Origin of the sequence: Leisingera sp. McT4-56, assembly GCF_020514995.1 — a bacterium.
GTDB classification, from domain to species: Bacteria; Pseudomonadota; Alphaproteobacteria; order Rhodobacterales; family Rhodobacteraceae; genus Leisingera; species Leisingera aquaemixtae_A.
Window position 1 is genome coordinate 1 of sequence record NZ_JAJALF010000006.1, and the last position, 55,492, is coordinate 55,492.

The following is a 55,492-nucleotide window of genomic DNA, read 5'->3' on the forward strand; positions in this document are numbered from 1 at the left end:
CGCGGGCTTGATGCGCCGCGCACAGGGAAAAGTGGGCACCGGTTTTCCCGTCCGGTGCGCGGGCTTGATGCGCCGCGCACAGGGAAAAGTGGGCACCGGCTTTCCCGGTCAGTGCGCGGGCTTGATGAATGTGCCGTTGCGCAGGTCGCGGAAGGCTTGGTGCAGTTCGGCCTGCGTGTTCATTACGATCGGCCCGTGCCAGGCCACCGGCTCGTTGATCGGCGCGCCGGAGATCAGCAGGAAGCGCACGCCCTCGGGACCGGCCTGCACAGTGATCTCATCGCCGGAGCCAAAGCGGATCAGGGTGCGGTCGCCGGACAGGTCGCGGATGTTAACTTCCTGGCCTGCGACTTCCTTCTCCAGCAGCACGCCTTGCGGGGCGGAGGCATCGGCAAAGGCCGCTTCACCTTCGAACACATAGGCAAAGGCCCGGCGGTAGGTGTCGATCGGCAGAGTCTTTTTCACTCCTGCCGGGATGAAGACGTCCAGATACTGCGGGTCGGCGGCGATGCCGTCGACCAACCCGCGCTTGCCCCAGAAATCGCCGGCAATCACCTTCACCCGGGTGCCGTCATCGTCGATGATCTCAGGGATTTCGGTGCCCTTGATGTCCTGGTAGCGCGGCGCGGTCATCTTCTGGCTGGCGGGCAGGTTGCCCCACAGCTGGAAGCCGTGCATCTGGCCCTTGGCATTGCCCGCGGGCATCTCCTGATGCAGAATGCCCGATCCCGCAGTCATCCACTGCACGTCGCCTGCGCCCAAGGTGCCTTCATTGCCCAGCGAGTCACCGTGTTCGACCGTGCCTGCCAGCACATAGGTGATGGTCTCGATGCCGCGGTGCGGGTGCCAGGGGAAGCCGCGCAAGTAGTCCTCCGGATTATTGTTGCGGAAGTCGTCGAACAGCAGGAACGGGTCCAGTTCCGACGGGTCCTGAAAGCCGAAGGCGCGGTGCAGTTTGACGCCCGCGCCCTCGGTATGCGGCTGCGCCGGGCGGGTTTCGAGGATGGGTCTAAGGGACATTTGCCTGCCTCCTGTGAACGGTGTGTGCCGTTAAGATAGGTTGTGCGGAGCAGCGGGGAAACCAGGGTGGTTTCACGCGCCCTGTGCGCGGGTGAACAGAATGCGGAGCAGCCCGCAGGGCTGCCCGGCCCAACGGGACGCGGTGCCGCAGGCGCCAAGGACGGGCGGGAGCTTCCCTGTTGCCGGGTGCGGAGCAGCCGGCGTAGCCTGTGCATATGACGGATGCTCCCGATCTTTTACTCCGCTTGCCGCCGGACCGGCGCGGCGCGGCGGTGCGCCTGATCTCCTATATGCTGGGGGAGGGGCGGGCGGCCAAGGACCCGGACAAGGTGCTGGAAAAGATGTGCAGCCTGATCCGGGCTGCGGGGGTGCCCTTGCAGCGGGCGGCCTCCATCGTGCAGCTGCTGCACGCGGAGGCGGTTGCCAGCGCCCGCTTCTGGGAACACGGGCAAGGCACCCGCAGCGAGTTGTTTCCGTTCAACGCCGATAGCGGCGACGGCTACGCGCGTTCCCCCGCTGCCGATGTGCACCGGACCGGAGAATGGGTGGTGCTGTGGCTGCCGGACACGCCGGACGACCGCTACGGGATCGTTCCGGACCTGAAGGCAGAAGGGTATACCCACTACATCATGGCACCGGTGTTCATGGCGATCGGCACCGCGGGCATCTTCAGCTTTGCCACCCGCGAGCCGCAGGGGTTTTCGCAGGATGACCTCCTGTTTCTGCGCGCCGTGCTTCCGGCGATGGCGGCCTGCCAGGAGTTGCTCGCCACGGCCCGGGCCATGCAGGAGGTGCTGAGGATCTACGCCGGCGAGGAGCCGCAGCGGCGGATCCTGTCGGGCGACGTGCGCCGGGGCGAGGTGATGCGGATCCGCTCTGCCATCCTGTTTGCCGACATGCGACGGTTTACCGAACTGACAGCAGGCATGAGCGCCGAAGGCGCCACCGGGCTGCTCAATGCCTATTACGATTGCATCGTGCCGCCCATCGAGGCGGCCGGCGGGGAAGTGCTGAAATTCATAGGTGACGGCGTCCTTGCGGTTTTCCGGGATGAGGAGGACGGGGCGCAGACCTGTGCCCGGGCGCTGGGCGCCTCCCGGGAAGCGTTGGCACGGGTTGCGGCCCGTACCGCTGCGCCGCAATTCGATGTTGGCATCGCCCTGCATTTTGGCGAAGTGGCCTTTGGCAATGTGGGCTCCGGCATGCGGCTCGACTACACCGTGATCGGGCGCGACGTGAACCTGGCGGCGCGGGTGGCGGGGCTGTGCGGCCCCCTGGGCGAACCGCTGCTGGTGTCGTCCGAGTTCCGGCAGAGGGCGGGGCTGGAAGGGCGTTCGCTGGGGGCGCAAAGCCTCAAGGGGCTGCAGACAGAGGAGGAGGTGTTTGCGCTTCCGCTGCTGTCATCCTGAGGCCCCGCCCGGCGCTTGTTCACGGCGGCGCGGGCTATTGCTTTCCTCCGGCGGCTTGCTGCCACCATTCAGACGGCTTTCTGCGGCCGCCATGGCTTCCGGCCAGCCGCAGTGCCAGCTTGCGCAGCGGTCCCAGCGCCAGTTTCAGCCACAGCCGGTTCCGGCGCTTGGAATAGTCGCGGTTGAACGGGCAGACCCGCATGCATATGGCGCAGTCCGAGGACATCTTGGCCCAGAAGGAAAAACATTTCTCGGCGTCAGAGGTCCATTTCCTTACACCTTTGATTGCCGAGACATTGGCAGTTTCGGTGGAGGGCGGCCCATAGGGCAGCGCCCTGACCGGGCAGGCGTCGGCGCATTTGGTGCAGATGTTGCAGAACTCTTTCACACCCAGCGGCTGCGGCCCATCATGGGAGAGCGGCAGATTGGTGAATATCTTGGAGAACCTGAGGCGCGGCCCATACTCGGGTGTGATCACCATCTGGTTGCGCGCGTATTCGCCGAGGCCTGCCTTCACGGCGTAGGGGATCACCAGCCCGGTGTCATTCATTGACGGCACCGCCTCATACCCCAGGTTGCGGATATAGGCGGCAAGCTGCATCACGATGGAGGCCTCGTGGCTGTATTCCCGCCCCGTCGCAGCGCCTGCCAGCGCCGAGGGGTAGGTGGCAACCAGCTCCTTGTCCATCTCATGGCCCAGCACGATCACGCTGGTCAGCCCGTCTGGCAGATCATGCGGCGCTTCGGACATGTCGCGGGCATCGACGCGGGCGGTGTAAAGCCAGCGTTCATCCAGATCGGTGATACCGCAGAGGTTGGCACCGAAGAATTTGGCGATGCGCTTCACCTCGGCGGACATCTTTGCCGGGTCGTCGATCTCCAGGGCATCCTTGGCCACCGGGGTGTCCGGGCGGATGGCGGCCTGGAACCCTTCGCGGATGCCCTCGTGCGCCCGCCGTGAGGAGACCACGTCGGAAATCAGCCAGGCCGCATTGCGCAGGGCAAAGTCGCGCTGTGTAAACCCGTCGCCGCGCCGGGGCGCCGCTTCCATCCGGTAGGAGGAGAAGAATTTCGCTGTGTGCTTGGACTTTACCCGGTCATCCCAGAAGGCGCGGGTGAAGATGTCGTTGCGTTGCGAGAACCGCTCGAAACAGTCGGTGACTTCGATTCCCGCGGCTGCGTCGCCGTCGCGCTGGGGCGGGGTGTTCTGTGGCCAGGGCATGGGCGGACGGTATCCGTCGTCAAGCCGCCGGGCAAGACGCGCCGGAGGCTTTTCTTAACAAAACAAGGAGACGACCCAGTCCCGCACCATCGCAACCTCAGCGCTGTTGGGGGCTTCGCCGGCGGCGGGCATCAGGTAGTGGCCCTGGCCCATCGGGATCTCCGCGCCCGCCACAGGCGCCAGCCGGCCCAGCGATAGCGGCAGTTCGGCATAGCGGCGCATCAGCATGGCCACGCCGGCGCCGGAGGCTGCCATCTCGATCGCCGCCAATGAGGTGTCGACATAAAGCGGTGCGGAGCGGTCCTTGAGCGGCACGCCCGCCTGCTCCGACAGGCGCAGCCAGTGGTCCTGGTAGCCGTGGATGTGAATCAGCGTCTGGCCGAACAGCTGATCCACCGATTTCAGCTGCTCCGCCAGCTGCGGCTGCGCCACCGGAATCACGCTTTCGGTAGCCAGCAGATGCGCGCGGCGGTCGAACCAGCCGGACGGCCCCAGCCGCAGGTCGATATCCACGTCCTCGTCCTGGGTGCTGTCGGCCCAGACGGCAGAGATCAGACGGATGCGGATATGCGGGTGCGCCGCGTGGAAGGCCCCCAGCCGCGGCGCCACCCACAGGACCGCGGTCGAGACCGGCGCCCGCAGGGTCACGGTCCGGGTCTGCGCATGCCCCAGCAGCCCGCGCGTGGAGTAGGCAATGTCGGTCAGCGCCTGCGCTACCGAGGGGTAGTAGGCGTGCCCCAGCTGCGTCAGCTCCAGATGCCGGGCGCGGCGGATGAACAGGGTGATGCCAAAGCTTTTCTCCAGGCTGCGGACTTGGTGGCTGACAGCGGCCTGGGTCAGGCCCAGCTCATCAGCGGCAGCGGTGAAGCTGTGCAGGCGGGCGGCGGCCTCAAAGGCGCGCAGCCAGACGAGGTTGGGCAGATCGGACATTGTGTTGCAAAAAATTTGTGGGTCAGGACGTGTTATTATTCGTTTTTGTTTTGCCTTGGGTCAAGCTAGCCATTTCGCAAGCGATCACCCCGGGAGGAGAAACGGGACATGAAAACGGATATGAAGATCGGCTTCATCGGCCTCGGCAATGTTGGCGGCAAGCTGGCGGGCAGCCTGGTGCGCAACGGGTTGGATGTGGCTGTGCATGACCTGGACGCGGCGCTGGTTGAAAAATTCGTGGCGCGCGGCGCCAAGGCAGGCGGCAGCCCGGCACAGATGATGCAGGACTGCGATGCGGTGATCACCTGCTTGCCCAGCCCGGCGGCCTCTGATGCGGTGGTCACAGAGATGCTGCCGCATGTGAAACCCGGCAAGATCTGGATGGAAATGTCCACCACCGACGTGGAAGAGGTGAAACGCCTCGGCGCCCTGATCGTCGAGCGCGGCGGCGAGCCGGTCGACTGCCCGGTCTCCGGCGGCTGCCACCGCGCCGATACCGGAAATATCTCGATCTACGCAGGCTGCGAGCGCGCGACCTTCGACCGCATCTTGCCGATCCTGACCACCATGGGCCGCCGCATCCTGCATGTGGGGGAGATCGGCAACTCCTCCACCCTCAAAGTGATGACCAACTACCTGGCCAACCTGAACCTGCTGGCAGTCATGGAAGCGCTGACGGTGATGAAGGCCTGCGGCATGGATCTGGGAATGACATTCGAGGCGATCTCGATGTCGTCGGGCACCTCCTTTGCGCATGAGACCGAAAGCCAGCTGATCCTGTCGGGTTCGCGCGATGTGAATTTCACCATGGATCTGGTGATGAAGGACATCGGCCTGTTCCAGACCCTGGCCGACCGCCACAACGTGCCGCTGGAGCTGTCGCCCCTGATGATCGAGATGATGAAGGACGGCCAGCGCCGCTATGGCGAGCGGGCGCAGTCTGACCGGATGATCGAGCGGCTGGAGGAGGCAACCGGCCTGTCGATCACTGCGCCGGGTTTCCCGCAGGAACTGATCGACGACGAACCGGAAGAGCCGGGCTACGAGGTAGTCGTGCGCCGCGCTGCTGCGGAATAAGTTTCCCCAAACTGCACGGCTGCATTCAGCCCCCGGTGCGCCGGGGGCTGTTTTCTTTTGCCGATCCGGTCTATGCCCGGCAGGGCAGCAAAGGGGAGCAGCGAATGAGCAAGGAAGTTCTGGCCACGATTGAGGCCTCGGCCGGCCGGCGTGTCATGGGAACGGCGATGCTTGGGCTGACGGGGGGGCTGCTGGTCTACGTCGCCTTTGCCGCGCCGCCGTCGCCTGCCTGGCTGGTGTTCCTGGTTGCAGTCGGCACTGCCGCGCTGTGGCTGGCGGTGCGGATGTGGCAGGCAACTGTCCACCGGATCGAATTGACGGCAGAAGAGCTGCGCTGCTCGGACGGGCAGGTGATCGCGCGGGTGGAGGATATCGAAGCCATCGACCGCGGCTTCTTTGCCTTCAAGCCGTCCAACGGTTTCCTGATCCGCACCGGCACCCAAGGCCGCAGGGCCTGGATGCCGGGGTTGTGGTGGCGGTCCGGCCGCCGGATCGGCATTGGCGGGGTGACGCCGGGATCGCAGGGCAAGGCGATGTCAGAAATTCTGGCCGCGATGCTGATGCAGCGCGGCCAGGGCTGATCACAGCATTTCAGTCGGTCCCATCTCCGCCATCATCATGGCTGCCGCCGCCTGTGGCGCTGCCTTCGAAGGCAACTAGCGGGGCAAAGCGCGGACGGGTGAAGACAAAGTTGTCTATGTTGAACGTCGGCAGACCGATATCGAATGCCGGCTCCATTTCGTTGAAGGTTTCAACCAGGATAACGCGCTCTTGGTCTGGCATATCCGGCAATTTTTCAGATACGGTGTTAATTGTCACGTCAGTCCAGGTTGTATTTGATGTTCCGCGTACTTCGGACCAGTCAACATAGTATTTGTCGTCGGCGTCGTCCCAATGCACCACCGACACCCGCAGACCCAATTGCGAATCCTGACGGATCAGCAGCTTGGCCATTTCGTACATGCTGTCCAGGTAGTCGTCATTGATTGCCGTAGTCTCGCGCGAGATCAGGTCAGAGACCGTGTAGGCGGCCTTGAGGTTCACGCTGTCCCGGCGAAAACCGTCAAACAGAGTGTAGATCGTCAAAAACGAAGTCACCAGCAAAGGGGCGTAAAGGGCAAACTCGAGGGTCACGCTCCCCCGGGTTTCCTTCGCGAAACTGCGGACGGATCCAGGCAGGTGCTGGGACTGAAAGCGGAAGAGAAGATACAGCATGGTGTTACCTCGGTTCCTGGACGAAGGCGGATGACGCAACCAGGCTGATGCGGCCATCGCCGTCCTTGTTCAGATCTTTTCCCAAACCCCAAGTCGGGAAGATCGGTTTGAACGTCATGCAAGCACGGACCAGCATCAGATCATTGGATTGACCATGTTCGAATTTTCGAACGGGCTTAGGATCTTCGATACTGTCTACGCAATCCGGATCAGGGTCGACGGGCGCCCAGTTGAACGGATCAATCTGCACCATCTCCAGCCTGAGCGACGTTTCACATTCGTCAATGAAGCCGGAAAGCGTGCAGATTTCGTCCCGGATCTGCTCGTGATCCTTGTTGGCACCGGTGTTCAGGCGGATGTCTCGCACCGACTGGTCCAAAGCGCGCTCCAACTGAGAATGGCGGAGGTTGATCATGCCCAGTTCGACGGTGGACATCAGAACCACCATGAAGAAGGGGAAAACGACGACCCATTCCACGGTGAAGCTGCCGTCCTCACGCTGCCGGAACCGGCGTAGAGCATTTTTCATGGAACAAATCATTGGGTCAGCCTCAGCTGGCGGATGGAGGTTGCGATAGAAGCAAAAGCGTCGCTGATCTCCAGTCCTTGCACATCGAAGTAGTGAGAGTCAGAGCTGGCGCAGTCTTGTAGCACAGCAACGCCATCGCTCGGTGCTTCGAAACCGATTGTATAGACAATGATGCCTTCGTCCTTGGCTGCCTGGCAGATACTGCGGGTGCGGGCGTTCTTGGTCGAATTGCTGTAGTAGTCGTAGACGCCATAGTACCACGTGGATTTTGCAGAGCTCATCCAATCGCCGTAGAGGCTGTAGTACAGATACTTCAGAGACGTGTACGCAAAGAGATCAGAATACGCCAGACGTGCAGCCGAGCCGGATTCCTGTTTCCAGCTGCAGCCGTAGCAATTGCGATACCACTCTGTTCCTGTACCAAACGGGTGATCTTCCCAGCGGGCGCCGTAGGGCAAATGCCAATAGTATTGGCCGCTGGACGGATTGAGAGTGGAGTAAACTTCGGTCCCCTCATCCGTGGTCGTGAACCAGACGTTGGAATCACCTTCCCTGTGATCGCTTTCGACATAGTACTGAGAGGTGTTCTGACCGTCGGTCATCAGAACGATGACCTTGACCGTGTCGGTGTCGGTGTACGCCGACGGACGCGCTGAAAAGTCATTTGGCACGTCTCCGCTCACGCTTAGCGCGTTGACTGCGGGGCGCGCTGATGGGTCCAGCAGGGTAGTGCCCCATTTCATACCGATGTCGATCGATGTGTTGCCGCCGCCCCATAGGTCGTCAATAAAGTCTTTGAGCAGTGTTGCGTCTTTCTGAAGCGGCAGGATTTCCCGTCTTGGGTCGTCCTCGCAAACCGGGGTGCTGATCAGACGGGACGGATCGTAATAAGTCCTATTGTCCCGGGTCCTGCTGTCCCACGGCGTGAAGTGCATGGTGCCTTCCAGTTCCGAGGTGAGCGACAGTGACGTCGATTGAAAGTCTGATCCAGAGAAATTGACACAGCGCGAGTAGATCGTGCTGCCGGGCGTCGAAATGTTGTACTGATCGTACAGCTCTTGCGGAATCGAGACCTGCGTTGCATAGGGCACAATCGACATCGACATTTTGCCGTCGGTGGTATTGGCCACCATGGTGTCGACAAAGTCTTTGGCTGCGACTTTCAGGTTGGTAAGCCGGCTGTTGCGGGTCATTGAGCCGGACACGTCGAGCACCAGCGAGATTTCCACCCCGTCGATGCTCTCCTCCGCGCGCGAAGTGGCATAAAGAGGGATGTCAATTTCACTCGGGGCTGTTTCAGCGCTTTCGGCGAGACCTGGGGCGCCGGAAAGACCGACAGCAAAATTCAGCCAGTGCGCTGGAAATTCGGAGTTGATTGTGGCCTGCACTTTCTTGAAGCCAAGCCCGGATTCCCACCAAGGGGTCGTATAGTGTTCCGCCAGTCCCGATTTGGAGAGATAGTCCAAGACCACCGCATCCGGAGTCTTCTGCTGATCAAGGTCCGCCGCGGCCAGAACCGCGCGATCGAGGGTGTACTGCAGATGCGTCCGGTCGCGTTCCAGCCGCATCAGGTCGATCCCGATGCCGCCGATGGAAAGCATGGCAAGGAGAGTAAGAAGGGCCTGGTTGGCAAGCACGCCGTCCTCTTCCCTGAGGAACCCCTTTACCTTTGCCAGGCATCGCCGCATCAGCGGATTGGCAAGTGCTGTGGAACTTTTGTGACGCATACTCATCTGAATACCCCCTGCCGGCTTGGGAACGGGTCAGCACGGCTTTCGCAGCGGAATTTACACTTATTAATGCTTGGTAAAGGTGGCGGAATTGGGGCGGGATTGAGCCGCAATATCTCCAATTGCCACCGGTTGGGTTTTCAGTAGATGGGCGCATTCCGGTGTTGTTGCGCTGCCGGGGACAATCGCCTCCCCATAAATAGCGAATCGCGCATCAGTTTCTAAGATACGAATCTTTTTGGCCGGAAAGGGTCAAAAAGGTCGCACTCCCCCGGTAACTCTGCATAGAGTGAGGGGGCCATCGGCAGCGAGTCGATGTTTGAGCACGGAGATGATTTTAAATGACCATCCGCACAGAGCCGAGCTTCCGCGAGAGCGTGGACCTGATGTACAACCGGGCCGTCAAGCTGATGGACCTGCCGCCAGGGCTGGAAGAGAAGATCAGGGTCTGCAACGCGACTTACACGGTGCGGTTCGGTGTGCGCCTGCGCGGTTCCATGCATACGTTCACCGGCTACCGCTCAGTGCATTCGGAACACATGGAGCCGGTAAAGGGCGGCATTCGCTATGCCACCGGCGTCAATCAGGACGAGGTGGAGGCGCTGGCGGCGCTGATGACCTACAAATGCGCCCTGGTGGAGGCGCCGTTCGGCGGCTCCAAGGGGGGCTTGTGCATTGATCCCCGCGAATACGAGGAGCATGAGCTGGAGCTGATCACCCGCCGCTTTGCCTATGAGCTGGCCAAGCGCGACCTGATCAACCCGTCGCAGAACGTGCCTGCGCCCGACATGGGCACCGGCGAGCGCGAGATGGCCTGGATTGCAGACCAGTACGCGCGCATGAATACCACCGATATCAACGCCAAGGCCTGCGTCACCGGCAAGCCGCTGAACGCGGGCGGCATCTCGGGCCGGGTGGAGGCGACAGGCCGCGGGGTGCAATACGCCCTGCGCGAGTTCTTCCGCTATGAAGAGGACAAGGCTGCCGCTGGGCTTGCCGGGAAGCTGGATGGCAAGCGGATTATCGTCCAGGGCCTCGGCAACGTGGGTTACCACGCAGCCAAGTTCCTGTCCGAGGAAGACGGCGCGCGTATCACCGGTATCATTGAGCGTGACGGCGGGCTTTTCAGCGTCGACGGCCTCGACGTGGAGGCAGTGCGCAACTGGATCGTCAAGCACGGCGGCGTGTCAGGCTACCCGGATGCGCAGTTCGTGGAGGACGGCAGCCAGCTGCTGGAAGAAGAATGCGAGATCCTGATCCCCGCTGCGCTGGAGGGGGTGATCAACCTTTCCAATGCCGAACGTGTCAAGGCGCCGCTGATCATCGAGGCCGCAAACGGTCCTGTCACCGCCGGCGCGGATGAGATCCTGCGCAAAAAGGGCTGCGTGATCATTCCGGACATGTATGCCAACGCGGGCGGTGTGACTGTCTCCTACTTTGAATGGGTAAAGAACCTCAGCCATATCCGCTTCGGCCGCATGCAGCGCCGCCAGGAAGAGGCGCGCCACCAGCTGGTGATCGACGAGCTGCAGCGCCTGGATGATGTGATGGGCGATACTTGGTCGATGTCGCCGGACTTCAAGGACAAGTACCTGAAGGGGGCGGGCGAGCTGGAGCTGGTGCGCTCCGGCTTGGATGACACCATGCGGGCGGCTTACCAGTCGATGCGCGAAGTCTGGCACAGCCGCGATGACGTGACCGACCTGCGCACCGCGGCCTATCTGGTGTCGATCGACAAGGTCGCCAAGAGCTACCACGCCAAGGGTCTTTGACAGGGCGCAACTTTGAAAAATGTCTGCCGGGGCGGAGGGGAAACTCTCCGCCCTGTTTTTCTGCAGCCGGTTCACAATACGTCATCTGCCGTCGCAAATAGAACTAGACACAAGTGATCAGTTCATGTGATTTGCGGCAAAGCCGTGCTGAAGTGCCGCAAAACAAGCCTTGGGGCTAGGAGCAGCACGCGAAAGCGGATAGCAATGCCGCCAAGGCCCGGGTTGAATTTTGCCGGGCGGCGGAAGTGATTTGACGGGGAGGGATGACATGCGGTTTTCGGGCTGGCGTGTGCTTCGCGAGGGGCTCACCGGAAACAAGGGGTGGAAGCCCCACTGGCGGGACCCTGAACCCAAATCCGAATATGACGTGGTGATCATCGGCGGCGGCGGCCACGGGCTGGCAACCGCTTTTTACCTGGCCAAGGAGCATGGCATCACCAATGTCGCGGTGCTGGAGAAGGGCTACCTTGGCGGCGGCAACGTCGGTCGCAATACCACCATTGTCCGGGCAAACTACTACCTGCCGGGCAACTCGGAGTTCTATTCCCATTCCTTGCGGCTCTGGGAAGGGATGGAGCAGGACCTCAATTATAACGCGATGATGTCCCAGCGCGGCATCATCAATCTGTTCCACAACGACGGCCAGCGCGACGCCGCCGTGCGCCGGGGCAATTCCATCGTCAACCAGGGGGATGACGCAGAGATCCTAAGCCGGGAGCGTGTGCGCGAGCTGGCGCCGTTCCTGAACTTCGACAATGCCCGCTTTCCGATCATGGGCGGCCTGATGCAGCGCCGGGCTGGCACCGCGCGCCATGACGCGGTCGCCTGGGGCTATGCCCGCGCTGCCGACATGCGCGGGGTGGACCTGATCCAGAACTGCGAAGTGACCGGCATCGACGTCGAGAACGGCAAGGTGGTGGGCGTGCAGACCGCGCGCGGCCCGATCCGCGCCAAGAAGGTGGCGCTGGCGGCCGCGGGCCGCTCCGGCCAGGTTGCGGCGATGGCAGGGCTGACGCTGCCGATCGAAAGCCATGTGCTGCAGGCTTTTGTCTCGGAAGGGCTGAAGCCGATCGTGGACCATGTGATCACCTTTGCCGAGGGGCATCTTTACATCAGCCAGTCGGACAAGGGCGGCATGGTGTTCGGCAGCTACCTGGATTTCTACAGTTCCTACGCTGCGCGGGGCAATCTGCCGATGGTGGAGCATACGATGGAGAGTTTTGTGGCGATGGTGCCTGCGCTCAGCAAGGCGCGGCTGTTGCGCAGCTGGGGCGGCATCATGGACATGACGCCGGACGGCTCCCCGATCATTGATCATTCGCCGGTTGATGGCCTCTACCTGAACTGCGGCTGGTGTTACGGCGGCTTCAAGGCAACACCGGGATCGGGCAGCGTTTATGCGCATCTGATCGCCACGGACCGGCCGCACGGGGCAGCCACGAAATTCAAGCTCGACCGCTTCCGCAGCGGCGTTGGCCTGATGGACGAGGAGGGGACCGGTGCGCAGCATAACCTGCACTAAGCGTTTGAAGCGCGCCGGGTATGCCTCCGGCGGGAGTATTTTTGCAAAGATGAAGGAGCGCCGGTCATGAGAATTACCTGTCCGCTCTGCGGCGAGAGGGACCGCCGCGAATTCTATTACAAGGGCGCTGCACTTGTGCGCCCGGCTGAAGGCGAGGATCTGGATGCCTGGCATCAGTATGTGAACCTGCGGGAGAACCCGGCAGGGCCGCTGGATGAGCTGTGGTATCACGAGATGGGCTGCAATTCCTGGCTGAAGGTCACCCGCAATACCGCGACGCATGAGATCCTGGCGGTGCAACTGGCATCCGAGGCCGGGCTGGGAGGGCAAAAATGAGACTTCCCGGAAAAGGCCTGAACCAGGGTGCGAAGCCGATCACCTTCGCCTTCAACGGCCGCCACATGATGGGGCTGGAAGGCGACACGCTGGCCTCGGCGCTTTTGGCAAATGACGTGCATCTGGTGGGGCGGTCGTTTAAATACCACCGCCCGCGCGGGGTGCTGACCGCGGGCAGCGAGGAGCCGAACGCGCTGGTGACCATCGGCACCGGCGGCCAGCAGGATCCGAACGTGCGCGCCACCCAGCAGGAGCTGTTCGAGGGGCTGGAGGCGCGCAGCCAGAATTGCTGGCCCACGGTCGAGCGCGATCTGATGGCGTTGAATGACCTGGCGGCGCCGTTCTTTGGCGCGGGGTTCTATTACAAGACCTTCATGTGGCCGGCGGCGTTCTGGGAGAAGGTCTATGAGCCGCTGATCCGCAACGCGGCAGGCCTTGGCGCGCTGTCGGGCCAGGCGGATCAGGACCGCTATGAGAAGGCCTTTGCGTTCTGCGACGTGCTGGTGATCGGCTCCGGCCCCGCCGGGCTGATGGCGGCGCTGACTGCGGGCCGTGCCGGGGCGGATGTGATCCTGGCAGAGGAAGACAGCCGCATGGGCGGCCGCCTGCTGGCAGAGCGCGAGGAGATCGGCGGCAAGCCGGGCCATGCGTGGGCGGCAGAAGTGCTGGCCGAACTGGAGGCGATGGACAATGTGCGGCTGATGACCCGCACTGCCGTCACCGGCGCCTATGACCAGGGCACCTACGGCGCGCTGGAGCGGGTCTCGCACCATCTGCCGCGGCGCCATTCGCTGAAGGGCAGCCATCTGCCGCGCGAATGCTTCTGGCGGATCGCGGCCAAGCACGCAGTGCTGGCAGCGGGTGCGATTGAGCGCCCGGTGGCGTTCCGCAACAACGACCGGCCCGGCATCATGATGGCCGGCGCCGTGCGCACCTATCTGAACCGCTGGGGGGTGGCGCCGGGCGAGCGGGTCACCGTCTTTGCCAACAACGATCAGGCGCACCGGACGGCGCGCGACCTGCATGACGCGGGTGTGCATATCGCGGCGGTGATCGACAGCCGCCACGAGGCGCCGGATGGGGGCCCCTATCAGGTGATCAAGGGTGCGCAGGTCTGTGACAGTGCCGGGCGTCAGCGGCTGGAGAGCATCACCGTGCGCTCGGTCAGGGGCGAGGAGAAGATCCAGACCGACTGCCTGGCGATGTCCGGCGGCTGGAACCCGTCTGTGCATCTGACCTGCCATTTGAACAGCCGGCCGGTGTGGACGCGCGAGGCGCTGGCCTTTGTGCCAACCGAAGGCGCGGTGCCGGGCATGGTCACGGCGGGCGCCTGCAACGGCACCTTCTCCACCGCAGGCGCGTTGCGCGAAGGGGCGGAGGCCGCCGCCAAAGTGCTGGAGGCGCTGGGCCTGAAATCCCCGGCCGCGGACTTGCCGCAGGCGGAGGACGAACCCTACCGCATCGCCGCGCTGTGGGCAGTGCCGGGCAAGGGCCGCGCCTGGCTCGACTTCCAGAACGACGTGACCGTCAAGGATGTGAAGCAGGCGGCCACCGAAAACTTCCGCTCGGTCGAGCATATGAAGCGCTATACCACGCAGGGCATGGCGACCGATCAGGGCAAGAACTCGAACGTCGCCGCGCTGGCGGTGCTGGCGGATGCGACCGGCCGGACAATCCCTGAGACCGGCACCACCACCTTCCGCCCGCCGTTTGTGCCGGTGTCGCTGGGGGCGATGGGGGCAGGGGCCACGGATGAGGGCTTCAAGCCGCAGCGCTTCCTGACCTCGCACGGCGAGAGCGACACCCGCGGGGCGCATCAGCTGGAGGTCGGCCTGTGGTACCGCGCTGCCTATTTCCCGAAACAGGGCGAGACCAGCTGGCGCCAGTCCTGCGACCGCGAAGTGACCACGGTGCGCAAGGCTGTGGGCATCTGCGATGTTTCCACCCTGGGCAAGATCGACATCCAGGGGCCGGACGCGGGCAAATTCCTAGACTTCCTTTACACCAACACCTTCAGCACCATGAAGGAGGGCAAGGTCCGTTACGGGCTGATGCTGCGCGAAGACGGTTTTGTCATGGATGACGGCACCACAGCGCGGCTGGGTGAAAACCACTTTGTCATGACCACCACCACCGCCGCCGCAGGGCAGGTGATGGCGCATATGGAGTTCGTGAGCCAGGTGCTCTACCCGGAATGGGACGTGCGCTTTACCTCTGTGACGGAGCAATGGGCGCAGTTTGCCGTGGCCGGGCCGAAATCGCGGGAACTGCTGAACGGGCTGATCGACGAGGAGGTGAACGGTGAGACCTGGCCCTTCATGGGCTGCGGCGGGGCGACCGTTCTGGGCGTCAAGGGGCGGCTGTTCCGGATCTCCTTCACGGGCGAGCATGCCTATGAGGTGGCGGTGCCTGCGCGCTATGGCGAGAGCCTGTACCGCGAGCTGCTGAAGCGGGCGGAGGCGATGGGCGGCGGCGCCTATGGCATGGAAGCGCTCAATGTCCTGCGGATCGAGAAGGGCCTGATCACGCACGCCGAGATCAACGGCACCGTGACCGCCTTTGACCTGGGCCTGCAGGGGATGATGTCCAAGAAGAAGGATTTCCTGGGCAAGGCCATGTCCACGCGCGAAGGCCTGATGGCCGAAGACCGGATGCGCCTTGTGGGACTGAAACCCGTTGGTGCTGCCAAGGAAATCACCGCCGGCGCGCATCTGTTCACACCGGGCGACCCGGTCGAGCGGATTTATGACCAGGGCTATGTGACCTCGGCCGGCTATTCGCCGACGCTTGGTCATCCGATTGGCCTGGCATTCCTGAAAGAGGGGCCGGAGCGGATTGGCGAGACCGTGCGCCTGGTCGATCATATGCGCGGTGTGGATACCCTGTGCGAGGTTGTTTCGCCTGTGTTCTTTGATCCCGAAGGAGACCGTGCCCGTGGCTGATTTGATTGCAAAGAGCCCCTGCGAGGGGCTGCTGCCGGTAACCATTGGCGGCATAAGCCTGACTGAGGAACAGCCCGGCAGCATGTGGGCCTTGGCGCCATTCAAGGGGCAGGAGAAGGCGCTGGGCAAGGCGCTGGAGGCGGCGCATGGCATGGCCTTCCCGGCGGTGAACCGCGCAACCGGCAAGGCAGGCAGCCGGGCTGTCTGGTTCGGCCGGGAGATGGCGCTGCTGATGGGGCCGGAGCCCGGCGCCAATCTGGCCGAGCATGCCGCGCTGACGGATCAGAGCGACGCCTGGGCAGTGGTTCGGCTGGAGGGGCCGGGCGCCGGCGACGTGCTGGCGCGGCTGGTGCCGGTGGATCTGCGCCCGCACGTCTTCAAGCGCGGCCATACCGTGCGGACGGAACTGAAGCACATGATGGCCTCGGTGACCCGCACCGGGCCGCAGGCGTTCCAGATCATGGTGTTCCGCTCGATGGCAAAAACGCTTGTGCATGATTTGAAAACAGCGATGGAAGCCGTCACGGCGCGGGGGTAACCTGCGGGGATCACCAACTGATTCCCGGAGCGCATCTATGATCCGCATCGCCCTTGCAGCCGCCTTGCTGGCGGCGCCGGCCTATGCTTCTGAAACCAAAGAAGAAAGCTGCAAATACCAGGGCCAGGTCATGGCCGCGGTGCAGCAGGCGCGGCTGGACCGGGTGAAGCAGGAAGAGGTGGAACAGGTGATTCTGGACAGCGATCCGGAATGGCCAGATGCCTATTCCAATGCCATCCCGCAGCTGACGCAGCATGTCTACGCGATGAAGCGGCGCGACCTGAAGAGCACCGATCTCGGCGCGCTGTTCGAACAGCAGTGCCTGCAGAACTGGGATCAGATCCAGGCGATGCAGAAACAGCTGAAGTCGAACTGATATGTCCCTGCCGCCCGGCTTTCTGGATGAACTGCGCACCCGCATCAGCATATCTGATGTTGTCGGGCGCAAGGTCATGTGGGACCAGCGCAAGTCGCAGCCGGGCAAGGGCGACTACTGGGGACCGTGCCCCTTCCACCACGAAAAGACCGCTTCGTTTCACGTCGAGGACCGCAAGGGCTTCTATTACTGCTTCGGCTGCCACGCCAAGGGCGATGCGCTGAAGTTTGTCCAGGAAACCGAGAACGTCGGTTTCATGGAGGCGGTGGAGATCCTGGCGAATGAGGCGGGCATGGAGATGCCCAAGCGCGATCCGCGTGCGCAAGAGAAACAGGACCGCCGGACGCTGCTGGCAGAAGTCATGGAGCAGGCGGTGCAGTTCTTCCGCCTGCAGCTGAAAACCAATGCCGCCCAGGACGCCCGCGCCTATCTGCAGCGGCGGGGCATGACGGCGCAGGCGCTGGACCGCTGGGAAATCGGCTTTGCCCCTGACGGCTGGCAGAACCTGTGGGACGCTTTGCGCGGCAAGAACGTGCCCGAGGATTTGATCATCGGCGCGGGGCTGGCCAAGCCGTCGAATAAGGGCGGCAAGCCCTATGACACCTTCCGCAACCGGATCATGTTCCCGATCCGCGATGCGCGCGGCCGTGCAATTGCCTTTGGCGGCCGGGCGATGGACCCCAATGACAACGCCAAATACCTGAACTCGCCTGAGACCGAGCTGTTCGACAAGGGCCGCAGCCTTTACAATCACGGGCCGGCGCGGGCGGCCTCCGGGCGCGGCTCCACGCTGGTTGTCGCCGAAGGCTACATGGATGTGATTGCGCTGTCGGAGGGCGGTTTCCAGTCCTCCGTGGCGCCGCTCGGCACCGCGATCACTGAAAACCAGCTGCAGATGCTGTGGCGCATGTCGGATGAGCCGATCATCGCGCTGGATGGTGACACTGCAGGCATTCGCGCCGCCATGCGGCTCATTGATCTGGCGCTGCCCCTGCTGGAGGCGGGCAAGTCGCTGCGATTTGCCATCATGCCGGAAGGCAAGGACCCGGACGACATGATCCGCAGCGAAGGGCCGGAAGCGGTGCAGGCGGTGCTGGATCAGGCGATGCCGATGGTCAAGCTGCTGTGGCAGCGCGAAACCGAGGGCAAGGTCTTTGACAGCCCCGAGCGCAAGGCCGCGCTCGACAAAAGCTTGCGGGAAAAGATCAAGCTGATCCGCGATCCTTCTATCCGCAAGCACTACGGCGAGGACGTCAAGGAAATGCGCTGGCAGCTGTTCCGCGGCAGCCGGGGCGGCAGCGAGGGCGGTTTTCCGCAGCGCGGCGGCAAGGGCGGCGGCTTCCGCGACGGCGCCCGCGCGCCCTGGAAGCCAGGAAAGGGCTTTGGCGCGATCCCGCAGCCGCGGGCAACCACCCGCGCCTCGCTGGTGGCAGGCGCCGATGATGAATCCTTTGCCGCCATGCGCGAAGCGGTGATCCTGGCGACAGCCATCACCACGCCGGAAGTGATCCCGGAATTCGAGACCAGCCTGGAGCGCCTGCAATGCGCCGACCCGGACCTGGCAGCGCTGCGCGACATGGTGCTGCGCCACGGCATCGACGCGCCGGAGCGGCTGCGCGAGGAAATCGACTGGTCTTTGGGCCCGCATGCCCTTGAAAACCTCTTTGCCCTTCGCCACGTTGCAATCATCCCCTGCCTGCGCAAACCCGGCGACACCGAACTGGCCAGCATGACCCTGGCGGAAGAGCTCGCAAAACTCGAAGCGCGGCGCGGGCTGGATGCGGAACTGGCAGAAGCCGAAGAGGATTTGCACGGCCTTGCGGATGAGGCGCTGACCTGGCGGCTGCGGCAGGCAGCAGAGGCCAAGAACAAGGCCGTGCGCAGCGAAAATGAGGACAAGGCGACATATGACGTGGGCAAGAATGGCGCGCGGCTCAACCGGGATGAGCGCGATGCCTTCGGTGCCCTTTTGGACCGGATCGGCTTTTCCGAGAAGTGACGCGCAGGGTGATTCTGCGTTTTGCTAAGGAAGAGCACAGGAAAATTGGGTAAACGGGGTGACGAATCGGATGATCGCGCTAATGATTCGCGTGATTCGAACCGCCCCGCAGCCCCTGAGTAGGAGCAATGAATGGCCGCCAAAGACACCGACGACCGCAAACCTGACGATCAGGACGCCGAAATCTCCCTTGATATGAGCCAGGCTCAGGTCAAGAAGATGATCGCGGAAGCCCGCGAGAAAGGCTACATCACCTACGATCAGCTCAATCAGGTTCTGCCGCCGGATCAGGTCAGCTCGGAACAGATCGAAGACGTGATGTCGATGCTCAGCGAGATGGGCATCAACATCATCGAGGACGAAGAGGCCGAGGAAGAAGAGAACAAGGGCACCACCGACCTTGTGACCACCGAAGGCCCGCGCGAGGTTGCCCTGGCCGGCGCCCAGACCGAAAAGCTGGACCGCACCGACGACCCGGTGCGCATGTACCTGCGCGAAATGGGCTCGGTCGAGCTTTTGAGCCGCGAAGGCGAGATCGCGATTGCGAAACGCATCGAGGCGGGCCGCAACACCATGATTGCCGGCCTGTGTGAAAGCCCGCTGACCTTCCAGGCGATCACCATCTGGCACGACGAACTCCTGTCCGAGGACATCCTGCTGCGCGACGTCATCGACCTGGAGGCCACCTTCGGCAACCAGCTGGATGAGGACGGCGAAGAGGAGCCGGTTGTCGACACCTCCGCCGTGGCAGCATCCAAGCCGGCCAAGGAAGAAGGCCCGGAGCTGGACGCCGACGGCAACCCGATTGCCAGCGATGATGATGACGACGAGGACGATCAGGCCAACATGTCGCTGGCCGCGATGGAGGCCGCGCTCAAGGACCGGGTGCTGGTCACGCTGGAGCGGATCTCCACCGACTTCGCCGAGCTTAGCGAAATGCAGGACAGCCGGATTTCGGCAACTCTGAACGAGGACGGCTCTTTCAGCACTGATGACGAGGCGCGCTATCAGTCGCTGCGCTCGGAAATCGTTGAGCTGGTGAACGGCCTGCACCTGCACAACAACCGTATCGAAGCGCTGATCGACCAGCTTTATGGCATCAACCGCCGCGTCATGCAGATCGACAGCTCGATGGTGAAGCTGGCCGACCAGGCCCGCATCAACCGCCGCGAGTTCGTGGACGCCTACCGCGGCCGCGAACTGGACCCGAACTGGCTGTCCGACATGGGCGAGAAGCCGGGCCGCGGCTGGCAGATGTTCATCGAACGCTCCACTGACAAGGTCGAGGAACTGCGCGCCGACATGGCCCAGGTGGGCCAGTATGTCGGTCTGGACATCTCCGAATTCCGCCGCATCGTGCAGCAGGTCCAAAAGGGTGAGAAGGAAGCCCGCCAGGCCAAGAAGGAAATGGTCGAGGCCAACCTTCGCCTGGTGATCTCCATCGCCAAGAAATACACCAACCGCGGCCTGCAGTTCCTGGACCTGATCCAGGAGGGCAACATTGGCCTGATGAAGGCGGTGGACAAGTTCGAATACCGCCGCGGCTACAAGTTCTCGACCTATGCGACCTGGTGGATCCGCCAGGCCATCACCCGTTCGATTGCCGACCAGGCCCGCACCATCCGGATCCCGGTCCACATGATCGAGACCATCAACAAGCTGGTCCGCACCGGCCGCCAGATGCTGCACGAGATCGGTCGCGAGCCGACCCCGGAAGAACTGGCCGACAAGCTGCAGATGCCGCTGGAGAAGGTCCGCAAGGTGATGAAGATCGCCAAGGAGCCTATCTCTCTCGAAACCCCGATCGGCGACGAGGAAGATTCGCAGCTGGGCGATTTCATCGAGGACAAGAATGCCGTGCTGCCCTTGGATAGCGCCATTCAGGAGAACCTCAAGGAAACCACCACCCGGGTTCTGGCCTCGCTCACCCCGCGCGAGGAGCGGGTTCTGCGGATGCGTTTCGGCATCGGCATGAACACCGACCACACCCTGGAAGAGGTCGGCCAGCAGTTCAGCGTGACCCGCGAACGGATCCGCCAGATCGAGGCGAAGGCGCTAAGGAAACTGAAGCACCCCAGCCGCAGCCGCAAGCTGCGCAGCTTCCTGGATCAGTAAAGTTGAAGGCGCCCCGCGGGGCGCCTTTTCATTTGTGAGGAACCAATGGCGTCAAACGAGTATTGGGCAAATCGAATTTTCAATAAATACGTCAAGCTGCGGCAATCAAGTGACAAGGTTTTTGTCACATACGGAGACTTGGCAGAGATGATTGGGCGTCAGGGGGAGCATAGATTGCTGGGGGCTCCCTTAGATCTGGTGCGGGCGATCTGTGAAAAGGAGAAACTTCCTGACATTGCAACTGTTGTTATAGATCAGAAAAGTTTGAAGTCAGGGGAAATGAAACCATCGCCGAAGGCTTTGGAAAAGTACGGTAGTTGGCCCGGTTTGAGAGCTGAGCAGGCGCGTGTTTTGGCGTTTGATTGGAACACGGTTGATGTCGAATAGGCAACTTTCTGAAAGAGACAGTAAACGGTGGAGAGCACCCGGCTAACAATTGACAACCTCATCGTCTTCGACGGCGAATGCGTGCTGTGTTCCGGCTTCTTCCGCTTCATGCTGCGCCATGACCGGGCGGGGCGGTTTGCATTTGCCACCGCGCAATCGCCGCTGGGGCAGCGGCTGTACCGTGACTTGGGGCTGCCTGCGGATGACTTCGAGACCAACCTGGTGATCGCCGATGGCCGCGCCTATCAGCGCCTTGATGCCTTTGCCGCGGCGATGCGGGCGCTGCCGTGGCCCTGGCCGGTGCTGTCGCTGTGCCGGTTTCTGCCGCGCAAGCTCAAGGATGCGTTCTACTTCAGCATCGCCCGCAACCGTTACCGCCTGTTCGGGCGCCATGACCGCTGCATGATCCCCGGCCCGGAGGTCCGCGCCCGCTTTGCCTGCGGGGGCTATGGCGCATGAGGGATGCCTTTGGCGAGATCATAGCCGCGCATAGGCTGCAGGTGCCGCCGGCCTTGATGCGGTTTCATACCGCGCCTCCGGCGCGCAGCCTTGGTGTGGTCAGGGTTGAAGGCGGCGGCAACCGCTGGGCGCGGCTGCTGGCCGGGCTGGCGGGCTTCCCGCCGCCGATGGCGCAGACCCGTTTCCGCCTCGACGTCGCGCAGCAGGGCAAGGGCCACGTCTGGCGTCGCTGCTTCGGCAGGCATCAGACCCGGTCCCACCTGCGATTTGATCCGCGCCGGGGCAGGGCGGTGGAACGCTTCGGGCCGGTCGAGCTGGAGCTTTCGGCCAGGGTGCAGCAGGGGGCGCTGCTGGTCACGGTCGAAAAGGCCCGCCTGTTCGGGCTGCCGCTGCCGCGCGCGCTGTGCCCCGTCAGCGCGGCGATGGAGTTCGAGACCCCGCAGGGGCACCTGGGTTTTGACATCTCTGCCAGCCTGCCGCGCATCGGCCTGCTGGTGCGCTACAGCGGCCATATCGCGCTGCCGGAGCTGAACCTGAAGCGTTAACCATTTGCTAACCCTGTCGTTGCCTGCCCGCGCGGTGAACCGTAGGTTTTCCGTATCCGCATGGAACTTCCGGGGGGAAGAAGATGTCCGCAGAAGCCGATCTGAACCGGGCGCTGGATGCGCTGGCACAGAAACTCGAAGAGCTGAACGACCTGACGCGTGCCAACCGCTTCATGGTCGAGGCAATGGCTGGGCAAGGGGATGCGCTGAAGCAGATGAGCCGCCACCGCACCAGGGACATGCTGCGCTGCCAGGCCCGGGCGCAGTTTCACCCTGACACCGGAACCGCGCCTGACGCGGCAGTGCTGGCCATTCTGGAAGAAGTGCTGGGCAGCCAAGGGGAAAGCGCCGAGATCATTCCGTTTCCTGCCCGCGCCTGAACCCGGCACCGCACACATTTGCGAGAGGCCGGGGGCGGGGCCGCGAACACCTCTTGAGGCTGTTGCGCTACTCCCTATGCTGACTTCAGCAAAGGGATATTTCCGGATGAGAAACCTCGTTACCGCCGCCGCCCTGGCCTGTGCCACTGCCTTGCCGGCGGCAGCTGATACCTTTATCGCGAACCGCGGCGTGCGCGTGCTGCCAGTCAATGACATTGTCTACGAGGTGGTGCCGGGCCGTTCCGGCGGCACTTGGGAATACTGGTGCGCTGCTGCCGAATACGCCCGCCGCGTGCTGGGCGCAAACTGGACGGACCGTTACTACGTTGTGCGCGGCCGCGATGTCAGCGTCACAACCGGGCGCCGCTCCTCGGTGCAATTCACCCTCTATCCGGACCGTGCAGGGGTGCCGTCCAGGATCGGCTGGCTGTCTCTGGGCTTCCGTCCCGGCGACAGTTTGTCGGTGCAGCAGGGCTATGGCTACTGCTCGCAAGCGTCGCCGCTTTAGTTGGCAGCCAGCGGGCGGCACAGCCGATTCAGGGCGTTCACAAACGGCCACGGCAAGGTGTTACTGCAGGCCGGCCGCGGTGCGAAACCGGCTGCCGCAAATGCTTCTGAACACTTTTCTCCGCCGGATGCCGGGCAGGGGCAGGCATCTTGAGACCGGCTTAAGCTTTTGAATAGGGGCTGCTTTCCAGATGCCGCAGCTCTTTCTGCGACAGCCGCCACCTTGCTGCCATGCACAATGGCGCCGCCGCACGGCAGTGTGAGTGGCCCGTGTGTCAATTCTCCCTATCCTAGAAGCGGGGGCACCGGTCTGTGCCCCGTTCGTCGAAGGGAGCTGCCATGAAACCTGTTGCCGCCGCTGCAATCGCTGCCACGTCGCTGATGATGGCCTTCCCGGCAAGCCTGGACGCCAAAGCCAGCCGACACAGCATCCGCGTCAATCCGGTGTCTGACGGTATTTTCGAAGTCATCCCCGGGGCTGGCAATGGGATACTGTTCTGGTGCGGGGCTGCGGATTACGCCCAACGCGTGCTCCGGGTGCCCTGGAGCGCCAAATTGCACATCTCCCGCGGGCTGGGGCCCAGCGAAACAACCGGCCGCCGCTCAGCGGTCCAGTTCACGCTGGATGCAAATCTGGCCGCAGCCGCCCCAACCGGCGGATACGGGTCTGTTAACAGCCTGCAAGCTGGTGATACAATGAGTGTTCAGAGAGCTTTTGATTATTGCTTTGTGCCGTTCGGGCGGCCGTGAATTCATTCAGGTCCGCGGCCTTCCCGGAACAGCGAGATGGAGGTTGAGATGACCAGCAAGAAACTGTGGCTGCCGGGCGTGCTGGCACTGGTTCTGTCCGTTCCGGTGCCTGCATCCGCGTGGCGTTCGATAAACCGGAATGAGGTGCTGCCGGTGTCCGAAGGCGTTTGGGAGGTGGTGGCCCGGAGCCGGTCCGGCGCGCAGGATTACTGGTGCAGCATTGCCGATTTTGCCATCCGCCAACTGCGGGCGCCCGCGAACCAGCGGATCTACGTCTGGCGCGGCGAGGGGCCGTCAGTGAACCGGCCCGGGCGCAAGGCGGTGCAATTTGCCTTTGGCCTGCCGCCTGGGGTGCCTGACCGCTCCGGCAGCCTGTCGCTGAATGTGCGCGAGGCGGGCGACAGCCTGCGGGTGACTTCTGCGCAGAACTACTGCTACGACCGGCTGCCCGGGCGCGACCGTTTTCTGCCATAGGAGCGGCGGCTGAGGGCGCGGGTTGCCTGAGCCGGGGGTTTCAGCCAGAAAGACTTCATGCATCACGACTTCACCATCCCGACCCGCGGGCAGGGGCTTTATGAATTCACCCGCGATGTGCGGGCCTGGGTGGCGGACAGCGGCTTGCAGGACGGGCTGCTGACCCTGTTTGTCCGCCATACGTCCTGTTCCCTGCTGATCCAAGAGAATGCCGACCCCGAAGTGCAAAGCGACCTGCGCGCGTTCTTCACCCGTCTGGTGCCGCCCTCATCCGATCTTTCGATGGCCTACTTGCGCCACACCTACGAGGGGCCCGACGATATGCCAGCGCACATTAAGGCGGCGATGATGCCGGTCAGCCTGTCCATTCCGGTCCGCCGCGGCGCGCCGGTTCTGGGGACCTGGCAGGGCATTTTTCTGTTCGAGCACCGCGATGCGCCGCATCAGCGGCGGGTGGCCGGACACCTGGTCTGAACCTCTTTATCTAGCGGCGGTAATTCCCCCCTACCCAAATTCTGGAGGGTGGCCTATAGTTGTGGATAACCGGGGAAATACCGGCACAATAAACAGGCTGACAGGATTGAGGGAGCAGGCGGATGCGCTGCCCATTTTGCGGAAATATCGACACTCAGGTCAAGGATTCACGCCCTGCCGAGGATCATGTTTCGATCCGGCGGCGCCGGTTCTGCCCGGCCTGCGGCGGCCGTTTCACCACCTACGAACGGGTGCAGCTGCGCGATCTGGTGGTGATCAAGTCCAATGGCAAGCGCGAGGATTTCGACCGCGACAAGCTGGAGCGCTCGATCCGCATTTCGATGCAGAAACGCCCGATTGAGCCGGAGCGCATCGATCAGATGATTTCCGGCATCGTGCGGCGGCTGGAAAGCATGGGCGAAACCGACATCCCGTCCAAGAAGATAGGCGAGATCGTGATGGAGGCGCTGGCCCGGATCGACACCGTAGCCTATGTGCGCTTTGCCAGCGTGTACAAGAACTTCCAGGCGGCGGATGATTTCGAGGATTTCGTTCACGAGCTGCGCCCGCCGGTGGCGCCGGAAGAATAATGGACACAGACCACCGTTTCATGGCGCTGGCGCTGTCGCTGGGACGGCGCGGGCAGGGCAATTGCTGGCCGAACCCGGCTGTTGGCTGCGTCATCGTGCAGGGCGGCCGCATGGTCGGCCGCGGCTGGACCAAGCCGGGCGGACGTCCGCACGCCGAAACCGAAGCATTGGCGCAGGCCGGAGAAGCCGCCCGCGGCGCCACGGCCTATGTCACACTGGAGCCTTGTGCCCATCAGGGCGAAACACCGCCCTGCGCCCAGGCTCTGATCGATGCCGGGGTGGCGCGGGTTGTCGTCGCGATCGGCGACAGCGATCCGCGGGTTTCCGGCCACGGGATCCGGATGCTGCGTGAGGCGGGCATCAGGGTGGACACCGGCGTCTGGGGCGCCCAGGCGGCACGCGACCATGCCGGGTTCTTTCTCAAGACTGAACAGGGCCGCCCGCTGGTGACGCTGAAGCTGGCCAGCAGCTTTGACGGCCGCATCGCCACCGGATCGGGGCGCAGCAAATGGATCACCGGGCCGGAGGCGCGCCGCGCCGTGCACGCGATGCGCGCCCGCCATGACGCGGTGATGGTCGGCGGCGGCACCGCACGGGCGGATGACCCCTCGCTGACGGTGCGTGATCTGGGGGTGGAGCGGCAGCCCGTGCGGGTGGTGATCTCTCGCCATCTGGACCTGCCGCTGATGGGGCAGCTGGCCCGTACCGCCCGGGAGGTGCCGGTCTGGCTGTGCCACGGCCACGGTGCCGACCATGAGCGCCTTCAGGCCTGGGAAGGCCTGGGCGCCAGGCTGATCCCCTGCGCGTCGCACGGGGTTCAGCTTGATGCTGGAGACGTGCTGCAGCAGCTGGGGCAGGCGGGGCTTACCCGGGTGTTCTGCGAGGGCGGCAGCGCCTTGGCGGCTTCGCTTCTGGCGTTTGATCTGGTCGACGAGCTGATCGGCTTCACCGCCGGTCTGGGCATTGGGGCCGAAGGGCTGCCGTCGATTGGTGCGCTGGGCGTCGGCCGCCTGGAGGAGGCGCCGCGCTTCGAACTGGTCGAGACCCGCGCTGTCGGCAAGGACATCCTGCACCGCTGGACCCGCGCGCTGCGCTGAACCCGGTAATGTCTCCAGGGATCAGCCGGGCGCACGTCAGCGCCAGAGGCGGGCGTAGGTGGCGAACAGCCCCTGCAGCTTTGACAGCATCCGGTTGCCAAGGCCCGGATGCGGCAGGCGGCCCTCGCGCAGCCGCATCACCGCTACCTCTGCAGGGCAGGGTAGTCTGGTGACCGGGTCGAAATAGCGCGGGTAGTCGATCAGGGCGGCATGGGCGAGGCCCAGAAGCGGCACCTGCGCCTGCCGCCAGGACGGCGCTGGCGCCAGATCCCGGGTCAGCCCCCAGCCCGCGTAGAAAGGTGTGCCGAGCGTCGTGACTTTGACCCCGCGCAGCAGCGCCTCGAACCCCAGCAGAGAGGTCATCGTCCAGACTTCCTGCACATTCTCCAGCAGGGCCATCGGATCCGCATGGGCCGCAACCGCATCCGCCACTCCTTCGGCTTCGATGCGCCCGGCCCGCAGGCCTGCCTCCACGTCTGGATGCGGTTTGTAGATGATCACCGCGTCCGGGTTGGCTTCCCGCGCCGTGCGCAGGAGATCCAGATTGGTCCGGACCGTTCCAGCACCGCAGAGGATCGAGGCATCATCCTCCACCTGGCCCGGCACCAGGATTCGGCGGCCCTCAGGCAAGGCAGGAATGGCGCCGCCGAGATTATATTTCGACACATGGTCCCGGACCAGGGATTGCACCAATCGTTCGGCCCGCAGCGCCTGCGCCTGGGTCAGTTCCGTGCGGCTTGCAATCAGCGCATCAAGGTCCGAGGGCTGGCGCGGATCGTAGTAGATCCCGCGCCGGTCGGTGACCAATGACAGCGGCGGCACCAGCTGCGCCCCCAGCCCGCGCGAGCGCAGGAACCCGTCCTCCACCCGCACCGCACCGGCATGGACGTCTGCTGCCTTGCCTGCCCAGACCATCCGGTTGCGCCCGCCGGCCTGCGCCTTGGCAGGATCTTCGGTGAACTGAATCCGTTTTTCCGAGCCAAAGAATTTCTGCAGCGGCTTGCGCTTCCACATCCGCATGCCTGAGGCCGCCCAGCCGCGATGGTCCTGCCGCCAGGCCCGTGCCTTAGCTTCCAGATTGTCCAGCACCGTTTCCAAGCTGCACAGCTCATCCCGGAACGGGTTGTACCATTTCGGATAGAGGATCATCGCGGCCGCAAACAGCTGCGCCCGTGTCAGCTGCCGCTGGCGCCGGGGCGGGGCGGCATCGTCGATGCTCAATCCCCAGCCCGCATAGAACGGCTGTCCGAACACCCGCGGCTTGTGGCCGGCCAGGATCGCTTCGAACCCCAGCTGCGAGGAGACGGTATAGACCCCGACTGCGCCCTCCAGCAGCATCCAGGGAGAGACAGTGCCGGTGAACAGTTCAACCCGTCCCTGCGCATCACCGGTATCGTAGTATCCCGCCCGGTAGCCGCGCAGCGTCTCAGGGTGGGTCTTGATCAGAACGCGGGCGCCGGGATGCTCCTCCTGTGCAAAGGCCAGCATCTCCAGAAACCGTGCCCGGTCCGCGCGCGAGGCGGTGACAGAGGCATCGTCCCGCGCCTGATCCGCGACCAGAACATAGCCGGGCGCCGGCACCGGTGTTTCAGGATCAAACGCGTTGTACTTGCTGAGATGCGCCTCTTTCAGGCGGGTGATGGCGTCGCGCGCCCGCTGCATCAAGTGGGCGTCGTCGAGCGGATGGCCGGCCAGCAATTGCTCCAGATCCGAAGGCACGGCGGCATCGAAATGCACCCCCGCCCGATCCAGCAGCAGCCCTATCGGCGGCTCGCCCGCGCGGCCGGGGTGCAGCGAGCGCAGAAACGCGTCCTCCACCCGCAGCAGCCCGCAGCCGCGCTTTTCCGCCACCGCAAGGCCGCGGTGGGCGGTGGGGGAGGCCCCCCAGATGCCGACCAGGTCGTCTGCCTGCGGCAGCCCCAAGCGGATGTTGTGGCCGGACAATTCCAGGATCCGCCGCACCCGGCGCTGGGTCAGAAAACCGCCGTTGTAAACAAAAAGCCGGGATGCAGTGCTCCCGGCTTCGTGGCGGCCTGCATTCAGGCTCATTCTGTTTAGCTGCCGCTGATTGCGGTAGAGGTACTGGCCAGCGATCCCACCGGCGCCAGAAGCAGCGAGATGGTCTTGGTCCACTGGGCATAGGGCGCTTCGGTGACGTAAAGCGTGTCGTCGTCGCGGATCACAAAGTCGCGGGCCATGAACAGCCCGTTCGGCTGCGTCAGGTTCAGCACATAGACCATGCGCTGGGCGCCGATCAGGTCATTGCGGCCCAGCACCTGGTTGGCAATCTCGGCCGGCTCGTTGCGCAGCACGAACACGCCGGTCGGGTCTGCGGCGGTGGAGATCAGCCCGCCCACCTGGGCAATGGCTTCCAGTGCCGAAAGGTCCTGGCTTTCGAACGGCACCCGCGCCTGGGCAGAGGTCGCGCCGAGAGCGGTGAAGGACCGGGTGTCCTCCTCCACCAGAATGCGGTCGCCGCCGCGCAGGGCGACGTCCAATTCTGGATGGTCAAACAGGTCCTGGAACCAGATCTTGCCCTTCTGGCTGCCGCGGATCACGGTGACCTGGGCGATCTCAGGCTGGATCGTCACGCCGCCGGCCTGGGCCAGCATTGCGGACAGGGTTCGGGTCGGGCGTTCGATCGGGTAGATGCCCTGGGCGCCCACGGAGCCGGTCAGGCTGACGGTGGCCCCATCGCCAGCCAGGCGGCGCACTTGCACCTGCGGGTCGGGGGTCTGGTCTTCGAGCTTGCTGGTGATGGTCTCGCGCAGCTGCTCCGGCGTGTTGCCGGAGGCGCGCAGGCGGCCGGCGTAGGGCACGAAAATATAGCCGGCGCTGTCGACCTGCACCTCTTCCAGCACGGTGGAGTTGGAGGTCTCGGCGGCCAGCAGGCCGTCATCGACGTTTTCCCAGACGGTCAGGCCCAGCACGTCGCCGGGGCGGATGGTGTCTGAGGTCAGCTTGCCCGCAGAGGTGAAGCTGGAGGCAAAGCCAAGCGCGGGAACCACTGCGGTTGCCCGGGCGACGCGGTCATTGACCGAAACGATGAAGGCATCGCCTTCGCGCTGCACCGAACCGGCAAAGATCTGGCTCTTGCTGGGGCCGACTTTCGGCAGGCCGCAGGACGCAGCAAGGGTCAATGCCGCCAGCATTGCCATGGGGCGCGCCCAGCGAAGGGGAACGGATATCACTGCTCGGTCTCCTCGACCTTTTATTGTTTGCCTCAAGTTTTACCGGCAAACTAACCGGCTGGCTGGAAAAAATCCAGTCTTTGGAAGGATCCGCTTCAGGTCACCAGCCGCAACTGTTGCCGCGGAGCCGCTGTTCCCAGCCGCAGCGCGTCATAAGGATCTTCGTCCGCCAGCATCATATCGGCGACCTGGCGCAGCAGCTGGCGCCGTCCATCGCGGGAATAATAGCCGCCCGGCACTTGCGAGGTTTCCAGCAGGAACCGCCGGTAATCCTTGTAGGCGCGGCTGTCGGGGCGGGAGGGCGCGGCAAAGAACTGGGCCAGCGGCTGTTCCGAAACGAACTCCGGTTTGCCATAGACAGCGCGCCCGAACACCCGCAAGGGAATGCCGCGCCACAGCACCTGCTGGCCGGCCGTGGAATTGACCGTCACCGCGCTGCGCGCTTCGTTCAAGAGCTGTGCCAGCTTGCCGCCGCGCACATAATGCACCCGCCCGGCAACGCCATGCTCCCGCGCCAGCCGCCGCAGGGTGCGGCGCACCTGGGCGCGGCCGTCTTCCAGCGGATGCGCCTTGATTACCAGGTGGTGGTGGCGCGGCGCGCCTTCGGCAAAGCCGGTGATCACCTCGGCCAGAAAATCCCCCATGCTGGTGAAAGGGGAATGCATCTGGAAGGAGCTGTCGTGCTCCAGCTGCAGCAGCGCCAGATGGTAGGGGAATCCGCCATTTCGGATGCGCCGCTCGGCCAGCCGCCGCTCCAGCGCCTGTGCGGGCATCAGTAGCAGGCGTTTGAGGTAAAGCTGGAATTCCTTGGTCACCGGCAGCGCCCGGTGCGGGCGGAAATTGCGGTATCTGCGGTTCTGGAACATCACGAACCAATGGTAAAGCGCGCCGTAGAACACGTGCTGGCGCATGTCGCCCCAGTGTGCAGGGGGCAGCGGCGCCTCCATGTCCGAGAGCGCCAGCGCTTCCTGCATCTCGGGAACCGTCATATCCATCAGCCGCGAATGGCCATTGGCGCCGCCGCGTTCATAAGTGACCCAGTAGGGCCGCAGGTAGCCTTCCTCGAACACATGCACCGCAATGCCGCGCTGCCGGGCGGTTTCAACCGCGGCGGCATGGATCGGGCGGGTGTCGCCGTAAAGCACGATATCGGTGATGCCGCGGCTCTCCAGCAGCCCGGCCAGCACCTCCGGCCAGTCCTGCTGGCAGCCGGTGAACGGGATATAGCTGTCCCTGCCGCGCCAGAATGCCTGGTCGCCGGCATTGAACCCCACCCGCGCGACCTCGCACCCTGCGGCCCGCAGCATCCGGCCAAGCGCGGCAAAGAACGGCCCGTGCGGGCCTTGCAGGAACAGGAAGCTTCGGTGTTTCACAGGGGGGCTTGGCATCACACGGGCGGCTGTACAGGGGCGTATTCGGGAATTGATTAACATTTGACTGGGGCGAAACTATGGCTGCGCCACCCGCAAAGGCAAGCCGGGGCTTGTGAAGGCTGCGCGGCTTGGCTACCTCTGCGGCAGGAATGACATATGACCTGCGGGGAGCGCACCCATGTTTACTGGCATCATCACCGATGTGGGCACCATTGCCGAGCTGGAGCAGCAGGGCGATCTGCGCGCCCGCATCCGCACGGCCTACGACACTGCCACCATCGACCTCGGCGCCTCGATTGCCTCGGACGGCGTCTGCCTGACGGTGATTGCCCTGGGCGACGATTGGTACGACGTGCAGATTTCGGCAGAGACCGTGTCCAAGACCAACTTGGACAGCTGGGCCGTGGGCAAGCGGGTGAACCTGGAGCGCGCCCTGAAGGTGGGCGATGAACTGGGCGGCCACATTGTCTCCGGCCATGTGGACGGTGTCGCCGAAGTGGTGGAAATGAAGGACGAGGGCGACAGCACCCGCGTCACCCTGCGCGCGCCAGAGGCGCTGGCCCGCTTCATCGCGCCCAAGGGCTCGGTTGCGCTGAACGGCACCTCTTTGACGGTGAACGATGTGGACGGCCGCGACTTCGGTATAAACTTCATCCCGCACACCAAGGAAGTCACTACCTGGGGCGATGTGAAGACTGGCGACCGCATCAATCTGGAAATCGATACCCTGGCCCGCTACGTTGCGCGGCTGCAGGAAGCGGGCTGAGCGGGCCCGCCCTTCATCTTTCGAAAATACTCCGGGGTGAGGCCGGAGGCCGAGGGGCAGGGCCCCTCAGCATCTTGTGCGTAGATGCACAGGACGCGTCCGGACGTCTGGTTGCCGTTTGCAGGACTGGCATTTGCCGCCGGCCTGGGCTATCTGGCTGGGAAAGAACCCGCAGTGCCAGGCGTGCTGCCCATGCGCATCGAAAGGCTGCCATATGAGCTTTGAAACACCGGGGCCGGTTGAGGCGCAATTGCGCGATGCCATCAGCCCGATCGAAGAGATCATCGAAGAGGCCCGCCAGGGCCGCATGTTCATCCTCGTGGACCACGAGGACCGCGAGAACGAAGGCGACCTGGTGATCCCCGCCCAGCACGCCGATGCGGCTGCGATCAACTTCATGGCGACCCATGGCCGCGGCCTGATCTGCCTGACCATGCCGGCCGAGCGGATCGAGGAACTGGGCTTGCCGATGATGGCCATGCACAACTCCTCGCGCCACGAAACCGCCTTTACCGTTTCCATCGAAGCCCGCGAGGGCGTGTCCACCGGCATCTCTGCCGCCGACCGGGCGCTGACCGTGGCCACCGCCATCGACCTGAAAAAGACCGCTGCCGATATCGCGACGCCGGGCCATGTGTTCCCGCTGCGCGCGCGCCGGGGCGGGGTGCTGGTGCGCGCGGGCCATACCGAGGCAGGCTGCGACGTCGCCCGGCTGGCCGGCCTCTACCCGTCGTCGGTGATCTGCGAGATCATGAGGGAAGACGGCACCATGGCGCGGCTGCCCGACCTGGTGGAATATGCGCAGAAGCACGGACTGAAGATCGGCACCATTTCCGACCTGATCACCTACCGCGCCCGCAACGACAACCTGGTGGTGGAAACCTCGCGCGAGACCGTGATCTCGGAGTTCGGCGGCGAGTGGGAAATGCGGCTGTTCACCGACCAGACCCACGGCATCGAACACGTGGTGATGATCAAGGGCGACATTACCACGCCGGAGCCGGTGCTGGTGCGCACCCATGCGCTGCATGAGGCGACCGACCTGCTGGGCCTCGGCCCGAAATCGGCGCGCCAGCTGCCGCGCTCGATGGAGATCATCGCCGAGGAGGGCCGCGGCGTGGTGACCCTGTTCCGCCAGCCGCGCAACGCGCTTTATGCTAATGAGGACGAGGGGCCGCGCACGGTGACCATCAAGCAGACCGGCATCGGCGCCCAGATCCTGTCGAGCCTGGGCCTGCATGAGCTGGTCCTGCTGACCGACTCGCCCTCGACCAAATACGTCGGGCTGGATGCCTATGGCCTGTCCATCACCGGCAGCCGCCCCATTCTGAAGGACGCTTGATATGGCTGGACATGAAACCCATTACACGCTGCCGCGCGCCGAGTTCGAAAAGCCGGTGAAGCTGCTGATCGTTGTCGCGCCGTACTACAAGGACATCGCCGACAACCTGGTTGCGGGCGCCGCAGCCGAGATCGAAGCCGCAGGCGGCACATTCGAGATCGCCGAAGTGCCGGGCGCGCTGGAAGTGCCGACCGCAATTGCCATCGCCGACCGCACCTCCAACTTCGACGGCTACGTGGCGCTGGGCTGTGTGATCCGCGGCGAGACCACCCATTATGACACCGTCTGCAACGACAGCTCCCGCGCGATCCAGCTGATGGGGCTGCAGGGACTTTGCATTGGCAACGGCATCCTGACCGTGGAAAACCGCAAGCAGGCCGAGGTGCGCGCCGATACCGCCGATCAGAACAAAGGCGGCGGCGCGGCAGCTGCGGCCTTGCATCTGATCGCGCTCACGCGTAAGTGGGGCGCCCAGACCAAAGGCATCGGCTTCAAGGCGCCCGCAGGGGCGTATCGGGTTGCCGGTTCAGACAACGGATCCACCAGCGCATGAGCACCCAGGACAGCCGCCCCAAGGGCAACGGCAAGAATCAGATGAGATCGGCAGCGCGGCTTTACGCCGTGCAGGCGCTGTTCCAGATGGAACACAGCGGCCTCACCTTCGACAAGGTGATCGTCGAATTTGAGGACCACCGTTTTGGCGCTGTCTACGAGGGCGATGAAATGGCGGAAGGCGACACCACGGTTTTCCGCAAGCTGGTGCGCGAAGCGGTGAACCATCAGGCGCGGATCGACCAGATGACCGACCGGGCGCTGGTGGCGAAATGGCCGATTGCCCGCATCGACCCGACCCTGCGGGCGCTGTTCCGCGCGGCCGGCGCCGAGCTGACCCAGTCCGACACCCCGCCCAAGGTGGTGATCAACGAGTTTGTCGATATCGCCCGCGCCTTTTTCCCCGAAGGCAAGGAGGCGAAGTTCGTCAACGCCGTGCTCGACCACATGGCGCGCGAGGCGCGGCCGGAAGCATTCTGAGCCGCCATCTGCCGCTGAATTGAGCTGAAAAAAGGGCGCGCCTCCGGGCGCGCTTTTTTCGTGCCGCCAAGGCGGGCAAATGGTGCGGCAAAATCCGCTCATTCCCTCCGGAACCGCTGGACGGCGCCGCAAAGGCTGCTAACCTCTTCTTGCATATCTGGAGGACTCAGATGCCTGAACTGGTGAAAATGTATATCCGCAACGTGGTGATCGGCTTTGGGATTGCAGCCGCCTTTGTGGCGGTTCTCCTGTGGTTCAACGTGGCGAACCTATGGTCGCTGGTCGCCGCCTCCGACGTTGGCCTGCTGGCTGTGTTCCTGTTGTGGTTCATGCACGGGATCGTCTTTGCCGGCGTGCAGTTCGCCTGGGCCGTAATGGCAATGGCGGAAAAGGACAGCGGCCCGCGCCGCGGCACCCCGGTGGCTCATGAATTCCAGCCGGTGCGTGTTCCGGCCGAGGAGCAATCCAGGCAGAAGCGCCAGCTGAACAGCGGCCGCTGAGCAGCGAAGACTGCCGAAATTCAGCCGCGCTTTCCGGACCGGAAGGCGCGGTTTTCTTTTGCGGGGCAGGAGAAGAAAAGCGGCGGGACCACCAGTCAACCGTGCGGCTTTGATTCCCGAGGACCTGTATATACAGGTGGGCGCCAGGTAAACGGACCAGGATCCGGACAGAGCCAGCTCCCTCGGAATTGCTTAAGGCCACCGGAATGCTGCCTGTCACGAGAAGGGCAGAACCCGCCAAGCCCGTAAGTAAGCCGACAAGGGCGCCGTTACAAGAGGGCCGGTGCTATCCATTGGCGATTCGCTGCGAAAGCGCGGGATTGCAATTTGTTCCCCAATTGTTCACATTTGTCCGCATGATGGAAGATCTGCAGCCTGGACAGAGACTTGCCCGCGGGGTGTCGCGTTATCTGCGGTCCCTGGGCTTTGCCCCGCTGGAGGAGTTCGTGCCGGCCCGCGGCTTGCGCGTCGATGTCATGGCGCTGGGCCCCAAGGGGCAGTTGTGGGTGATCGAGTGCAAGTCCAGCCGTGCCGACTACCAGTCAGACAGCAAGTGGGAGGGCTACCTGGAGTGGTGCGACCGCTACTTCTGGGCGGTGGACATGGATTTCCCGGCCGAATTGCTGCCCGACGGAACCGGGCTGATCATCGCCGACCCCTATGATGCTGAAATCATTCGCATGGCGCCGGAGGACAAGCTGGCGCCGGCCCGGCGCAAGAAGCTGGTGCAGAAATTCGCCACGGACGCTGCCCGCCGCCTGCAAACCCTGCGCGATCCGCGCCTGGGAAAGGACGGGCTGCTGCTGGGCGGGGCGGGCGAGGAACTGCCGGAGGCGTGAAGGCTAAGCCGAGGCTCACCCGCGCCTGCAGATGCCCCGGCTGCGTTGGCGCCCTTAGGCAGCTCTGGGTCCGCCGCGCGTCTGCGGCGCACCACGGTTCAACAGGGGGCACAGGGTGCTGGCATTACTTGATGCTGCGCGCTGCCTGGGCCGCGGCGCGGAGTTCGTCGGCAATCTCTTCGGCTTCCTCGGGGTCGAAGTCCATCGGGATCTCGACGCCGCCCGCCTCGATGAAAATCCGCACCATGCCCTGATCGGTCGGGCCGATCTGCATGTTTGCTTCCACGTCGCGTTCGGTATTGATGCCCATCTTGCACTCCACTGGCGGCCAGCCGCTTGAATGCCGGTGCTAGCCCGGCACAGGCTGAAACGCAAGCCGGGTTTGCGCTACACTGCCTGCATGAAGGATGTGACACTGCGCCGATTCGCCCCGACCGACATGCAATGGCTGGTGGCCCGCCACCAGGACCTCTATGCCCGCGAGGCCGGTTTCGACGACAGCTTCGGACCGCTGGTCGCCGATATCCTGCACAGCTTTTGCGCGGGCCACGATCCGGCCTGCGAAAGGGGATGGATGGCCGAATGCGGCGGCGAAAGGCTGGGCACGGTGTTCTGTATGAAGAAGGATGACGAGACGGCACAGTTGCGGTTGTTCCTGCTGACGCCCAAGGCGCGCGGCAAGGGGCTGGGCAAGCGGCTGCTGCGCGACTGCATGGAATTCGCCCGCGCCGCCGGCTATCGCGGCATGATGCTGAAAACCCACCAGAGCCACCGCACCGCCTGTGCCCTGTACCAGGCTTTCGGCTGGCAGTTGCAGGACAGCCGCCCGGTGCGCAACTATGGCCAGGATCTGATGGAGCAGACTTGGAGCCTGTCTTTCCAGAACGCAGAGGCGTGATGACGGCAGGACGCGGCGCCGCGGGAAAATTGGGTGTAAACGCAAGCGGTTGTGGATAACTTTCCGCTCCGGTTCCCGTGCCGGACGGAGCATTTGACGGCCGGAAAACGGCGCGGTTGTTTTCTGAAAAAGAATGGTGAAAAACCTCTTGCACGCCACTGGGGTGTGCTATAAATGCCCCCTCAGTGCCGCCTTAGCTCAGTTGGTTAGAGCGCTGGATTGTGGATCCAGAGGTCCCCCGTTCAAGCCGGGGAGGCGGTACCATAAACCTATTTATAAACAATATGTTACGATTGCCTCTGAGGTGTTGCAAGGCAACGTGAATTGGTGTGTAGCCATTGTGTAGCCATTGATTGTGCAGCTACTAATGCGAACAACGGGGTTTCTAGCCTTGTTTTACTGTTAGATGCTCAACAAGCAGGGAATGGTCTAAACAAATTCATCGCTTAGATACTCAGTAATACGGTTCACCACGGTCAGTGTTGGTCACTAGAGAGCATCTCCAAAGGTTTTGCCTCCCCGGGCAGTCCCCGCGCTAAAGTTTAAGCTCTCAAAGTAGTAGGCGAGGCTTGGAGTCTCAGTTGAGACGGAGTGCTCACTTGATCCCTTCGGATGTCTGCAATGGGGAAATACGTTTCTAGGCGGGCAGTGTCGTCGTAGTTCCGTTTTCATGAAGGAAAGGAAAACGGGAGTTTAGCGAAAACCGCTGACCGTTCGGAGTCTTCCTTCGCAAGGCACCGATCCCAAACTCTCGTGTGAACGAGTTTTTAGCCTGTAGAAGCACCCGCGTGATCTCACTGCGTGCTGGCACTTAAGATGGTCATACCTCAATGGCTTGCTGGACAGCGATTTTCTGCTGGACCTCTGTGTAAAGGTCAATGTCGACTTCCCCTGTCTGGATTTCCACGACCAGTGAGTATCTTGCTATGCAACGTTCTGCATCGACTTTTCGGTTTTCCTTCCACCAGCCCCCCACGGGGTAAACTGCGATAACACCCCGTTGAGCAAGGTCGTTTGCAGGGATGGTAAGTGTGTCAATTTGAAGGGAGCCTACGCTGCGGCGATTGTACCCAAAGCCCCATTCGCCACTGTCAGGGCCATTATCTTCTTTTTGATCATCCGTTGCAGTTCGCCCGATGCGCTGAGTGAATGCGTCTACTTCCTCGTCTGCCCCTTTAAGCGCAAAGCGTAGCCCATGTGATGCGTATCGGTTTTTCCGGCCTCGCGCGACTTCTGAAGGGTTGGGTTCAATGAATGTGCTCAGTGCAACTCGAAGAGTAACTTCCTGAGCGCCAAGGCTTCGAAGAGCCTCCTTGGGCCAAGGCAGGTCGAACAAGCGCATCTCATGCAGTTTACGCCCGGACTTCTTATTTTCGTATGGTCGAATATGATCTTCGGCGATCAACGTAATTGCGCTTCTGGCGCTGAGCCGTGCCCGGCCCAGGTCAGGTTGCCCGAATCCATACCTGGTGAATAGTACATCCAACGCACCTTTACGTGCTCTCATCGGCGCTGGTACGTGGGACCACATCTGATCTGTCCACCGCGCAGAGGCCACGTAAAGTGCTCTGATCGTCTCAGGCCAAAGGTCAGGATATTCAGCACGTAGAATTGCGAGTTCACGTGCAGCTAAGGCCGTTGCAGCACTGGTGTCGGAGATATGCGTGAAAAAGCGAACAGGAGCGCTTCGGCTTGTTGTGACAAGCATCAGGTCTGAATGCTGGTTCGGCGTTGTTGACAACTTATCATCAAACCAGTTGCCGCCCTCCAAGACGACGTCAGGTTTGATCGGCCAGGTCTTTGTCCAACTTGCAGTTCTGGACATGGGCGCCAGATCTCCGACTTTCGCAAGAGTGCTACCGTAGGTGGGTCCACCGATGCCATTCATCTCGGTCATGGCGCCGACTGCGATGGCGTTCCAAGCCTGTGCAGGTGACTCAACCTCAGCCTCGTCGTCGTCATCACAATTGGCAAGGTAATCGATCGTTCCACCGTGCTGTGGCGTGAGATTGCCAGCTGATACTACCAGTAGTCTTTGCTGGCTGACGATACCGGATCGGCCCGAGGCCAGTTGATCAAGTTCAGTAGACCATGATGTAGGTGCCCCGCTATGCGGGGTATCGTCTTCCGTGGTCGTAGCGAGAGCAAAGGTGCGTAGCCGATCTGGGTTCACTTCGGCTGCATCAATGCCTTTTTGTGTCCTATCCCCAAGCAGATGATGTGGGTTATGTCCCGCATCCGGTATGACTTTTGACGATTCCAGCCTATGCGGCACCTGAATTGGCGCAGTGCTGCCCAAGTGGGTCCTCAGATCGCCAAATAGAGTAAGGCCAGCCATTCTCGAACCATGCCCGTTGGTGTCATCGACGCCCCATCCTAGAACTGCTGCATGGCGGTCAGCAGCGTTCAAGGCAGGCTGAATAAGTGGATGCGCCAAGGATACGCCCGTATCAAGCAATGTGACATAAGAGCCCGTGTGTTGGTCTTCAGGGCGATAGTGAGTCCGAGCCAATACATCTTGAACCCAATCAGCCTGCTCCTCGGCGTCTAGCCCATCTACGAAGTCAATGATCGCGCCAGGTGGTGAAACAGACCGTACCGAACCTGTGCCATGTACAGTCCTGGCCATCTGACCAACACGTCCTTCAACAAGGACAACAGTATCTTCGGGGAATTTTAGGCGATCAGCAAAGACAGTCATACCCTCTTGTTGAGCCCGAGCCACGAATTGCTCCACTTCTTCAGGCTCTAACCAAACCTCCCAGGGGATTGGCGCAGGCGCCAGCGGGAAGGGCTTAGTTGGGTGCCGCCACAAATTCACTAAACCGGCGCGTTCTATAGCTCCGATACTGTTTGCGAGATCAGCATTCTTAGGTCGCGTCTGTCCTTCTTTGTTAGGTCGTCCGTCCTCGGTAGCGAATGCGTTTATTTTGGCCTTCAGCTTCGTGAGGCCACCACCTGCCTTGCTGGCCTTTACTACTGCTCGTCCAGGGAGCCGATGGTCAGGGTCAGCTCTTTGCATGTTAAGCAGCGCTAGACCGCTAACGTCGAACTTTTCTGGCAGGAAAGGTTCGCCAGGACGACCAACAATTTCAAGATAGGACGCGCTGGCCGCAGCGTCGACCGGCAACGCATCAATTGCGGCAATCAGGCTTTGAGCATGGGCTTGGCGATTAGGAACTTGTGAAGGTCGTGATGTTCCACCACCTCCCTTGCCTTGAAAGTTCTCAGACTTCGATACCCCATTAAGAACGATGTGAGGAAGAGTCCGGTCCACCAATGCTAATACCTAACGCCTGTAAGTCCCGTCGCCGACCAATTGAACGCAACAGATCAGCAGATGTTATGTTCGTTTTCGAGTCTAATACGGCTCTCCGTGCGGCATCCATCGCAGCCTGAACAACATCAGAGGATGAAAGGCCTTGAGCCTGCTCAACTACATCGTCCCAGATAACATTGGATAAATCAAACCCAATCAAACGACGCGACATAGCTTTCTGGATGGCTTCAGCTGTAGGGAGGTCGTACACTAAGACGAGATCAAAGCGCCGAAGTATTGCCTTGTCCAGAATACGAGGGAGATTGGTTGTCGCAACAATGAGGGACGGTCCAGTATCTTCTTCCATGAATTGCAGGAACGAATTCAGCGTTCGACGTGCTTCACCCACGTCGTTGTCTCCATCCCGTGCGGCTGCAAGGGCGTCAATTTCGTCGAAAAGGTAGACGCCGCGTTGAGTTCTGACAGCCTCAAAAATAGCACTAAGTTTTGATGCCGTTTCACCCATAAACTTCGAAATCAGACCGTGTAGCAGCACCGAGTAGAGTGGTAATTTTAGCTCTCCAGCTAATGCGGATGCGCTCAGGGTCTTACCTGTGCCAGGAGGCCCTGCCAGCAAGACCCGTTGTCGAGGGGCTAGCCCGTGCTGCTCTAGCATGTCGCGTTTGCGAAACTCTGTTACAAGCTGGTCGAGTTCGGCAGATACAACATCGGGAAGAATAAGGTCGTTTAGGCGGGCTTCTGGGTACGCGGTGCCAATGATCGAAGCCAACTCACCGCGTGGCTTCGCGATTAGTGTGGGGGAGGATGATTGCACCTTTGGCTTTTGACCAGCTTCCACCCATTGACGCAACTGTTCCGCTAGACGCGTATGACCCTTTTGCTCTTCCGAAGAAGCAAGCTGTAGGGCGAGATCGAAGAAACGCTCTTCGTTCCCCTCAACGTGGCTCTTTAAGAGCCCTATGAGTTGCTTCGCCGTGGCCACTAACTTCGTCTCCCAGTTGAGGGGCAGTTTACAACGTTTCTCGGGTAAAGCGACAGAGGCGAAACCCTATCTTTCATCTTAACTAACTGTGTTGCTACAGGACACGGCTACAACTGCAACTGATATCGCAGTTCCTGTCTAGCTCATCTCTCTTCAAGCGGCATCCTTGCAGCGAACACTGTTCGCTGCTCCGCGAGACTTTGCCCTACTTCCTGTTCATCGCCCACTTCGAGGTTTCATCAAAGGGCTGGGGTTTGTTCACAAACTAAAGAAGCAAACTTGTCGGGTTGTCCTCAAACAGGCTCGCTATCCTTACATACCTTTCCATTGTGGCTGCGGAAGCATGCCCTGTCTGGCGGCGTATCGCGTATTCCCTAGCACCAGCTTGAATTGCGCTTGTGACAAACCCTGCACGTAGTGAGTGACCGGAGTATTTCCCTGCATCGAGGCCAATGCGATCAGCATGCTTCTTCACAATTGTAGCCACTGACTCTGCTGCCAAGCGGGTGCGTCTTACCTTTCCTCCCTTTGTGCAAGAGCGGAACACCGGCCCGGTCTGCGGTTCGATTTTGCAGGACCAGGCGTCCAGATACTTGATCGGGCAATGACGCGTGCGCCCATACGCAATCGCGATCAACCGGCCTTGGCCAGCTTGATCCGTCTTGCTTCGTTTGATCGTGATACGGAAACCTGCCGGAACCTGGGCAATGTCTTCGAAATCTATTGCGACCAGCTCAGATCGGCGCAGGCCGCCTGCAAACCCAATCGTCAACAGGGCGGCGTCGCGTTTGCCAAGAGTGCTCTTTGGCATGTTATCTAGGATTTCCCGCAGATGCTCGATTAGGAGAGGGGCCACTGCCCGCTGGGGTTTTCCATGTAGCCGGGTCAGTCCTCGGATTGCAGAGGCCACGAGGCGGCTTTTTACGGGGTTTGGCGCGTGCCCAAGGGATGAATGTAGGGAGGACAGGGAAGCCAGCTGCCGCTTGATGGTGGCGACCGTGCAAATGTTTGCACGGAAGGCAATGAACGCAGCGATCTGCTCGGGCGATGATGGGATGGATCCACCCCACTTCAGAAAGCCCGTGATGTCGGATCTGTAGGCCCGTCGTGTGTTCGTCGCATAGGCCGCTTCTAAGAGGTCCTCTGGTCGAGTAACTTTTGGTGTATTTTCCTCTGACGGTCCGGGTAAGCCATCCATGATTTTTGCCTCCGATAATGGAAGGTTATCGGAGGTAAACGCGTACTGCGTCGGCCCGGCACTCATTCACCAGGTCAAACTCTTCTCGCAGGATGGCAAGGCCTTCAGGTGCAGCCCCTGCTGGAAGGCCCGGCCTGTTGTTACATGCCTCTTGCTTCAGTTGCTGGCCAATGCTCCAGTCCAGCCTTCGTTTGAGCTGGGAACTTTCCACACGGAAGACCAAGCCAGCAACGGTCTTGGCGGGAGATACGGCACCTGTGGCCCAGTGCCTGATGAATCTTCCAAGCCGGGGAGATCGCTTCAGAGCCAAGCGGAAAGCCTGCAAACCAATGCGAGTGTGACCATCCAGAACCCAGGAGGGCAGCCCATTGAGATCAACGGATGGTGGAAACACTTCGTCCATTTGTCTTGGAGTTTCTGGCAGATCTCGCGAAAGCAGCGCCATGTGAAGTGCCATTTCGGACTTAGTGCGCTGCAGGCCCAATGTTGCTGCGGCTTTGACACAAGGCGACAAGGTCGCTTCTGGCAAGCGTTCCAATAACAAGCACCAATCACGCACCCTCCTTGACGGGGTTGATGCAGGGCTAAGCTGCAATGCCGCTATCGCACGCTCATGGACAGGCGCAGAGGTCGATGAGGCGAGAGCTGCTCGCGCAGCTTCGGGCAACTCTGACACGTCTGCCTTGCAGCAGTTGTAATCATCATTTCCGATGGCATCGATCAAGTCGTCTGTTGTGCGGTCCTTAGCGGACGCGCACATGGCTGACACAAGGGCTAAACCGACCTTTTCGGGTCCGCCCAGGTTGCTGCGAAGTTGCCGGTCTCCTTCCGCCTGCAGAACTTGAGCAACGAGAGGTATGTTGGCCAGTCCAATATCTTCGAGCGCGATTATGCACAAACGCCTCCAAAACACTTGCTCATTAATCCGCAGGAGATACCAGGCAGCTTCTTCCGCCCTGCGAGTGTTTGCACGCCGGATAGCCTTCTGCAGCATCGACTTTGCTATGAAGGGATCCCATTGAAACCGGCCATCGAAGTCGGCACTTCGGTGCCGAGCCACAAGGGCTTCCAGATCACTCTTTGCATTTTCGAGAAAAACGTCTTCCAAGAACATCAGTGCCTCCATTTTCTGATGGAGGACAGGTTGCTTTGCCCCTTCTTCTTCGTGGCTAGGCGCTCAGCGAATGGCAATTTGAATGCGCCTGAATATCTCTCTTGTTTTCAGCAAGATGGGTTGTCGCGCAATCAGTCGAAAGTTGCCAAATAACCCCATTGGACCCGGGTTGGAAAAGCTACCCGCTGGTGGTGCTTTGACACGCCGTTGGCGGGTGCAAGAAGGACACCCAAAGGTATCCCTAAGTATCCCCAAAAAAAAAAAAGTGTACCTAAGGCAGGGGCAGTTTTCTGTTTGTGGGGTGCAGTTTCTAACGGCTCAGAAGCCGGAACCTGGCAAAATTCTGTGTCATGCGCGACGGTGAATGGCGTGGCTGCGCGGCATGGAGCTTGTTGAACCAACTGTCGACCTGGCGTCACCCTGGGCCTGCCGTGTGTTCATTCGCAGGCTGATTTACACTACGGATGAGATCGACAGGACTTTTCCGCTGGAATCTTTAATTATTCGGCAGTGCGGTCGACCTCGGGGCGAAGCGTGGCGTGTCGGCTGGAAGCGGTCAGTGCACGAATGGCATGCGGTGAAAAGCCAGCTCGGCATCATGCTCGAGGCACGCTTCCAATTGGCGTAAGAAAACGCGCCAGGGCACAAAACTCCGCACAGTCTCAATACCGCTGAGCTGGTGAAAATGATCATTGCCGCTGGCGTTTCCGCGCTCAAGCTTCAAGGCTTCTCTAAACTCGAAATTTTTGAACTACGTAGGCTGACACACACTGTCTCAACCAAGATCACACCCCATGATTTGGCCAGCCTCCGCACTCTTGCTGACAAGCTGGCCCCGACATTCTCTATGGCTTCTTGGGGAATGCAAGATCACACATGACCGACGCCATTTTGACTTCTGAGTTATTGATCGACATTAGCGGGAAATGATCCATAACCACGGGTAAACCATAGAACTTTGTGAAGCCAGCATAGCCCCCATAGGCATTTTTCCCATTCACCTCTCCGCAAACAATCTCTTGTGCACCTTTTTTTACAAAGAAAACGTCCCTAATCATCACGCTGTTTGGGTCTCTAAGATTCTTAGCGACATCGCGTGTGATGACTTCCAGGATTTTTTCGTTGGTGATAGGAGATCGCGCGTCCAGTGATCTACTGTACATGTACAGATAGACACTCTCAGGGTCGCTTTTGCTCCCGTATTTCTCAGAGAACTCTTTCAATGCGCGTCTTGTCGCCGGACCTATCCGCCCGTCAGTCCCACCTGGATCAAATCCGTGGTCTTTCAAAGCGATTTGAAGGGCAAAAGCCTGATCTAGCGTCAGAGCATTGGCGAGCCTGGGTGCAAGACTGATGATAAGACAAACCGCGAAAATAAGGGCAGATCGAAACACTTTAGCTTCCTCACTTAGGTACTTTGAAAACTCACTTAGGTACTTTGAAAAATCTATCAGAAAATCGCAGGCAGCACAAAGACGCCAACTCGGCGAATGCGTGAGTTCGTATCTCTTTCAGAAAGAAGCAATGCTGTGCTGTGACCGCCGAGTGACCCAAGCTCGGCGTTTCGATACTGCCGCCGCTAGGTGGTCAGGAACTACCGGCGAATGCCATGCCACAGCAGCAAGCAATGTTAACGTTGTGCTATGTGGAAAGCGCGGGACTGCAAATTCTGTGCTTGGCATTAGCTGATCCAGTGAACGTTGCCTGTCGGGAGACCGGTAAACCTTGCAATGTCAGTTGTCTGTGCGTGTCTGTCGTTAAGTGCGGGCGCAGAGTTCACTGTGCAAATGTTTGCACGGCCTTCTTTGTGAGCTTGGTCGCTTTGGCTTGACCGAACTCTGGGGGCAAATACGGGCTGCCGTATTTCTGCATCCCCGCTCCCATGTCGAATATCTTGCCCTTCTTGGACACCTCAACGTCCCTTCTTGGCCCTTTCTTGGGCGGGATCAGATCCTGGCCTTTCTGAGCCAGTTTGATGCCCCCTGGAGACGCTTTAGAAGCCGCGTAAAGCCCCTTACTGGGCTTTTTGATGGTAGGGGTGCCCGAGGACCCTTTCTTCCCGCTCTGGGCCACTACAGCGTCCCTGACGATATACGCATTCACCAGGATGATCCCGAGATCGGGCCGGGTCGGCATTTGCTTGTACCCCTTCTGGTCCTGAACAGCATCCGCGATGTAGGTCCAGCGTTTGAACAGCACTTCCACGAAGGTCCCGCACTGCTCCTCTGTGGCCTTGTCCATTCCGAGCCTGGTGACGATGTGCCCGACCTTCCCCATTTCCACCGAAGTGAAAGGGCCGATCTGAGATCCGAACTGGGTGTGCCACCAGAACCTCCACCACTGCATGAAATGCTGCCGGGGTGTTTTGCTTGCTGCCTTCTCCGGAGTGTCCTGGTTCTGGAACATCCCTTTCAGGGTATCTTCTACATTGGGCATAGCCTGCTCCTTGGGTGCCTCCAGCTCGCTGGGGGCCTTAACAATGTCTTCTGCTGTCTTAGTGTTGTCTATTGTATATAGGGTGGAACCATCTGGTACCTCTCCAGTGGAACCATCTGGTTCCCCTTCAGTGGAACCATCTGGTACCCCTGCACTCGTGAAAAGTGTAAAGCAATTCGAGAGATCACCCAGGCTCGGAGCAATGGGGCGGGACAGGAGAGAGGTCAGCCGGGACCGGAGACTTTCCCTGTCTTCTGCCGGGAGGCTGGAATAGGTCGTCTGCCTGGAGAACACCCCTTTGAGAAGCCCTACGATAGCCGCCCCAGTCGCGGAGAGGGCCGTGTGCAGGGTGTTCCGGCTGCCGAAGATGAATTGCCCCGTGTCGATCAAATGGGCGTCTCTCAGGTCCTTGAGAGCTTTCTTCACCTGGATGAACGTGAGGCCTGTTTCCTTGGCCCATTCCTTCCGGGACTTGGCCACCCATTTCTGGTTCGTGCGTTCGATGGTGGCCATCGGGACCCAGAACAGGATCCGGGCCAATAACTGCTTCGCCCGGTCCGTGCTAGTCAGAGGATAAGCTGCTTGGAGGTAGGAAAGGTGTTTAGGGCTTATTGCAGAAGTATCGACAATCATGCCCTTCTCCTCAGATTGGAGGGTATCGGCGGTTAAGTTGCCGCTCAAAGGCATCAGACCGCAGTGCCACGCCTGCCACCAACTAGCCCAGATTCAATTACTGCTTGTAGGTCGGAAACGCGGTAACGAACCCCTCCGCTCGGAAGTCTGATGTATGGATATTGGGGGGCAGTTCCTTCAGCTTTTGAAGTATAGCGGTCATTATGAAGGAAGGATGCAGATAAGCCGATTATCGCCGCTGCTTCCTTAGTAGTTAGCAACGGTTCTATGCCCGCAACGATTTGGGGGTTGTGCAGTTTCAATTTGGGCAATTTGAAGCCTCCAAAGATCAGTTCGCGTGTGCGCTCTCGCGCGGTTCAGCGAACAGGCCAGCCGTAGCCGGACCCTCCTTGGTACTTCCAGTTCGTCCCTTATACTTACAGTCATTTACCCCTGTTTTCAAGCAGGCGCAGCTTAATCCTGCTTGGCTAAGCGGTCTAGTTCATCACTTATCATTTGAGTGTATGGCCGGAGCGTCTCTGGATCGGTGCAAGTAAGGTAGTGGCTTAGAGTTACGTCCCCTGCGGACGAGTGGTTGAGCATCCTCTTTAGCATGCTGTACGGGGTTCCCACGCGCTCAGCCTGGATGGCAAATGTCCGGCGCAAATCGTGAAGAGTGAAGTTGCAGGACGAGGCCTCACGCAGTCTTGCAACGCTTTTGCGAGGGTCGAAACGGGTTGACGCAGCAAAGACGGCTTCAGCTCTTGGCGCTGCGTTCCTGCGCCTTTGGAGGATCTCGTGTGCTTGCCAAGACAGTGGTAGCGTAAGCGCGCACCCGTTCTTCGCCATCTCCGCCCGAACGGTGATGGTCTTGGCGTTTAAGTTCACGTCAGACCAAAGGAGTGTTGCAGCCTCATTGCGGCGCAAGCCAGTCCGCACGATTAGTTCTGCGAAATCGCGGAAGCGCGGGTTGTGTGACTTCTCCAAAGCCGAAAAAAAGCCAGGGAGCTGGTCGTTCGTCAGATGGTTCTTTCGGCAAACAGGCTTGTGCCACTTTCCAAGGTCTTGGAGCCGCTGGCAGGGGCACTCGGGTAAGACGTAGGTGCCCGCGTCTGTAGCTGAATACGCACGAGCAAAGCGGTAGACCGCTCGGAATACTCTGAACGCCCCGTTCGCGACTTGAGGGCTGCGCTCCTTTGTTAGCTTGTCGAACCGCTTCACTACGGCTGCCGGAGTAATGGCCTTAAGTTCCTTGTCTAACCAATCCGGAAAGTTTGAGTGCAGCCGGGCTCTATACTCGCTAGTGGTAGCTGGCTTTAGGTTGCGGGACTTAAGATGTTCTTCCAGTGCTGCATTTAAAGTCATGCTCCTGGCCCTAGCCTCAGCCTTCGCAGCGTTCGGATCAATGTCGGAGGCCATGCGACCAAGTTCTTGTTGCGCTCTTTTGCGGGCCTCAGTTACTGGCAGTACTCCGACAGAAGCGATCGTAACCCGCCGTTTGCGGCCACTTACGCGGGCCTCAGCAATGTAGCTTTTGGCGGATTTTGTTATCCGAACACCAAAGCCAGGGAGCTTGGAGTCATAGTAGATTCTCTGCCCGGTTTCCGGGTTTGGGAGCGCGTCTATCACGCTTGCGTTTAACAAAAGCCGAGGCATGCTCAAACCCTCCATGGTCTTCTCATGTAGCCACAGTGTAGCCAAAAGGCCGGGAAACCGTTGGAAGCTACGGGAACACGGTGTAACGGCTAAGGCAATGGGTTTGCGCGCTTTTTGGGGGGATGTGCAATGTCCAGGAAAACAAAGGAACCTATCATTTTGTGATTGTGGATCCAGAGGTCCCCCGTTCAAGCCGGGGAGGCGGTACCATCCTCTCTCACAGATTTGCCTGCCTTTTGTGCTCTTTTGCGGCTGCATTAGAGCAAAGCGCGTGCTGACGCCTGCCATTTGCGCAGAGCGGCTCCGGCCATGCGGTGCCATTGACAAGGTGGCCGGCGGGCGGATTTTCACTTTTTACAGGGGTATCCCGGTGGCGGCCCGCACAAGTTCAGCGCAGCGGAAGCTGGCTTTCGGGTGCTGGCAGGAATGGCCGCGCGGCGGCCGGCCGGAACCGGGTATTGCCTGGACGGCGGAAGCATACCGCCGCCCCGGCGGAGGGCTTAATCTGCTGGACCGGTTGTCGTCGTCGTTGTTGTCGAGCTGTCATCGTCGTCAGCAATCACAACCAGAAGCAGGGCGCCGCCGACAACAGCCGCGGTGGCTTCGGCAGAAAGGCCGGTCTCAGGCAGCCCGGTGGTATTGGCCTGTGCCACGGTCTGGGCACCGGGAGCCTGGCATGTGACCTGCAGCGAGCCGTTCGCAAGATAGGTGGCAGAGACAGGCGTTCCGGCACCGCAGGCCAGGCGCCGCTTGGCCTCTTCCAGTGCCGGATCCGCCTGGGCAAATGCGGCCTGGCTGGCGAAAGTCAGCGGAATTATCATGGTGATTGCCTGCAAGATACTGGTACGCATGGGAAAAAGCCCTTATGATTTGTGAACACTTTTAGGTTAGCCAGCGGCCGGCTGCCAAGCAACATAACGCTGCAACCGCGGCAGGGCCCCGGCAAAATGCCGCGCAGCGGTGCTAAGCGATAAGCGGTTTCGGGCCACTGCTAAGAGTCTTAGTGAGGGTGAGGACATGTTCAAGGCAGCGATAAGCAGTGTGATTGCAGGGGTTTCCAGCCTGGGGGTCGCTGCGTCGCCCGTCTTGGCTCAGGCGCCCGGGCCGATTGTCTACTCAGTTGTGGTGCCGGCCGGGGAGTTCGGTTCCGCGGCGTATTTGGCAGAGCTTCTGGGAACTCTGGCCGCGGCCAAGGCCTTTTGCCGGGCCACCGGTGATTCTGCGCTTCAGGTGGATTGCTTGTCGGAACGGCTGGAGACCGCGGCCGACGGCATTCCCCAGGGCACCGACTATGACGAGGTGCGCGGGGTGCTGCAGGACACGTCAGCGCGGCTGAAACGGCTGGCCCGCCAGAACAGGGATCCGGGCCGGGGCCGGGTGACTGTCACCAGCTCTGCGAACCCGGCTGAACGCACCGCCCGCCCGCTGACCCCGGTGAGCGCCGCGGCCCAGGCTGCGGTGAACCAGGAAGCCGCCCGTATCCTCGAGGAAGCCGCAACCGTTCTCTTGCGCAGTGCCGAGGCCGCTCAGGAGCGCCAGACGCAATATGCCCAGATTGCCGAAGCAATCGATTCCAACAAGGTGCTGCTGAGGTCCTGACCGGACCCGGCTCAGTCGGCGATCTGAATGTCCTGACGCAGCGCGCCGGACTCGCGGTCGAAGATCAGGATGCGGTTGTCCCGGCTGACAATGGCGATCCAGCCGCGCCCCAGCGTCACCGCTTCGGCTTCCACGCCCTCGGGCAGGGCGATTTCTGCGGGAAGCGGTGCCTCATTGCCTTGCAGGCGGATGACAAGCAGCGAGATTATCAATACAAGCCCGCCAATCATCACCACCGTCAGGGTGGTCACCAGCCGCCGCAGGAACCGGATCTGCGGCGGTTCCTGTTGGATTTCGGTCTCGGAAGGATCAGTCATGGGCAGCCGCCGGATTGAATTTGTCATCGCGGAAAACCCGCCTAAGCGGCTTGATAAAGCGGTTTCGCGCGATGTGCCAGAGGAGGCGTCGCTGTCGCGCACCCGTCTGGCCCGGCTGATCGAGGAGGGCGCGCTGACGGTCGACGGCGCCGTGGTGCAGGATGCCAAGGCCAGGGTCGAAGCGGGCGCGCTGATCGCCATTGCGGTGGAGGAGGCCGAGGACAGCCACATCGGCCCCGAGGATATCCCGCTGGAGATCGTCTATGAGGACGATGACCTCATCGTCATCAACAAGCCTGCGGGCATGGTGGTGCACCCGGCACCGGGGTCGCCCTCGGGCACGCTGGTCAACGCGCTGCTGCACCATTTCGGCGGCAACCTTTCCGGCGTCGGCGGCGTCAAACGCCCCGGCATCGTGCACAGGATCGACAAGGAAACCAGCGGCCTCCTAGTGGTGGCCAAATCCGACGCTGCCCACCAAGGCCTGGCGGCGCAGTTCGAGAAGCACACGGTGGAGCGTTACTATCAGGCGGTCTGCTACGGCGTGCCGGATGGCAATGATCCCCGCCTGCGCGGGGTGAAGGGCGCCAGCTTTGAACCCGGAAATATTCTCAAGCTCACCACCCAGCTGGCGCGGCACAAGACCGACCGCCAGCGCCAGGCAGTGCTGTTCCAGGGCGGCCGCCACGCGGTGACCCGGGCCCGGATCTGCGAAAGCTTCGGCAACCCGCCCTCTGCGGCGCTGATCGAATGCTGGCTGGAGACCGGCCGCACCCACCAGATCCGGGTGCATATGGCCCATGCGGGCCACGGGCTGATCGGCGACCCCACCTATGGCGGCCGCCGCAAATTGGCTGCCAAGGCGCTGAGCCCGGCGGCGCAGGCCGCGGTGCAGGCTTTCCCGCGCCAGGCGCTGCATGCGGCGGTGCTTGGGTTTGATCATCCGGTGACCGGAGAGGCTCTCAGATTCGAGGCCCCGCTGCCGCAGGACATGGCCGGTCTGCTGGCGGTTTTGCGCCAGTAAACTGACAGCAAATAAGCGTGTTCCGTCCTGTGATGCAATTCACAGACGAAAAGACTCGGGCTAACATAGAAGAATTCCTTAAGCGGTCCTTGAAAAGGGCTTAGCGCTAACACATATGCGCTAATGTTAAGTCCTTATACATTTTGGGAGGGACACTTTATATGGCGAATTATGCAAACCTGCCTGCCCCGACGCCCGAAGGCGGCCTGAACCGGTATCTCCAGGAAATCCGCAAGTTTCCGCTATTGGAGCCGGAAGAGGAATACATGCTGGCCAAGCGCTGGGTTGAGGAACAGGATGCGGCTTCGGCGCACAAGATGGTAACGTCCCATCTGCGGCTCGCGGCCAAGATCGCCATGGGCTACCGCGGCTACGGCCTGCCGCAGGCCGAAGTGATCTCCGAGGCCAACGTCGGCCTGATGCAGGCGGTGAAGCGTTTCGACCCGGAAAAGGGTTTCCGCCTGGCAACCTACGCCATGTGGTGGATCCGCGCCTCGATCCAGGAATACATCCTGCGCTCTTGGTCGCTGGTGAAGCTGGGCACCACCTCAGCGCAAAAAAAGCTGTTCTTCAACCTGCGTAAGGCAAAGGCCCGCATCGGCGCGCTGGAGGAGGGCGACCTGCGCCCCGAAAACGTCGCGCAGATTGCCAATGACCTTGGCGTGACCGAGGAAGAAGTGATCTCGATGAACCGCCGCATGTCCGGCGGCGATGCGTCCTTGAATGCCACTGTCGGCTCCGAGGGCGAAGGCACCATGCAGTGGCAGGACTGGCTGGAAGATGAAGACGCCGACCAGGCCGGCGACTACGAAGCCCGCGATGAGCTGGAAGCCCGCCGCGAGCTGCTGGCAGAGGCGCTGGACGTGCTGAATGACCGGGAGAAGGACATCCTGACCCAGCGCCGGCTGATGGATCAGGCGGTTACCCTGGAAGAGCTGAGCACGCAGTACAACGTCAGCCGCGAGCGGATCCGCCAGATCGAGGTGCGCGCGTTTGAGAAGCTGCAGAAGAAGATGCGCGACCTGGCGATGGAAAAGGGCATGCTGACCGGCGCCTGATATCCGGAATTGGCAGAAAAGTTGAAAGGCGGTGCAGTGCACCGCCTTTTTTGTCACCTGGCAATGATGCTGGCTTTACGGCAGTGGGGCTGCCGCAACGTTTCGCGTGCGAAGCATCGGGTCAACAACGCTGACCCGGAGAGCTGGCGGATGCTGGCGGTAAACCTGTCTGGCACGGGCCTGGCGGAATGCTTGGTGCGCGGCTGGATAGGGCGGCTGGCAGAATCGCTGGCGGACTGTGCTGGGCGCGGCTGGCTGAAATCACTCTGGTTGCTGGCGAAGCTTGCTGTCTGGCTGCCCTGACGGGTGGCTGGAGCGCTGGCTGCTTGCTGCCGGTGATTCTGGCTTGCTTGCAATTTCTGCATTCTGTGTAGCTGGCAGCCGCAGGGCGGTCAATGGAAAATGCAATAAAATCAAATAGTTGACAGAATTGCTCGGAAATTGCCGCCAGCTGCCTCTGGTCAGGCCTCCCTCCCGCTCCTAAATTCACATTCTCTGGCACAGGAGGAAGGGTCATGGCAGGCGGCTGGGCGCAGGACGGCGCGGTGAATGAGCAGATCGAGGCGTCGATCAATGATGAGCTTGCACGGATGAAGGCCCAGAAACGCCCGGTGGGCGAAAGCCTCACCCATTGTGCCGAATGCGAGGAGCCGATCCCGGAAAAGCGCCGCATTGCCATTTCCGGCGTCAAGCTCTGCATCGACTGCCAGCAGGAGCGCGACGGCGCCCATCAGGCTCGCGGCGGCATCAACCGGCGCGGCTCCAAAGACAGCCAGCTGAAATAGCTTTGCCCGCCTCCGGTCAGGTTGGTTTGCCGTCCGGTACGCGGGCGGGCGCGGGCGCAAGGCCGTTAGGCGGGCAGTAGCGCAGCATGGGGATCAGGCGGCCTAGCCAGCGCAGTTTGCCGTGCTGTTCGATCCACAGCGCATAGGCGACATAGGTTGGATCCTCGGACAGGTGCTTTTCCTCGGCCTTGGCACGCAGGAAATAGATTCCGTTGATGCCCAGCAGCAGCAGGCAGTGGCGCAGCGCCTCGGCGGCGCCTTCGGTGGTGAAGAAGGGCACCGACAGCAGCCACCAGGAGATGTTCTTGAACAGATACGACGGGTGGCGGGTCCAGCGGTAGGGGCCGTTGGTGATGATGCCGCGGTGGGTCAGGTTGGAAAACCGGATGCCAAAGGAGGCATTGGCCCAGGCCCACAGCACCTTGGATGTGATGATGGCGGCGCCCCAAAGGAACACCCAGGCCCCCCAGCTGCCTCCGAACATGTCCAGCCAGCCGATGCCGTCGTTGTACTCCAGATACTTGCGGCCGATGACGGAAAAGAACGGCACATACATCGCCAGGGTCACGACCCAGCCCCAGAACAGCGGGTTGCAGGAGCGGATATGCGAATTGGTGAGCCGCAGGGTCAGAACATAGCCGATGCTGACAAAGGCCAGGTCGACACCTACCGCCAGCCGGCCGGTGTAGCTGACAAAGGCGGGAAAGCTCTCCACCGCCGCGGTCAGCGGGGTTTCCAGCAGATAGGCGGCATTGCCGCTGAAATAGACAAACATCAGCGGCAGAAAGAACCCCTTAATCAGCCAGCCGAGGCCGAAGTCCAGCAATGCTGCCCGCTCCGCCAGGGGCAGGCGGCCCAGAAACAGATTGCCGGCTTGGAAATAACCGTCCTCTGGCGCGTCCATCCAAAGATCGGCGGCGATGAAATAGGGAACCGCCAGAAACAGCAGCACCGGGAGGCAGGTGCGGCATGCCTCCCAGAACGGCGCGTAGAAAGAACGGTGGTACTCCGGAAACAGCCAATAGGCCGCGGCGATCACGGCCAGGGTGCCCCAGAGGCCGATCAGCTTCACCAGGATCCGGGGCCAATTGATGCGCTGCCATTGCAGCACTGCAGGCTGCACAAGCCCGGCTGTTTTATGGCGGTACACCCGCAGCACCAGGACTTCATGCGCCATCATCGGCAGCGCGGTGGCCAGCATCGCAAAAATCCCGGCCTCGACCCGTCCGGTTCCGGTGCCCCGCATCAGGATCAAGGCGGCAAAGTAGCCTGCAAGGCCGAGCAGCATGGTGACCTGGCTGGTCGCTGAGACTGGCGGGGCTGATCTGGGGTGTTCACTCATTCTGCTCGAACCGGATGCTCATTCCGTTGCCACATGATGCTAGCCCGCGCCCGCGCGGTTTCATCTTTTTTACTGCGGATTGCCTGCAGGAGCGTGCCGGAGGTCAGTCAGTTGAAGTGAGTGCGGGCAGGGGGACGCCTGATCCTGGCAGAGCCGGTGCGGTACGGCACTCCGCCCTAGACTGCGGGCTTTCATCGCTTTCTGCGCCGCAGCCAGCGGCGGATCAGCTTTATGTCCATGGCGGCGACCAGCACGCCAAGCGGGATCATCCAGAAGCCGAGGACCGGCAGGAATCCGAATATCCCGCCCAATATCAGCAGAACCCCCAGCAGCAGCCTCAGCCCGGGCGGAACCCGGGCGCGCACCCAGGCAAAGAACGGGCGGAAGCGTTCTTTCAGGGAGGGGTTTCGCGTCATTCAGCGGCCTTTCAGCTCCATTCTCAGAATATGCTGGGGGCCGGCCAGTCCGTGGGGGTGGATACCGCCGGTATCCTGAAATCCGCCCTTCAGATAGCAGCGGATGGCACCGGGGTTCTGCAGGTTAACTGTCAGCACCACTGCGCCGCGGCCGGGGTAAAGGGCGGGCAGATAGGTTTTCAGGGCCGCCGCTGCGGCGGTGGCAAGGCCTTTGCCCTGTTCGCCTCGGTCGATCATAAAAGCTCGCAGGCCCAGGTCTTGCGGCGCAGCGAAGCTGTAAGTCTCATGATACAGCCGGTCTATCTTGAAAAAACCGGCCGCGCCGCTGCCGTTGAGGATGGCGTGGAAATCCACGCCATCCTCATCTTCTTCAAAGGCCTGCGCCACGGTCCCGGAAAAGCGGGTCTGATCCGGCTCCACCTGAATATGGCGCACCAGGTCAAACTCGCTGCGGGCCACCGGGCGCAGGCTGAGGGCCATTACTCCTCCATCGCCTCCAGCTCATCAATGAAGCCGGAGATCATGCTGAGGCCCTTGTCCCAGAATTTCGGATCGGTGGCATCGAGGCCAAAGGGCGCCAGCAGCTCCTTGTGGTGCTTGGAGCCGCCCGCCTTGAGCATCTCGAAATACTTGTCCTCGAAGCCCTCTGCACCGCTGGCGTAGACAGAATAGAGCGCGTTCACCAGCCCGTCGCCAAAGGCATAGGCGTAGACATAGAAGGGCGAATGCACGAAGTGCGGGATATAAGCCCAAAAGGTCTCGTACCCGTCCATGTATTCAAAGGCTTCGCCCAAGCTTTCCGCCTGCACCGACATCCAGATGGCGTTGATGTCATCCGGGGTCAGCTCACCCTCGGCACGGGCGGCGTGCAGCTTGCATTCGAAGTCATAGAAGGCGATCTGGCGCACAACCGTGTTGATCATGTCCTCGACCTTGCCCGCCAGCAGCACCTTGCGCTGCTCTTTGGTTTCGGCCTTGTCGAGCATCTTGCGGAAGGTCAGCATCTCGCCGAACACGGACGCGGTCTCCGCCAGGGTCAGCGGTGTGGAGGAGAGCATCTCGCCCTGTTCCGCCGCCAGCACCTGGTGCACGCCGTGGCCCAGTTCATGCGCCAGGGTCATCACGTCGCGCGGCTTGCCCAGGTAGTTCAGCATCACATAGGGGTGCACGTTGGTGACGGTCGGATGGGCAAAGGCGCCGGGGGCCTTGCCGGGCTTCACGCCGGCGTCGATCCAGCCTTTGGAGAAAAACGGCGCGGCGATCTCCCCCATGCGGGGATCAAAGGCGTCATAGGCCTCCATCACGGTCTTTTCGGCCTCATCCCAGCCAATCGTGCG

At 61.7% G+C, this 55,492-nt stretch carries 57 protein-coding genes and 1 tRNA gene (1 of these 58 cut by a window edge); 35 read left to right on the top strand and 23 right to left on the bottom strand.

Annotated features, from left to right (window positions below; all coding sequences use genetic code 11):
* Positions 1–108: 108 nt before the first annotated feature.
* Positions 109–1,020, bottom strand: a complete 912-nt coding sequence (locus LHL23_RS09005) for a pirin family protein (protein ID WP_226429604.1) — start codon at positions 1,018–1,020, stop codon at positions 109–111.
* 215 nt (positions 1,021–1,235) lie between these two features.
* On the opposite strand from LHL23_RS09005, the gene LHL23_RS09010 reads away from it, so the two are divergent.
* On the top strand, positions 1,236–2,429 hold the full coding sequence (locus tag LHL23_RS09010) for an adenylate/guanylate cyclase domain-containing protein (protein WP_226429605.1): 1,194 nt from the start codon (positions 1,236–1,238) through the stop codon (positions 2,427–2,429).
* Positions 2,430–2,463: 34 nt separating this feature from the next.
* On the opposite strand, the gene LHL23_RS09015 is transcribed toward LHL23_RS09010, so the two are convergent.
* Both LHL23_RS09015 and LHL23_RS09020 read right to left on the bottom strand, forming a co-directional pair.
* Positions 2,464–3,651, bottom strand: a complete 1,188-nt coding sequence (locus tag LHL23_RS09015; RefSeq protein ID WP_226429606.1) for a 4Fe-4S double cluster binding domain-containing protein — start codon at positions 3,649–3,651, stop codon at positions 2,464–2,466.
* A 54-nt stretch (positions 3,652–3,705) separates the two neighbouring features.
* The gene (locus tag LHL23_RS09020) at positions 3,706–4,581 is read right to left on the bottom strand and encodes a LysR family transcriptional regulator (RefSeq protein ID WP_222480852.1); all 876 of its coding nucleotides are present in this window, start codon (positions 4,579–4,581) and stop codon (positions 3,706–3,708) included.
* 120 nt (positions 4,582–4,701) lie between these two features.
* On the opposite strand from LHL23_RS09020, the gene LHL23_RS09025 reads away from it, so the two are divergent.
* Both LHL23_RS09025 and LHL23_RS09030 read left to right on the top strand, forming a co-directional pair.
* Positions 4,702–5,658: an NAD(P)-dependent oxidoreductase gene (locus LHL23_RS09025; RefSeq protein WP_226429731.1), complete on the top strand. Its 957-nt coding sequence runs from the start codon at positions 4,702–4,704 to the stop codon at positions 5,656–5,658.
* A gap of 104 nt (positions 5,659–5,762) precedes the next feature.
* Positions 5,763–6,239, top strand: a complete 477-nt coding sequence (locus LHL23_RS09030) for a hypothetical protein (protein ID WP_226429607.1) — start codon at positions 5,763–5,765, stop codon at positions 6,237–6,239.
* 10 nt (positions 6,240–6,249) lie between these two features.
* Here LHL23_RS09030 and LHL23_RS09035 read toward each other — a convergent pair whose 3' ends face one another.
* The 3 genes from LHL23_RS09035 to LHL23_RS09045 are packed head-to-tail and all read right to left on the bottom strand — an operon-like array spanning position 6,250 to position 9,135.
* A complete protein-coding gene (locus LHL23_RS09035; protein WP_226429608.1) occupies positions 6,250–6,873 on the bottom strand; it encodes a TadE/TadG family type IV pilus assembly protein in 624 nt (207 codons plus the stop codon).
* Between the two features lie 4 nt (positions 6,874–6,877).
* Complete coding sequence (locus tag LHL23_RS09040; protein ID WP_226429609.1) at positions 6,878–7,402, bottom strand: TadE/TadG family type IV pilus assembly protein; 525 nt, start codon at positions 7,400–7,402, stop codon at positions 6,878–6,880.
* Between the two features lie 8 nt (positions 7,403–7,410).
* Positions 7,411–9,135 (bottom strand): Tad domain-containing protein, encoded by a 1,725-nt coding sequence (locus LHL23_RS09045; RefSeq protein WP_226429610.1) that lies wholly within the window; start codon positions 9,133–9,135, stop codon positions 7,411–7,413.
* A 338-nt stretch (positions 9,136–9,473) separates the two neighbouring features.
* Between LHL23_RS09045 and LHL23_RS09050 the strand changes: the two genes are divergently transcribed.
* The 18 genes from LHL23_RS09050 (at position 9,474) to ribD (ending at position 26,395) form a co-directional block, all read left to right on the top strand.
* Complete coding sequence (locus LHL23_RS09050) at positions 9,474–10,904, top strand: Glu/Leu/Phe/Val family dehydrogenase (protein WP_222480862.1); 1,431 nt, start codon at positions 9,474–9,476, stop codon at positions 10,902–10,904.
* A gap of 268 nt (positions 10,905–11,172) precedes the next feature.
* A complete protein-coding gene (locus LHL23_RS09055; protein WP_226429611.1) occupies positions 11,173–12,426 on the top strand; it encodes a sarcosine oxidase subunit beta family protein in 1,254 nt (417 codons plus the stop codon).
* Between the two features lie 66 nt (positions 12,427–12,492).
* The gene (locus tag LHL23_RS09060) at positions 12,493–12,762 is read left to right on the top strand and encodes a sarcosine oxidase subunit delta (protein WP_222480867.1); all 270 of its coding nucleotides are present in this window, start codon (positions 12,493–12,495) and stop codon (positions 12,760–12,762) included.
* Positions 12,759–15,704, top strand: coding sequence for a sarcosine oxidase subunit alpha family protein (locus LHL23_RS09065; protein WP_226429612.1), 2,946 nt, complete (start codon positions 12,759–12,761; stop codon positions 15,702–15,704). Before LHL23_RS09060 ends, LHL23_RS09065 begins: the two co-directional genes overlap by 4 nt.
* Complete coding sequence (locus LHL23_RS09070) at positions 15,697–16,242, top strand: sarcosine oxidase subunit gamma (RefSeq protein WP_226429613.1); 546 nt, start codon at positions 15,697–15,699, stop codon at positions 16,240–16,242. The genes LHL23_RS09065 and LHL23_RS09070 overlap by 8 nt, the downstream gene beginning before the upstream one ends.
* 37 nt (positions 16,243–16,279) lie before the next feature.
* Positions 16,280–16,618, top strand: coding sequence for a hypothetical protein (locus tag LHL23_RS09075; RefSeq protein WP_222480873.1), 339 nt, complete (start codon positions 16,280–16,282; stop codon positions 16,616–16,618).
* Position 16,619: 1 nt separating this feature from the next.
* Positions 16,620–18,617, top strand: a complete 1,998-nt coding sequence (gene dnaG / locus LHL23_RS09080; protein WP_226429614.1) for a DNA primase — start codon at positions 16,620–16,622, stop codon at positions 18,615–18,617.
* A gap of 132 nt (positions 18,618–18,749) precedes the next feature.
* Positions 18,750–20,732, top strand: coding sequence for an RNA polymerase sigma factor RpoD (rpoD, locus tag LHL23_RS09085; RefSeq protein WP_222480876.1), 1,983 nt, complete (start codon positions 18,750–18,752; stop codon positions 20,730–20,732).
* Positions 20,733–20,777: 45 nt separating this feature from the next.
* Entirely contained in the window at positions 20,778–21,119 is a 342-nt protein-coding gene (locus LHL23_RS09090; protein ID WP_226429615.1) for a hypothetical protein, read from the top strand.
* Positions 21,120–21,146: 27 nt separating this feature from the next.
* The gene (locus LHL23_RS09095; protein ID WP_226429616.1) at positions 21,147–21,578 is read left to right on the top strand and encodes a thiol-disulfide oxidoreductase DCC family protein; all 432 of its coding nucleotides are present in this window, start codon (positions 21,147–21,149) and stop codon (positions 21,576–21,578) included.
* Between the two features lie 56 nt (positions 21,579–21,634).
* The gene (locus tag LHL23_RS09100; protein WP_226429617.1) at positions 21,635–22,123 is read left to right on the top strand and encodes a DUF4166 domain-containing protein; all 489 of its coding nucleotides are present in this window, start codon (positions 21,635–21,637) and stop codon (positions 22,121–22,123) included.
* An 83-nt stretch (positions 22,124–22,206) separates the two neighbouring features.
* Positions 22,207–22,503: a hypothetical protein gene (locus tag LHL23_RS09105; protein WP_226429618.1), complete on the top strand. Its 297-nt coding sequence runs from the start codon at positions 22,207–22,209 to the stop codon at positions 22,501–22,503.
* A gap of 106 nt (positions 22,504–22,609) precedes the next feature.
* Entirely contained in the window at positions 22,610–23,011 is a 402-nt protein-coding gene (locus LHL23_RS09110; protein WP_222480885.1) for a hypothetical protein, read from the top strand.
* A 338-nt stretch (positions 23,012–23,349) separates the two neighbouring features.
* Positions 23,350–23,760: a hypothetical protein gene (locus LHL23_RS09115; protein WP_226429619.1), complete on the top strand. Its 411-nt coding sequence runs from the start codon at positions 23,350–23,352 to the stop codon at positions 23,758–23,760.
* 48 nt (positions 23,761–23,808) lie between these two features.
* Positions 23,809–24,234, top strand: coding sequence for a hypothetical protein (locus LHL23_RS09120; RefSeq protein WP_222480890.1), 426 nt, complete (start codon positions 23,809–23,811; stop codon positions 24,232–24,234).
* 57 nt (positions 24,235–24,291) lie between these two features.
* Positions 24,292–24,708 carry a secondary thiamine-phosphate synthase enzyme YjbQ gene (locus LHL23_RS09125; RefSeq protein WP_226429620.1) on the top strand — a complete coding sequence of 139 codons (417 nt, stop codon included), beginning with the start codon at positions 24,292–24,294 and terminating at the stop codon, positions 24,706–24,708.
* 122 nt (positions 24,709–24,830) lie between these two features.
* Positions 24,831–25,298: a transcriptional regulator NrdR gene (gene nrdR, locus LHL23_RS09130; RefSeq protein WP_027236911.1), complete on the top strand. Its 468-nt coding sequence runs from the start codon at positions 24,831–24,833 to the stop codon at positions 25,296–25,298.
* Positions 25,298–26,395 (top strand): bifunctional diaminohydroxyphosphoribosylaminopyrimidine deaminase/5-amino-6-(5-phosphoribosylamino)uracil reductase RibD, encoded by a 1,098-nt coding sequence (gene ribD, locus LHL23_RS09135; protein ID WP_226429621.1) that lies wholly within the window; start codon positions 25,298–25,300, stop codon positions 26,393–26,395. The genes nrdR and ribD overlap by 1 nt, the downstream gene beginning before the upstream one ends.
* A gap of 36 nt (positions 26,396–26,431) precedes the next feature.
* Here the strand turns inward: ribD and LHL23_RS09140 are convergent, their stop codons facing one another.
* From LHL23_RS09140 to LHL23_RS09150, 3 genes are all read right to left on the bottom strand, one after another.
* The gene (locus LHL23_RS09140; protein WP_226429622.1) at positions 26,432–28,444 is read right to left on the bottom strand and encodes a capsular polysaccharide biosynthesis protein; all 2,013 of its coding nucleotides are present in this window, start codon (positions 28,442–28,444) and stop codon (positions 26,432–26,434) included.
* Positions 28,445–28,449: 5 nt separating this feature from the next.
* A complete protein-coding gene (locus LHL23_RS09145) occupies positions 28,450–29,547 on the bottom strand; it encodes a polysaccharide biosynthesis/export family protein (protein ID WP_261397249.1) in 1,098 nt (365 codons plus the stop codon).
* Between the two features lie 134 nt (positions 29,548–29,681).
* Entirely contained in the window at positions 29,682–30,974 is a 1,293-nt protein-coding gene (locus LHL23_RS09150; RefSeq protein ID WP_226429624.1) for a capsule biosynthesis protein, read from the bottom strand.
* Positions 30,975–31,137: 163 nt separating this feature from the next.
* On the opposite strand from LHL23_RS09150, the gene LHL23_RS09155 reads away from it, so the two are divergent.
* The 6 genes from LHL23_RS09155 to LHL23_RS09180 all read left to right on the top strand — a co-directional run bounded on the left by LHL23_RS09155 (position 31,138) and on the right by LHL23_RS09180 (position 35,438).
* Positions 31,138–31,725 carry a riboflavin synthase gene (locus tag LHL23_RS09155; RefSeq protein WP_226429625.1) on the top strand — a complete coding sequence of 196 codons (588 nt, stop codon included), beginning with the start codon at positions 31,138–31,140 and terminating at the stop codon, positions 31,723–31,725.
* Positions 31,726–31,939: 214 nt separating this feature from the next.
* Positions 31,940–33,067, top strand: a complete 1,128-nt coding sequence (gene ribB, locus LHL23_RS09160; protein WP_222480904.1) for a 3,4-dihydroxy-2-butanone-4-phosphate synthase — start codon at positions 31,940–31,942, stop codon at positions 33,065–33,067.
* Between the two features lies 1 nt (position 33,068).
* Positions 33,069–33,620, top strand: coding sequence for a 6,7-dimethyl-8-ribityllumazine synthase (locus LHL23_RS09165; RefSeq protein WP_222480906.1), 552 nt, complete (start codon positions 33,069–33,071; stop codon positions 33,618–33,620).
* Entirely contained in the window at positions 33,617–34,099 is a 483-nt protein-coding gene (nusB, locus tag LHL23_RS09170; RefSeq protein WP_222480908.1) for a transcription antitermination factor NusB, read from the top strand. Before LHL23_RS09165 ends, nusB begins: the two co-directional genes overlap by 4 nt.
* 170 nt (positions 34,100–34,269) lie before the next feature.
* Positions 34,270–34,599 carry a hypothetical protein gene (locus LHL23_RS09175; protein WP_222480910.1) on the top strand — a complete coding sequence of 110 codons (330 nt, stop codon included), beginning with the start codon at positions 34,270–34,272 and terminating at the stop codon, positions 34,597–34,599.
* Positions 34,600–34,955: 356 nt separating this feature from the next.
* Positions 34,956–35,438: an MmcB family DNA repair protein gene (locus tag LHL23_RS09180; protein WP_226429626.1), complete on the top strand. Its 483-nt coding sequence runs from the start codon at positions 34,956–34,958 to the stop codon at positions 35,436–35,438.
* A 124-nt stretch (positions 35,439–35,562) separates the two neighbouring features.
* On the opposite strand, the gene LHL23_RS09185 is transcribed toward LHL23_RS09180, so the two are convergent.
* Positions 35,563–35,748, bottom strand: a complete 186-nt coding sequence (locus LHL23_RS09185; RefSeq protein WP_226429627.1) for a DUF6324 family protein — start codon at positions 35,746–35,748, stop codon at positions 35,563–35,565.
* Between the two features lie 90 nt (positions 35,749–35,838).
* Between LHL23_RS09185 and LHL23_RS09190 the strand changes: the two genes are divergently transcribed.
* Positions 35,839–36,336: a GNAT family N-acetyltransferase gene (locus LHL23_RS09190; protein ID WP_222480917.1), complete on the top strand. Its 498-nt coding sequence runs from the start codon at positions 35,839–35,841 to the stop codon at positions 36,334–36,336.
* 187 nt (positions 36,337–36,523) lie between these two features.
* Positions 36,524–36,600, top strand: a tRNA-His gene (locus LHL23_RS09195).
* A 556-nt stretch (positions 36,601–37,156) separates the two neighbouring features.
* Here LHL23_RS09195 and LHL23_RS09200 read toward each other — a convergent pair.
* The 4 genes from LHL23_RS09200 to LHL23_RS09215 form a co-directional block, all read right to left on the bottom strand.
* Positions 37,157–39,613 (bottom strand): S8 family peptidase, encoded by a 2,457-nt coding sequence (locus LHL23_RS09200; RefSeq protein WP_226429628.1) that lies wholly within the window; start codon positions 39,611–39,613, stop codon positions 37,157–37,159.
* Positions 39,582–40,598, bottom strand: a complete 1,017-nt coding sequence (locus LHL23_RS09205) for an AAA family ATPase (RefSeq protein ID WP_226429629.1) — start codon at positions 40,596–40,598, stop codon at positions 39,582–39,584. Before LHL23_RS09205 ends, LHL23_RS09200 begins: the two co-directional genes overlap by 32 nt.
* 265 nt (positions 40,599–40,863) lie before the next feature.
* Positions 40,864–41,796 (bottom strand): site-specific integrase, encoded by a 933-nt coding sequence (locus LHL23_RS09210; RefSeq protein ID WP_226429630.1) that lies wholly within the window; start codon positions 41,794–41,796, stop codon positions 40,864–40,866.
* A 25-nt stretch (positions 41,797–41,821) separates the two neighbouring features.
* Positions 41,822–42,910: a hypothetical protein gene (locus LHL23_RS09215; RefSeq protein ID WP_226429631.1), complete on the bottom strand. Its 1,089-nt coding sequence runs from the start codon at positions 42,908–42,910 to the stop codon at positions 41,822–41,824.
* Positions 42,911–43,274: 364 nt separating this feature from the next.
* Between LHL23_RS09215 and LHL23_RS09220 the strand changes: the two genes are divergently transcribed.
* Positions 43,275–43,538, top strand: coding sequence for a hypothetical protein (locus tag LHL23_RS09220; protein WP_226429632.1), 264 nt, complete (start codon positions 43,275–43,277; stop codon positions 43,536–43,538).
* A gap of 217 nt (positions 43,539–43,755) precedes the next feature.
* Here the strand turns inward: LHL23_RS09220 and LHL23_RS09225 are convergent, their stop codons facing one another.
* The 4 genes from LHL23_RS09225 to LHL23_RS09240 form a co-directional block, all read right to left on the bottom strand.
* The gene (locus tag LHL23_RS09225) at positions 43,756–44,304 is read right to left on the bottom strand and encodes a peptidoglycan-binding domain-containing protein (RefSeq protein ID WP_226429633.1); all 549 of its coding nucleotides are present in this window, start codon (positions 44,302–44,304) and stop codon (positions 43,756–43,758) included.
* A gap of 382 nt (positions 44,305–44,686) precedes the next feature.
* Complete coding sequence (locus LHL23_RS09230) at positions 44,687–45,979, bottom strand: hypothetical protein (RefSeq protein WP_226429634.1); 1,293 nt, start codon at positions 45,977–45,979, stop codon at positions 44,687–44,689.
* Between the two features lie 453 nt (positions 45,980–46,432).
* A complete protein-coding gene (locus LHL23_RS23600; protein WP_413229470.1) occupies positions 46,433–47,935 on the bottom strand; it encodes a tyrosine-type recombinase/integrase in 1,503 nt (500 codons plus the stop codon).
* Positions 47,936–48,114: 179 nt separating this feature from the next.
* Positions 48,115–48,435 (bottom strand): hypothetical protein, encoded by a 321-nt coding sequence (locus LHL23_RS09240; protein WP_226429635.1) that lies wholly within the window; start codon positions 48,433–48,435, stop codon positions 48,115–48,117.
* A gap of 196 nt (positions 48,436–48,631) precedes the next feature.
* Here LHL23_RS09240 and LHL23_RS09245 point away from each other — a divergent pair, with 196 nt between their 5' ends.
* Positions 48,632–49,213, top strand: coding sequence for a hypothetical protein (locus tag LHL23_RS09245; RefSeq protein ID WP_226429636.1), 582 nt, complete (start codon positions 48,632–48,634; stop codon positions 49,211–49,213).
* A gap of 11 nt (positions 49,214–49,224) precedes the next feature.
* On the opposite strand, the gene LHL23_RS09250 is transcribed toward LHL23_RS09245, so the two are convergent.
* Positions 49,225–49,530, bottom strand: coding sequence for a DUF6476 family protein (locus tag LHL23_RS09250; protein ID WP_226429637.1), 306 nt, complete (start codon positions 49,528–49,530; stop codon positions 49,225–49,227).
* Here LHL23_RS09250 and LHL23_RS09255 point away from each other — a divergent pair.
* The 4 genes from LHL23_RS09255 to LHL23_RS09270 all read left to right on the top strand — a co-directional run bounded on the left by LHL23_RS09255 (position 49,529) and on the right by LHL23_RS09270 (position 52,397).
* Positions 49,529–50,554 carry an RluA family pseudouridine synthase gene (locus LHL23_RS09255; protein ID WP_226429638.1) on the top strand — a complete coding sequence of 342 codons (1,026 nt, stop codon included), beginning with the start codon at positions 49,529–49,531 and terminating at the stop codon, positions 50,552–50,554. The two genes, LHL23_RS09250 and LHL23_RS09255, sit on opposite strands and share 2 nt — an antisense overlap.
* 161 nt (positions 50,555–50,715) lie before the next feature.
* Complete coding sequence (gene rpoH / locus LHL23_RS09260; RefSeq protein WP_226429639.1) at positions 50,716–51,612, top strand: RNA polymerase sigma factor RpoH; 897 nt, start codon at positions 50,716–50,718, stop codon at positions 51,610–51,612.
* A gap of 9 nt (positions 51,613–51,621) precedes the next feature.
* Positions 51,622–51,915 carry a hypothetical protein gene (locus tag LHL23_RS09265; protein WP_226429640.1) on the top strand — a complete coding sequence of 98 codons (294 nt, stop codon included), beginning with the start codon at positions 51,622–51,624 and terminating at the stop codon, positions 51,913–51,915.
* A 212-nt stretch (positions 51,916–52,127) separates the two neighbouring features.
* Positions 52,128–52,397 (top strand): DksA/TraR family C4-type zinc finger protein, encoded by a 270-nt coding sequence (locus LHL23_RS09270; RefSeq protein WP_222480930.1) that lies wholly within the window; start codon positions 52,128–52,130, stop codon positions 52,395–52,397.
* Positions 52,398–52,413: 16 nt separating this feature from the next.
* On the opposite strand, the gene LHL23_RS09275 is transcribed toward LHL23_RS09270, so the two are convergent.
* The 4 genes from LHL23_RS09275 to LHL23_RS09290 all read right to left on the bottom strand — a co-directional run.
* Entirely contained in the window at positions 52,414–53,739 is a 1,326-nt protein-coding gene (locus LHL23_RS09275) for a methyltransferase family protein (RefSeq protein WP_226429641.1), read from the bottom strand.
* 191 nt (positions 53,740–53,930) lie between these two features.
* Positions 53,931–54,155, bottom strand: a complete 225-nt coding sequence (locus LHL23_RS09280; RefSeq protein ID WP_226429642.1) for a hypothetical protein — start codon at positions 54,153–54,155, stop codon at positions 53,931–53,933.
* Positions 54,156–54,635 carry a GNAT family N-acetyltransferase gene (locus tag LHL23_RS09285; protein WP_226429643.1) on the bottom strand — a complete coding sequence of 160 codons (480 nt, stop codon included), beginning with the start codon at positions 54,633–54,635 and terminating at the stop codon, positions 54,156–54,158. It lies immediately after the preceding gene.
* Positions 54,635–55,492: the 3' end of a M3 family oligoendopeptidase gene (locus LHL23_RS09290; protein WP_226429644.1), read on the bottom strand. The gene runs 963 nt beyond the window's last position; 858 of the gene's 1,821 nt are visible here — the last part of the coding sequence; the start codon falls outside the window, past its right edge; its stop codon occupies positions 54,635–54,637. The genes LHL23_RS09285 and LHL23_RS09290 overlap by 1 nt, the downstream gene beginning before the upstream one ends.

Coding starts and splice junctions, on each gene's coding strand:
- LHL23_RS09010 (WP_226429605.1), top strand. CDS start 1,236: ATGACGGATGCTCCCGATCTTTTACTCCGCTTGCCGCCGGACCGGCGC.
- rpoD (WP_222480876.1), top strand. CDS start 18,750: ATGGCCGCCAAAGACACCGACGACCGCAAACCTGACGATCAGGACGCC.
- ribB (WP_222480904.1), top strand. CDS start 31,940: ATGAGCTTTGAAACACCGGGGCCGGTTGAGGCGCAATTGCGCGATGCC.
- LHL23_RS09285 (WP_226429643.1), bottom strand. CDS start 54,635: ATGGCCCTCAGCCTGCGCCCGGTGGCCCGCAGCGAGTTTGACCTGGTG.
- LHL23_RS09270 (WP_222480930.1), top strand. CDS start 52,128: ATGGCAGGCGGCTGGGCGCAGGACGGCGCGGTGAATGAGCAGATCGAG.
- rpoH (WP_226429639.1), top strand. CDS start 50,716: ATGGCGAATTATGCAAACCTGCCTGCCCCGACGCCCGAAGGCGGCCTG.
- LHL23_RS09060 (WP_222480867.1), top strand. CDS start 12,493: ATGAGAATTACCTGTCCGCTCTGCGGCGAGAGGGACCGCCGCGAATTC.
- LHL23_RS09275 (WP_226429641.1), bottom strand. CDS start 53,739: ATGAGTGAACACCCCAGATCAGCCCCGCCAGTCTCAGCGACCAGCCAG.
- LHL23_RS09250 (WP_226429637.1), bottom strand. CDS start 49,530: ATGACTGATCCTTCCGAGACCGAAATCCAACAGGAACCGCCGCAGATC.
- LHL23_RS09180 (WP_226429626.1), top strand. CDS start 34,956: ATGATGGAAGATCTGCAGCCTGGACAGAGACTTGCCCGCGGGGTGTCG.
- LHL23_RS09075 (WP_222480873.1), top strand. CDS start 16,280: ATGATCCGCATCGCCCTTGCAGCCGCCTTGCTGGCGGCGCCGGCCTAT.
- LHL23_RS23600 (WP_413229470.1), bottom strand. CDS start 47,935: ATGGCACCGCATGGCCGGAGCCGCTCTGCGCAAATGGCAGGCGTCAGC.
- LHL23_RS09065 (WP_226429612.1), top strand. CDS start 12,759: ATGAGACTTCCCGGAAAAGGCCTGAACCAGGGTGCGAAGCCGATCACC.
- LHL23_RS09245 (WP_226429636.1), top strand. CDS start 48,632: ATGTTCAAGGCAGCGATAAGCAGTGTGATTGCAGGGGTTTCCAGCCTG.
- LHL23_RS09040 (WP_226429609.1), bottom strand. CDS start 7,402: ATGAAAAATGCTCTACGCCGGTTCCGGCAGCGTGAGGACGGCAGCTTC.
- LHL23_RS09215 (WP_226429631.1), bottom strand. CDS start 42,910: ATGTTCTTGGAAGACGTTTTTCTCGAAAATGCAAAGAGTGATCTGGAA.
- LHL23_RS09110 (WP_222480885.1), top strand. CDS start 22,610: ATGAGAAACCTCGTTACCGCCGCCGCCCTGGCCTGTGCCACTGCCTTG.
- LHL23_RS09115 (WP_226429619.1), top strand. CDS start 23,350: ATGAAACCTGTTGCCGCCGCTGCAATCGCTGCCACGTCGCTGATGATG.
- LHL23_RS09145 (WP_261397249.1), bottom strand. CDS start 29,547: ATGCTGGCGGCATTGACCCTTGCTGCGTCCTGCGGCCTGCCGAAAGTC.
- LHL23_RS09175 (WP_222480910.1), top strand. CDS start 34,270: ATGCCTGAACTGGTGAAAATGTATATCCGCAACGTGGTGATCGGCTTT.
- nusB (WP_222480908.1), top strand. CDS start 33,617: ATGAGCACCCAGGACAGCCGCCCCAAGGGCAACGGCAAGAATCAGATG.
- LHL23_RS09185 (WP_226429627.1), bottom strand. CDS start 35,748: ATGGGCATCAATACCGAACGCGACGTGGAAGCAAACATGCAGATCGGC.
- LHL23_RS09045 (WP_226429610.1), bottom strand. CDS start 9,135: ATGAGTATGCGTCACAAAAGTTCCACAGCACTTGCCAATCCGCTGATG.
- LHL23_RS09125 (WP_226429620.1), top strand. CDS start 24,292: ATGCATCACGACTTCACCATCCCGACCCGCGGGCAGGGGCTTTATGAA.
- LHL23_RS09090 (WP_226429615.1), top strand. CDS start 20,778: ATGGCGTCAAACGAGTATTGGGCAAATCGAATTTTCAATAAATACGTC.
- LHL23_RS09220 (WP_226429632.1), top strand. CDS start 43,275: ATGGCGTGGCTGCGCGGCATGGAGCTTGTTGAACCAACTGTCGACCTG.
- LHL23_RS09165 (WP_222480906.1), top strand. CDS start 33,069: ATGGCTGGACATGAAACCCATTACACGCTGCCGCGCGCCGAGTTCGAA.
- LHL23_RS09140 (WP_226429622.1), bottom strand. CDS start 28,444: ATGAGCCTGAATGCAGGCCGCCACGAAGCCGGGAGCACTGCATCCCGG.
- LHL23_RS09020 (WP_222480852.1), bottom strand. CDS start 4,581: ATGTCCGATCTGCCCAACCTCGTCTGGCTGCGCGCCTTTGAGGCCGCC.
- LHL23_RS09025 (WP_226429731.1), top strand. CDS start 4,702: ATGAAGATCGGCTTCATCGGCCTCGGCAATGTTGGCGGCAAGCTGGCG.
- LHL23_RS09015 (WP_226429606.1), bottom strand. CDS start 3,651: ATGCCCTGGCCACAGAACACCCCGCCCCAGCGCGACGGCGACGCAGCC.
- LHL23_RS09120 (WP_222480890.1), top strand. CDS start 23,809: ATGACCAGCAAGAAACTGTGGCTGCCGGGCGTGCTGGCACTGGTTCTG.
- ribD (WP_226429621.1), top strand. CDS start 25,298: ATGGACACAGACCACCGTTTCATGGCGCTGGCGCTGTCGCTGGGACGG.
- LHL23_RS09005 (WP_226429604.1), bottom strand. CDS start 1,020: ATGTCCCTTAGACCCATCCTCGAAACCCGCCCGGCGCAGCCGCATACC.
- dnaG (WP_226429614.1), top strand. CDS start 16,620: ATGTCCCTGCCGCCCGGCTTTCTGGATGAACTGCGCACCCGCATCAGC.
- LHL23_RS09155 (WP_226429625.1), top strand. CDS start 31,138: ATGTTTACTGGCATCATCACCGATGTGGGCACCATTGCCGAGCTGGAG.
- LHL23_RS09100 (WP_226429617.1), top strand. CDS start 21,635: ATGCGGTTTCATACCGCGCCTCCGGCGCGCAGCCTTGGTGTGGTCAGG.
- LHL23_RS09050 (WP_222480862.1), top strand. CDS start 9,474: ATGACCATCCGCACAGAGCCGAGCTTCCGCGAGAGCGTGGACCTGATG.
- LHL23_RS09280 (WP_226429642.1), bottom strand. CDS start 54,155: ATGACGCGAAACCCCTCCCTGAAAGAACGCTTCCGCCCGTTCTTTGCC.
- LHL23_RS09190 (WP_222480917.1), top strand. CDS start 35,839: ATGAAGGATGTGACACTGCGCCGATTCGCCCCGACCGACATGCAATGG.
- LHL23_RS09210 (WP_226429630.1), bottom strand. CDS start 41,796: ATGGATGGCTTACCCGGACCGTCAGAGGAAAATACACCAAAAGTTACT.
- LHL23_RS09035 (WP_226429608.1), bottom strand. CDS start 6,873: ATGCTGTATCTTCTCTTCCGCTTTCAGTCCCAGCACCTGCCTGGATCC.
- LHL23_RS09230 (WP_226429634.1), bottom strand. CDS start 45,979: ATGATTGTCGATACTTCTGCAATAAGCCCTAAACACCTTTCCTACCTC.
- LHL23_RS09150 (WP_226429624.1), bottom strand. CDS start 30,974: ATGCCAAGCCCCCCTGTGAAACACCGAAGCTTCCTGTTCCTGCAAGGC.
- LHL23_RS09255 (WP_226429638.1), top strand. CDS start 49,529: ATGGGCAGCCGCCGGATTGAATTTGTCATCGCGGAAAACCCGCCTAAG.
- LHL23_RS09055 (WP_226429611.1), top strand. CDS start 11,173: ATGCGGTTTTCGGGCTGGCGTGTGCTTCGCGAGGGGCTCACCGGAAAC.
- LHL23_RS09105 (WP_226429618.1), top strand. CDS start 22,207: ATGTCCGCAGAAGCCGATCTGAACCGGGCGCTGGATGCGCTGGCACAG.
- nrdR (WP_027236911.1), top strand. CDS start 24,831: ATGCGCTGCCCATTTTGCGGAAATATCGACACTCAGGTCAAGGATTCA.
- LHL23_RS09240 (WP_226429635.1), bottom strand. CDS start 48,435: ATGATAATTCCGCTGACTTTCGCCAGCCAGGCCGCATTTGCCCAGGCG.
- LHL23_RS09030 (WP_226429607.1), top strand. CDS start 5,763: ATGAGCAAGGAAGTTCTGGCCACGATTGAGGCCTCGGCCGGCCGGCGT.